Annotated in this window: 45 protein-coding genes and 1 pseudogene; 33 read left to right on the top strand and 13 right to left on the bottom strand. The window is 36.9% G+C overall.

Annotated elements, in window-relative coordinates:
* The 10 genes from E1I69_RS16455 to E1I69_RS16415 form a co-directional block, all read left to right on the top strand.
* Window positions 1–1,846, top strand: a 1,846-nt coding sequence (locus E1I69_RS16455; protein WP_347561833.1) for a sigma-54 interaction domain-containing protein, incomplete at its 5' end; no start/stop codon positions are given.
* A gap of 177 nt (window positions 1,847–2,023) precedes the next feature.
* A complete protein-coding gene (locus tag E1I69_RS16450; RefSeq protein WP_136380654.1) occupies window positions 2,024–3,106 on the top strand; it encodes a tartrate dehydrogenase in 1,083 nt (360 codons plus the stop codon).
* Between the two features lie 16 nt (window positions 3,107–3,122).
* Window positions 3,123–4,550, top strand: coding sequence for an aldehyde dehydrogenase family protein (locus E1I69_RS16445; RefSeq protein ID WP_136380653.1), 1,428 nt, complete (start codon window positions 3,123–3,125; stop codon window positions 4,548–4,550).
* Window positions 4,547–5,317, top strand: coding sequence for an SDR family oxidoreductase (locus tag E1I69_RS16440; protein ID WP_136380652.1), 771 nt, complete (start codon window positions 4,547–4,549; stop codon window positions 5,315–5,317). Before E1I69_RS16445 ends, E1I69_RS16440 begins: the two co-directional genes overlap by 4 nt.
* Before the next feature lie 81 nt (window positions 5,318–5,398).
* Entirely contained in the window at window positions 5,399–5,704 is a 306-nt protein-coding gene (locus E1I69_RS16435; protein WP_136380651.1) for a YhdT family protein, read from the top strand.
* Entirely contained in the window at window positions 5,701–7,167 is a 1,467-nt protein-coding gene (gene panF / locus E1I69_RS16430; RefSeq protein ID WP_136380650.1) for a sodium/pantothenate symporter, read from the top strand. The genes E1I69_RS16435 and panF overlap by 4 nt, the downstream gene beginning before the upstream one ends.
* A 2-nt stretch (window positions 7,168–7,169) precedes the next feature.
* On the top strand, window positions 7,170–7,337 hold the full coding sequence (locus E1I69_RS24575) for a hypothetical protein (RefSeq protein ID WP_161974919.1): 168 nt from the start codon (window positions 7,170–7,172) through the stop codon (window positions 7,335–7,337).
* Window positions 7,338–7,407: 70 nt separating this feature from the next.
* Entirely contained in the window at window positions 7,408–8,844 is a 1,437-nt protein-coding gene (locus E1I69_RS16425) for an amidohydrolase (protein ID WP_136380649.1), read from the top strand.
* Window positions 8,845–8,912: 68 nt separating this feature from the next.
* Window positions 8,913–10,172: an ArgE/DapE family deacylase gene (locus E1I69_RS16420; protein WP_136380648.1), complete on the top strand. Its 1,260-nt coding sequence runs from the start codon at window positions 8,913–8,915 to the stop codon at window positions 10,170–10,172.
* A gap of 434 nt (window positions 10,173–10,606) precedes the next feature.
* On the top strand, window positions 10,607–11,395 hold the full coding sequence (locus E1I69_RS16415) for an enoyl-CoA hydratase (RefSeq protein ID WP_136380647.1): 789 nt from the start codon (window positions 10,607–10,609) through the stop codon (window positions 11,393–11,395).
* Between the two features lie 68 nt (window positions 11,396–11,463).
* Here the strand turns inward: E1I69_RS16415 and E1I69_RS16410 are convergent, their stop codons facing one another.
* Window positions 11,464–11,646 (bottom strand): YhzD family protein, encoded by a 183-nt coding sequence (locus E1I69_RS16410; RefSeq protein ID WP_136380646.1) that lies wholly within the window; start codon window positions 11,644–11,646, stop codon window positions 11,464–11,466.
* A gap of 160 nt (window positions 11,647–11,806) precedes the next feature.
* On the opposite strand from E1I69_RS16410, the gene E1I69_RS16405 reads away from it, so the two are divergent.
* From E1I69_RS16405 to E1I69_RS16360, 10 genes and pseudogenes are all read left to right on the top strand, one after another.
* Complete coding sequence (locus E1I69_RS16405; protein ID WP_136380645.1) at window positions 11,807–12,706, top strand: ABC transporter ATP-binding protein; 900 nt, start codon at window positions 11,807–11,809, stop codon at window positions 12,704–12,706.
* On the top strand, window positions 12,699–13,952 hold the full coding sequence (locus tag E1I69_RS16400) for an ABC transporter permease (RefSeq protein ID WP_136380644.1): 1,254 nt from the start codon (window positions 12,699–12,701) through the stop codon (window positions 13,950–13,952). The genes E1I69_RS16405 and E1I69_RS16400 overlap by 8 nt, the downstream gene beginning before the upstream one ends.
* Window positions 13,953–14,043: 91 nt before the next feature.
* Window positions 14,044–14,202 (top strand): annotated as a pseudogene (locus E1I69_RS16395) (N-acetyl-L,L-diaminopimelate aminotransferase); the annotation flags it as partial.
* Window positions 14,203–14,223: 21 nt separating this feature from the next.
* A complete protein-coding gene (locus E1I69_RS16390; RefSeq protein WP_136380643.1) occupies window positions 14,224–15,840 on the top strand; it encodes a M20/M25/M40 family metallo-hydrolase in 1,617 nt (538 codons plus the stop codon).
* 184 nt (window positions 15,841–16,024) lie between these two features.
* Window positions 16,025–17,254 (top strand): metallophosphoesterase family protein, encoded by a 1,230-nt coding sequence (locus E1I69_RS16385; protein ID WP_136380642.1) that lies wholly within the window; start codon window positions 16,025–16,027, stop codon window positions 17,252–17,254.
* Between the two features lie 4 nt (window positions 17,255–17,258).
* On the top strand, window positions 17,259–20,276 hold the full coding sequence (locus tag E1I69_RS16380) for an ATP-binding protein (RefSeq protein ID WP_136380641.1): 3,018 nt from the start codon (window positions 17,259–17,261) through the stop codon (window positions 20,274–20,276).
* 68 nt (window positions 20,277–20,344) lie between these two features.
* Entirely contained in the window at window positions 20,345–21,289 is a 945-nt protein-coding gene (gene yhaM / locus E1I69_RS16375) for a 3'-5' exoribonuclease YhaM (RefSeq protein WP_136380640.1), read from the top strand.
* Window positions 21,290–21,389: 100 nt separating this feature from the next.
* Window positions 21,390–22,232: a hypothetical protein gene (locus E1I69_RS16370; RefSeq protein WP_136380639.1), complete on the top strand. Its 843-nt coding sequence runs from the start codon at window positions 21,390–21,392 to the stop codon at window positions 22,230–22,232.
* An 85-nt stretch (window positions 22,233–22,317) separates the two neighbouring features.
* Window positions 22,318–22,677, top strand: coding sequence for a YtxH domain-containing protein (locus E1I69_RS16365; RefSeq protein ID WP_136380638.1), 360 nt, complete (start codon window positions 22,318–22,320; stop codon window positions 22,675–22,677).
* A 109-nt stretch (window positions 22,678–22,786) separates the two neighbouring features.
* Window positions 22,787–23,365 carry an HTH-type transcriptional regulator Hpr gene (locus tag E1I69_RS16360; RefSeq protein WP_189655158.1) on the top strand — a complete coding sequence of 193 codons (579 nt, stop codon included), beginning with the start codon at window positions 22,787–22,789 and terminating at the stop codon, window positions 23,363–23,365.
* A 6-nt stretch (window positions 23,366–23,371) separates the two neighbouring features.
* On the opposite strand, the gene E1I69_RS16355 is transcribed toward E1I69_RS16360, so the two are convergent.
* Window positions 23,372–23,713, bottom strand: a complete 342-nt coding sequence (locus E1I69_RS16355; protein WP_136380637.1) for a DUF1878 family protein — start codon at window positions 23,711–23,713, stop codon at window positions 23,372–23,374.
* A gap of 217 nt (window positions 23,714–23,930) precedes the next feature.
* Here E1I69_RS16355 and E1I69_RS16350 point away from each other — a divergent pair, with 217 nt between their 5' ends.
* Together E1I69_RS16350 and E1I69_RS16345 are read left to right on the top strand one after the other, a co-directional pair.
* Window positions 23,931–24,470: a DUF3267 domain-containing protein gene (locus tag E1I69_RS16350; RefSeq protein WP_136380636.1), complete on the top strand. Its 540-nt coding sequence runs from the start codon at window positions 23,931–23,933 to the stop codon at window positions 24,468–24,470.
* A gap of 91 nt (window positions 24,471–24,561) precedes the next feature.
* The gene (locus E1I69_RS16345) at window positions 24,562–24,741 is read left to right on the top strand and encodes a hypothetical protein (protein WP_136380635.1); all 180 of its coding nucleotides are present in this window, start codon (window positions 24,562–24,564) and stop codon (window positions 24,739–24,741) included.
* An 82-nt stretch (window positions 24,742–24,823) separates the two neighbouring features.
* On the opposite strand, the gene E1I69_RS16340 is transcribed toward E1I69_RS16345, so the two are convergent.
* Window positions 24,824–24,907 (bottom strand): YjcZ family sporulation protein, encoded by an 84-nt coding sequence (locus tag E1I69_RS16340; protein ID WP_136380658.1) that lies wholly within the window; start codon window positions 24,905–24,907, stop codon window positions 24,824–24,826.
* Window positions 24,908–25,214: 307 nt separating this feature from the next.
* Between E1I69_RS16340 and E1I69_RS16335 the strand changes: the two genes are divergently transcribed.
* Window positions 25,215–26,090 carry a peptidylprolyl isomerase gene (locus E1I69_RS16335; protein WP_136380634.1) on the top strand — a complete coding sequence of 292 codons (876 nt, stop codon included), beginning with the start codon at window positions 25,215–25,217 and terminating at the stop codon, window positions 26,088–26,090.
* A gap of 125 nt (window positions 26,091–26,215) precedes the next feature.
* On the opposite strand, the gene E1I69_RS16330 is transcribed toward E1I69_RS16335, so the two are convergent.
* From E1I69_RS16330 to E1I69_RS16315, 4 genes are all read right to left on the bottom strand, one after another.
* On the bottom strand, window positions 26,216–26,413 hold the full coding sequence (locus E1I69_RS16330) for a sporulation YhaL family protein (RefSeq protein WP_136380633.1): 198 nt from the start codon (window positions 26,411–26,413) through the stop codon (window positions 26,216–26,218).
* A gap of 271 nt (window positions 26,414–26,684) precedes the next feature.
* Window positions 26,685–27,203 (bottom strand): tryptophan transporter, encoded by a 519-nt coding sequence (locus E1I69_RS16325; protein WP_136380632.1) that lies wholly within the window; start codon window positions 27,201–27,203, stop codon window positions 26,685–26,687.
* Between the two features lie 118 nt (window positions 27,204–27,321).
* On the bottom strand, window positions 27,322–28,404 hold the full coding sequence (gene serC, locus E1I69_RS16320; protein WP_136380631.1) for a 3-phosphoserine/phosphohydroxythreonine transaminase: 1,083 nt from the start codon (window positions 28,402–28,404) through the stop codon (window positions 27,322–27,324).
* Window positions 28,405–28,553: 149 nt separating this feature from the next.
* Entirely contained in the window at window positions 28,554–28,979 is a 426-nt protein-coding gene (locus E1I69_RS16315) for an HIT family protein (RefSeq protein WP_136380630.1), read from the bottom strand.
* A gap of 613 nt (window positions 28,980–29,592) precedes the next feature.
* Between E1I69_RS16315 and E1I69_RS16310 the strand changes: the two genes are divergently transcribed.
* From E1I69_RS16310 to E1I69_RS16300, 3 genes are read left to right on the top strand one after another with little or no spacing between them, the layout of a single operon-like run.
* Window positions 29,593–30,333: an ABC transporter ATP-binding protein gene (locus tag E1I69_RS16310; RefSeq protein ID WP_136380629.1), complete on the top strand. Its 741-nt coding sequence runs from the start codon at window positions 29,593–29,595 to the stop codon at window positions 30,331–30,333.
* Window positions 30,326–31,555, top strand: a complete 1,230-nt coding sequence (locus tag E1I69_RS16305) for an ABC transporter permease (RefSeq protein ID WP_136380628.1) — start codon at window positions 30,326–30,328, stop codon at window positions 31,553–31,555. The genes E1I69_RS16310 and E1I69_RS16305 overlap by 8 nt, the downstream gene beginning before the upstream one ends.
* Window positions 31,556–31,615: 60 nt before the next feature.
* Window positions 31,616–32,335, top strand: a complete 720-nt coding sequence (locus tag E1I69_RS16300; protein WP_278186172.1) for an EcsC family protein — start codon at window positions 31,616–31,618, stop codon at window positions 32,333–32,335.
* 544 nt (window positions 32,336–32,879) lie between these two features.
* Here the strand turns inward: E1I69_RS16300 and E1I69_RS16295 are convergent.
* A complete protein-coding gene (locus E1I69_RS16295; RefSeq protein WP_136380627.1) occupies window positions 32,880–34,079 on the bottom strand; it encodes a M20 family metallopeptidase in 1,200 nt (399 codons plus the stop codon).
* Between the two features lie 97 nt (window positions 34,080–34,176).
* Window positions 34,177–36,321: a GDYXXLXY domain-containing protein gene (locus E1I69_RS16290; protein WP_136380626.1), complete on the bottom strand. Its 2,145-nt coding sequence runs from the start codon at window positions 36,319–36,321 to the stop codon at window positions 34,177–34,179.
* Between the two features lie 179 nt (window positions 36,322–36,500).
* Here E1I69_RS16290 and E1I69_RS16285 point away from each other — a divergent pair, with 179 nt between their 5' ends.
* From E1I69_RS16285 to modA, 4 genes are all read left to right on the top strand, one after another.
* On the top strand, window positions 36,501–37,193 hold the full coding sequence (locus E1I69_RS16285; protein WP_136380625.1) for a TerC family protein: 693 nt from the start codon (window positions 36,501–36,503) through the stop codon (window positions 37,191–37,193).
* A 106-nt stretch (window positions 37,194–37,299) separates the two neighbouring features.
* Window positions 37,300–37,635 (top strand): DUF2680 domain-containing protein, encoded by a 336-nt coding sequence (locus E1I69_RS16280; protein ID WP_136380624.1) that lies wholly within the window; start codon window positions 37,300–37,302, stop codon window positions 37,633–37,635.
* Window positions 37,636–37,817: 182 nt separating this feature from the next.
* A complete protein-coding gene (locus E1I69_RS16275) occupies window positions 37,818–38,975 on the top strand; it encodes an acyl-CoA dehydrogenase family protein (RefSeq protein ID WP_136380623.1) in 1,158 nt (385 codons plus the stop codon).
* A gap of 80 nt (window positions 38,976–39,055) precedes the next feature.
* Window positions 39,056–39,823 (top strand): molybdate ABC transporter substrate-binding protein, encoded by a 768-nt coding sequence (modA, locus tag E1I69_RS16270; protein WP_136380622.1) that lies wholly within the window; start codon window positions 39,056–39,058, stop codon window positions 39,821–39,823.
* 40 nt (window positions 39,824–39,863) lie between these two features.
* Here the strand turns inward: modA and E1I69_RS16265 are convergent, their stop codons facing one another.
* Together E1I69_RS16265 and E1I69_RS16260 are read right to left on the bottom strand one after the other, a co-directional pair.
* On the bottom strand, window positions 39,864–40,109 hold the full coding sequence (locus tag E1I69_RS16265) for a helix-turn-helix domain-containing protein (protein ID WP_242634619.1): 246 nt from the start codon (window positions 40,107–40,109) through the stop codon (window positions 39,864–39,866).
* Window positions 40,110–40,266: 157 nt separating this feature from the next.
* Complete coding sequence (locus E1I69_RS16260) at window positions 40,267–41,082, bottom strand: bifunctional hydroxymethylpyrimidine kinase/phosphomethylpyrimidine kinase (protein ID WP_136380621.1); 816 nt, start codon at window positions 41,080–41,082, stop codon at window positions 40,267–40,269.
* 234 nt (window positions 41,083–41,316) lie between these two features.
* On the opposite strand from E1I69_RS16260, the gene E1I69_RS16255 reads away from it, so the two are divergent.
* The 3 genes from E1I69_RS16255 (at window position 41,317) to E1I69_RS16245 (ending at window position 43,298) form a co-directional block, all read left to right on the top strand.
* Window positions 41,317–42,285, top strand: coding sequence for a rhodanese-related sulfurtransferase (locus E1I69_RS16255; protein ID WP_136380620.1), 969 nt, complete (start codon window positions 41,317–41,319; stop codon window positions 42,283–42,285).
* 109 nt (window positions 42,286–42,394) lie between these two features.
* Window positions 42,395–42,661, top strand: coding sequence for a hypothetical protein (locus E1I69_RS16250; protein ID WP_136380619.1), 267 nt, complete (start codon window positions 42,395–42,397; stop codon window positions 42,659–42,661).
* 16 nt (window positions 42,662–42,677) lie between these two features.
* Window positions 42,678–43,298, top strand: a complete 621-nt coding sequence (locus E1I69_RS16245) for an NUDIX hydrolase (protein ID WP_136380618.1) — start codon at window positions 42,678–42,680, stop codon at window positions 43,296–43,298.
* Between the two features lie 385 nt (window positions 43,299–43,683).
* Here the strand turns inward: E1I69_RS16245 and E1I69_RS16240 are convergent, their stop codons facing one another.
* Both E1I69_RS16240 and E1I69_RS16235 read right to left on the bottom strand, forming a co-directional pair.
* Window positions 43,684–45,765, bottom strand: a complete 2,082-nt coding sequence (locus E1I69_RS16240) for a transglycosylase domain-containing protein (protein WP_136380655.1) — start codon at window positions 45,763–45,765, stop codon at window positions 43,684–43,686.
* 226 nt (window positions 45,766–45,991) lie between these two features.
* Window positions 45,992–47,134, bottom strand: coding sequence for an MFS transporter (locus E1I69_RS16235; protein WP_136380617.1), 1,143 nt, complete (start codon window positions 47,132–47,134; stop codon window positions 45,992–45,994).
* Window positions 47,135–47,254 lie beyond the last annotated feature (120 nt).

Genomic DNA, 47,254 nt, shown 5'->3' with positions numbered 1-47,254 from the left:
AGATGTGTATAAGAGACAGGCATTATACAAATTAAATTCACCTTTAAAAGAGAAAATTTCAAAACTACTTAGAAAGTTAAATATAGAACCATTAAGTCTCGACTCCCAAGAAACCCTTTTAAATCAAAAATTAAGTGAACTCATACTTATTTTGCCCTCAATGTACATAACCGATGTAGACTCATTAAAAATACCTACAGTTCCTATTTCGATAACTTTAAATGATATAGAAGCTACAATCCAAACAAAAAAATTAGATGCTAGGCAAAAAATATTTATAGGAACGGAGGATGAAATAAAATGGCTCCAAATTGAAATTTCTTTAGGAGAAAAGCTGGAGTATCAATTATTAAATATAAATAATCTCCATTCAGAGTTTTTGAACGAAGAAGCGGTATATTTTATCTCTAGTTGGCATCATGATACACCTATACCAAACACAATGAAACAATTTGTAACTTATATTGAACCAACCTTATCATCCTTAACATCGTATGTAAGACAAGCTATTTCACTAATTTATTTGGCAAATGAAATGATGCGGGAAAAATACCAGACACAAGCCATCGTAAATTCTTCTCATGACGGAATTGTTGTTGTCGATCAGGAAGGTCATATTCTATTAACAAATCAAAACGCTAAGAACACTCTTGGTTTACAAGGTAGAGTAATAGGAAACAAAATCTCTGAACTAATTCCTAATTCCGATATGCTTAGAGTTCTGCATACTGGTAAAAAGGAAATTGGGGACTTTGCGAAGATTCATGATAAACAAATTGTGATTAATCGTCTCCCTGTAGTTGTTAATAATAATGTAGTAGGAGCAGTATCGAACTTTAAGGAGATAACTGATATTCAAAAATTAGAAATGAAAATTAGGAAAATACTTCAACCTAGTGGATTAGAAGCAAAATACCGATTAGACGATATTGTTGGAACATCAAGCGGGATTGTTGAAGCAAAAGAAAATGCTAAACTTTTTGCTAGTACTGATTCAACGGTTCTTATTACTGGAGAATCTGGAACAGGTAAAGAACTTTTTGCTCAAGGAATTCATATAGAAAGTAACAGGGCAGTTGGTCCATTTGTAGCAGTAAATTGTGCTGCATTTCCTGATAGTTTATTAGAGTCCGAGTTATTTGGTTATGAAGAAGGTAGCTTTACAGGGGCTAGTAGAGGTGGCAAACAAGGCCTCTTTGAACTTGCACATGGGGGAACCTTGTTTTTGGATGAAATTGGGGAGATACCATTAAGAATTCAGGCATTACTATTACGTGTTTTGCAAGAAAAGTCAATAAGAAGAATTGGTGGAAAACGGACTATTCCTGTAGATGTCCGAATTATTGCAGCAACCAATCGAAACTTAGAGGAGGAAATTGAAAAGAAACAGTTTAGAACTGATTTATTTTATCGGATAAATGTCTTATCGTTGGAACTCCCTCCTCTAAGAGCTAGAATTCAGGACATTCCTCTACTCGTACAGAGTATTATCCAGCAATTTAATGTTGAAGGAAAGAAAGAAATAGAATTAGTTGAAGAAAGTTTACTCAAGCTCTTTCAGAGCTACCATTGGCCAGGGAATATTCGAGAACTTAAAAATATGATTGAAAGAATTATCGTATTATCAAAAGGAAGACATCTCACTATTGATAATGCTTCCTTCTTATCAAAAAAGATACAACATAATAAGCAAAAAGAAATTGTAAATGGGACAAATATTGAGGAAAAAGAAAAAGAATTAATTGTTGAAACTTTAAATAAGTACAATAACAAAACTATTGCTGCAAGACAACTTGGGATTGATAGGTCTACACTCTGGAGAAAGATAAAAAAGTACAATCTGTAATCGTTGCAAATTGAAACAACATGGTTGCAATAAAAAACAAAAAGTCATTCAAAATAGCATCAGAAGTCTGAATATTGCGAAATACACATCTGGCATGAAAATTGCAAGTGTATAAATTGAAGAAGACTATTTTATTGTGGAGAAAAGCCTTATCAAAAAAATAGGAGGTGAAACAAATTGAAACATTATTCAATAGCTGTAATCCCGGGCGATGGCATTGGACCAGAGGTTATGTCTGAGGGATTAAAAGTTCTAAAAGTAATTGAAGAGATTCATGGGGGAGTTCGTTTTAATAAGGACTCATTTGAATGGAATTGTGATTATTACCTAAAGCATGGAAAGATGATGCCCGATAATGCACTTGGAATATTAAAGGATTATGACTCTATCTTGTTAGGTGCAATTGGAGCAGAAAGTGTTCCAGATCACATTTCTGTTTGGGAATTGATCTTACCAATTAGAAGGGCTTTCCAGCAGTATATTAACTTAAGACCTATTAAGCTATTACGTGGGATTGAGGGTCCTTTACGTAATAAAACGAATAATATTGATTTTGTAGTTATTCGAGAAAATACTGAAGGCGAATATACCAACATCGGAGGACGACTCCATCAAAATACACCCTATGAATTAGCAGTTCAAAATAATGTCTTTACTAGGTATGGGATAGAACGAGTTATTAATTACGCATATTCATTGGCTGAAAAGAGAAGAAAGAAAAGGTTAACTGTTGCAACGAAATCCAATGGAATCTATCATACTATGCCATACTGGGATGAAATTGCAAAGGAAGTTGGCCAAAAGTATCCAAAGATAAAAACGGATTACTGCCATATTGATGCACTTTCTGCGTACTTTGTTACGAAGCCAGAGTACTTTGATGTAGTTGTGGGTAGTAATTTGTTTGGGGATATATTAACTGATCTGGGAGCAGCAATCGTAGGTGGTTTAGGAATTGCACCGTCAGGCAATATAAATCCAGAGAAAAATTTCCCTTCTATGTTTGAGCCAATTCATGGGTCGGCACCAGACATTGCTGGAAAAGGGATATCTAACCCAATTGCACTTATATGGAGCATAGGTCTAATGATGGAACATCTGAATTTTAAAAATATTGCAGATCTCATCGTTAAATCAATTGAGGAAGTTTTGGTAGCGAGGACTGTTCTAACTCCCGATTTAGGCGGAAACGCATCTACTGTGGAAGTAGGTGATCAAATTATTGAAGAAATGATAAAGTTGAGCGTTAAATCATTTTAAAAGGAGAGCAGAAAAGATGGTTATAGACAAAATGTATCATTTGTACATCGGTGGGAAGGAAGTTAGTACGAAGGAATATATTCCTGTTTACAACAAATACACGGGGGAAACAATTGCTTCAATCTCAAAAGCTGAAAAACAGTTTGTAAGAGATGCAGTTACAGAGGCAGAAAGGATGTTTCGGGAAGACCAGCTTACACCTTTCCAAAGATACTCCATTTTATTAAAGGCTGCAGAAATTATGGAAAAGCGTAGGGAAACACTAGAATGTTCCTTAGTAGAAGAGGTTGGGAAAACGAGAAAGGATGCTAAAGGTGAATTAGATCGTTCAATTAATACATTGCGTCTATCAGCTGAAGAGGCTAAGAGAATCTCCGGGGAGATGATCCCTTTGCAGGCAACAGAAGGATCAGAAAATAGACTTGGGTTTACAGTTCGAGTACCTAAAGGAGTTATCGGGGCAATTACACCGTTTAACTATCCCCTATTGTTAGGTGTCCATAAAATTGCCCCTGCATTAGCGGCAGGAAATACTCTCGTTGTGAAACCTGCAACAAGTACACCATTAGCAACTTATCAACTTGTTTCAATTTTAGAAGAGGCAGGTCTACCAAAAGGATATGTGAATATTATTACCGGTGCTGGTAGTGAGGTCGGGAATTGGTTACTTGATGATGAACGAATCGCGATGTATACATTTACAGGGTCAGGGGAAGTTGGAAAACATATTAAAGAACGAAGTGGGATGCGTCCAGTCGCGCTAGAATTAGGGAACAATTCCCCGAATATTGTTCATTTTGATGCAGATGTCGATTTAGCAGTGAAAGCTACTGCTACCAGAAGCTTTCACAATGCAGGCCAAGCTTGTATTGCTGTTCAAAGATTATACATCCATTCGGCAATCATAGATGAGTTTACAGAAAAATATATTTCTGCTGTTCAACATTTAAAAGTAGGAAATCCGATGGACCCTGATACAGATGTTGGACCAATGATTAGTGAAAAAGAAGCGAAAAGAGCTGAAGAATGGGCTACAGAAGCAGTTTCTGAAGGAGCGAAAGCGTTACTTCCGATTAGAAGGGAGGGTTCATTCCTATACCCAGTGGTCTTAACACAAACAACCCATGAAATGAAAGTTGTATGTAAAGAAGTATTCGCACCAATAGTTACGATTATTCCATATGAAAATATTGACGATGCTTTCTTACAAGCAAATGAGTCGGACTATGGTCTCCAGGCTGGTATATTTACTAAAAATTTAGAACTCGCAATGAAAGCTGCAAGGACCTTGCAATATGGAGGAGTTATAGTGAATGATGTGTCTACCTATCGAAACGATGTAATGCCGTATGGTGGAATAAAAAATAGTGGATTAGGAAAAGAAGGTCCTCATTATGCAGTGCAAGAAATGACGGAAGAACGAATGGTGGTGCTTAATCTATGACAGATAAATTACTAGAAGGAAAAGTGGTCATTGTAACCGGCGCTGGGTCTGGTATGGGTAAAGAAATTTCAAAACTATTTTCTTCACATGGAGCACAAGTGGTAGTTGCCGATATAAATAAACAGGCCGCTGAACTGACTGCTAGTGAATTAGAGAGTGAGGATTTTCGAGTTATTCAGGTTGATGTTTCAGATAATGATAGTGTTGAAATGATGGTAAAAGAAACATTTCAACACTATAACAAGATAGATGTTTTGATTAATTGTGCTGGAGTACCACAATATTTTACACCAATTGAAGAATTGAGTCTTGAAAAATGGGATCGAATATTCGCTGTTAATACAAAGTCAATTTTTCTTACATCAAAACATGTTGTCCCTATCATGAAGGAGAGAAAAAATGGAGCAATTATTAACATAGCCTCTATTGCCGGAGTGAGGGCTAGGCCAGGCTTAAATGCATATTGTGCTTCAAAAGGTGCTGCAATCATGTTAACGAAAGCGTTAGCATTAGAACTTGCTCCTTTTAAAATTCGAGTAAATGCAATAAATCCGGGTCCTGCAGAAACCCCAATGCTTAGTCAATTTATTTCCGGCGATCGTAACAAAGTTGAAGCAGAAACGAAGAACATCTTTATAGATAGTGTTCCTCTTGGAACTCTTATACAGCCAAGTGATATCGCTCATGCAGCACTCTACCTTTCATCTGATTTTGCTAAAGTGGTCACAGGTGAGATTATGAATGTAGATGGGGGAAGGGGTGTATAAATAAGTAAGATAGGTATCTATTAAAAAAATTTGAAAGCTAAGAGTAAAAAAGCAAGTACTTTAAAAAGGAGGTAATTCTTTATGGCAAAAAAACATAAATTTGACGAAAGCAAAGAAGATCCACGTTTTAAAATCTCAGACCGTGAAGCCAAAATAGGAGTGGGAATTGCACTTGCTAACTTTATTTGGTGGTTTGTATTTGCATACGGGTTAGGATCAAAGGACGTTGAAAACTATAGTTATGTGTTTGGACTGCCTTCTTGGTTCTTCTACAGCTGTGTCTTGGGGTTTGTTGTCTTTACCTTAGTAATTGTCATAGTTGTAAAAAAATTCCTTGTAGAAATACCATTGGAAAGTAATGATGAAGATGGGGGAATTGGCTCATGAATTGGGACGTAATTGTACCGTTACTTATTTTCTTACTCTTAGTAATTGCTGTTGGTTTATACGCTTCAAAGAATACGAATCGATCAATATCCTTCATGCAGGAGTATTTTATTGGTTCACGTGAACTAGGGGGATTTATTCTTGCAATGACAATGGTTTCCAGTTTTGCGAGCGGAAGTAGTTTCTTAGGTGGACCTGGTGTAGCATATTCTGTTGGTTTTGCTTGGGTTCTCCTTTCAATGTCTCAGCTAGTGACTGGTTATTTCACCTTAATGATTCTTGGTAAAAAGTTTGCCATTGTAGCTAGAAAGATCAAAGCCATTACGATAATAGACTTTCTAAAAGAACGATACAAAAGTAAGTTAGTTGTAGTTCTTTCGGCGTTAAGTATTGTCATCTTTTTATTCTCTGCAATGGCTGCTCAGTGGGTAGGTGGAGCACGTCTAGTAGAATCAATTACGGGTATGTCTTATATTACCGCTATTTTCATCTTTGGTGTTACCCTGCTTTTATATGTTTCTGTGGGTGGTTTCAGGGCTGATACAATTACTGATATGATTCAGGGAATCGTTATGTTCGGAGGGACAATCGTAATACTAATTGCAACAATAGTTGCTGGTGGGGGGATTTCCAATATCGTTGCGGATTTAAAAGCTGAAAATCCTAATCTCATTTCTCCGTTTGGAGCGGATGGTTCACTATCACCGGCTTATGTATCATCTTTCTGGGTCTTAGTGGGAGTGGCGGTTGTTGCATTGCCGTATATTGCGGTTAGAGCCATGTCTTATAAGAGTTCAAAAGCAATGCATCGTGCTTTAATCATCGGTACCTTTGTTGTGGGCGTTTTAATGCTTGGAATGCATTTAACGGGTGTTTTTGCACGTGCTGTATTACCAGGAGTAGAGGTTGCAGATTCAGTAATGCCACTTCTTGCAATGGAAGTCTTGCCTAATTGGTTCTCTGGTATTATCTTAGCCGCACCGCTTGCAGCAATAATGTCAACGGTCGACTCACTTTTGTTAATTGTAAGTTCGTCTATCGTTAAAGATATATATGTAAATTATATTAACCCAAATGCACAAGAAAAAACAGTTAAGAGAATGAGTATTTCAGTAACCACAATTGTTGGTTTAATCGTTATTTTGCTTTGTATTAATCCACCAGATCTCTTAATTTGGTTACAGCTATTTGCCATCGGAGGTCTTGAGGCAGCCTTTATTTGGCCAATTATCATGGGGCTTTATTGGAAAAAAGGGAATGCATATGGGGCGTTAGCATCAATTATTATTGGAGTTTCAACATATATTATTTTTTCAAATTACTTCCCTAATCTATTAGGGATGCATAGTGTGGTAATTCCGATTGTTCTCTCTTTTGTTGGTTACGTTGTAGCAAGTTTAATAACTCAAAATATACACATTAATCAACAACGTGAAATAGTTACAAAGTTCTGGAGCGTTTAAGCTTGCGTGTCAAAAGATGTTGGGAGTTGTTTGAGGTTTTAACGAAAACTAATGTAATAGAAAATGTGTTTAATAAAGTTGAAGAAAATTGGGAGAAAGAAGTCGATTTTCTTCAAAAAATCGGTAGATATCAAAGCGTCTTAGGGAATGAGGCACCTGTTCAAAGATAATTGTTCTATTTTAATGGCCCATGAGGGTATCTCTCATGGGTCGCTAGATTCATAAATTAGGGGGATTTAAATGAAAATAGAAGCCGTGCTCTCATCGCTAGATATGTCAATAATGGAATGGATAGATCAAAATAAATCAGTTCTTTTCAATGCTTCTACACAAATATGGAACTTTGCAGAACTTGGATTAAAGGAGTATAAGTCCTCTAAATTATTGGTTGACTTATTGAAAGAGGAGGGCTTTTCGATAGAGATGGGAGTAGGTGGAATGCCAACTGCCTTTGTAGCTACATGGGGAGAAGGGAAACCCGTTATAGGTATCTTGGGTGAATATGACGCCTTACCTGGTTTATCACAAAAGGTATCAGGTATAAAAGATCAGGTAGAAAATGGCGGAAATGGACATGGATGTGGACATAATATTTTTGGAGTAGCAGGAGTAGGTGCAGCCATTGCTGTTAAAAATGCAATGGAAGTAAATAACATTAAGGGAACGATTAAATTTTTTGGTTGTCCTGCAGAAGAGATATTAGTTGGAAAGGTATACATGGTACGTGACGGTGTTTTTGAGGATGTTGATGCTTGTCTAACTTGGCACCCTGGAGCGGTAAATTCTTTATGGGCAAGCAGTTCGTTAGCAGCAAATTCTGTTAAGTTTACTTTTCATGGCAAAGCTTCGCATGCAGCTACGAATCCTGAATCAGGAAGAAGTGCACTAAAAGCTGTCCAATTAATGGATATAGGGGTTCAATTTTTAAGAGAGCATATTATTGATTCGGTAAGGATCCATTCAACAATTACGGTAGGGGGGCAGGAACCAAATGTTATTCCCGATAAAGCCCAAATTTGGTATTATATTCGTGCCCCTATTAGAAAAGAGGTTGATGAAATTTACAACCGTATTGTTAACATTGCAAAGGGCGCTGCTCTTATGACAGAAACAAATTATGAAATAGATTTTTTAACAGCTTGCTATAATATGATCCCCAATAAGGTTATTGGAAATTTATTAATGGAAAACATGAAAAAAGTTGGACCTCCAAAGTTTGACGCAAATGATAGAAAACTAGCGGATGAATTAGTAAGTTCATTTGGGCAAGTTAATAAAGAAACGGTATTAAAAGTATCTGGGGCCCCGCTAGAATTAGTTCAATTTAATTTAAATGAAACTATTGTTGAACCCTATGATGAAGGCAAAGTGTTAGCAGGTTCAACGGATGTTGCAGATGTGTCTTGGAATGTACCGACAGCACAATTTAATACAGCATGTGTGCCAATTGGTACACCTGTTCATTCGTGGCAATTTGTTTCGGCTGTAGGTTCTGGAATAGGACAAAAAGGGATGTTGATGGCATCTAAAATTCTTGGTTTAAGTGCAATGAATTTGTTAACAAATAATAAATTATTATTTGCTGCCAAGGAAGAATTCGAATCGGAAATTAAGAGAAGCGGAAAATATAAATCTCCTCTTCCTGCTAATATCATCCCACCTTTTGATCATTTATAAATTACTATATATCTTTGATTATAGTAACTAGATATAGAAATAACTAATTATACTGAGGAGGTAAAGGGATGAGAGAAATAGTAGCACAAGTGGACCTATTAAAAGAAGAGATAGTTCAGACATTACAAGATATGGTCCGTATACCAACAATCAATCCACCGGGAGAGAAATATGGCGTTTTTAAGGACTATTTTGAAAATCATCTTGATAAACTCGGTTATGAAACAGAAATTCTTGAAGTACCGGAAGAAAAGTTATCAGAGCTTGCTCCATTAGGCTGTGGTTTACCACGATACAACATTGTCGGTCGCCTTTCAGGTACAAGTAAAAATGGAAAATGCATATGTCTTAATGGTCATTATGATGTTGTTCCTGTAGGAAACGGTTGGACAAAAGATCCCTTTGGGGGAGAAGTAATAGACGGTAAGCTTTATGGTAGAGGAGCCTCTGATATGAAGAGTGGGCTCGTAACCCAAATTTTTGCGGTGGAGGCTCTTCGCCGTTCGGGTTTGCAGTGGAATGGAGAAATTATTCAAACTGCAGTTCCTGATGAGGAAACAGTTGGAAATCGGAATGCAGGTACTGGTTATCTAGTTGAGCAAGGCATCATTAGTAAGGATAAGGTTGATACAGTTATTATAACTGAGCCTTTTGAACCTAACGGAATTGGAATTGGACATAAAGGTGCTATCTGGGGGGAAATAACAGTATTAGGTAAACAGGCTCATGGCAGTCAACCCTCAAGGGGAATAAATGCTGTTGAAATGATGGCAGAATTTTTACATTTGGTAAATGTACATCTTCAACCTAAACTACAGCAAAGAACTACAGACCTTAATGTGACTCCTGACGAGTCTATTTACTCTACATTATCTTTTGATACCATAAAAGGTGGAGAAACTACTAATATAGTACCTGATAAATGTAATGTAACCTTCAACCGGAGATTACTCCCTGTTGAAACGATAGAAGGTGCTCGTGCAGAAATACAAGCTATTCTGAATCTAATGAAGGAAAAGGACCAAAGATTTCGATATGAATATAGGGAATTTTATACAACAGAACATGTTCTTGTTCCCGAAAGAATTCCGGTTGCAGAAGTAGCTAAGGAAGTTATTACAGATCTTGGCATGTCCCCAAAGTTTTTAATTACTGCTGGAAGTGATGATCAACGTTTTGTAGTAAATAATGCAGGGATTGAAAACTGTATTATTTATGGTCCAGGAAAAACAAGTGAGGCACACCAGGCAGATGAACATATCGATATTGAAGATCTCATTCTAGGTACTAAAGCTTTAGCATTAATGTTGTATAAAATGTTGGCATAGTTTGTAGAGCATTTAATCAAGACAAATAAATGAACAAGGCCATCCGAAATCAGTTTGGATGGCTTTAATGTGCACCCTGCATGGGAGCTTCTCTATGGTAAAGTCTCTAGGTATGATGGTAATTTACCCAAGTATTAACCCCAATCTTTGACCCAACCTTTTCTGAAAATATCTATATCTATATTTTCCGACTAAACAGGAATACACATGATTCAATAAGTAATGCGCAGGTTTATTAAAAATGGGTTCCGCGGGGGGAATTGCTAAGGACTTAGAGCAATTCTTTGATAAGGCAAATAATGACAAGGCAAATTGGTTCAGTTTTGTGTTAGGTCAGGGGTGAATCACCCCCTCATACTTATTTTTTGAAAACGGTTTCTTTTATATTGATATAATTGTATAATAGGAGAAACACCATCTAAGGGGGCATATTAATGGCAACTGAACAAGTTGAAAAAGTATTTCTACATATGGAAGATCGAGTAGCATACCTTACTCTTAATCGCCCAGATGCACTAAATTCAATGGATTTTGATATGTTAAATGAGATTTTACATAGTTTAAAGGCTGTAGCTGCCAATGATGAAGTGGATATCCTTGTTTTAGCAGGAAGTGGACGCGCATTTTCGGCTGGCGGCGATATAAAAACAATGCTAAGTTCTACAGATGAGCATGCTTTTGAGCATGTGATGGGACTTATTTCTGAAATCATGAAAACACTTTATTTATTACCTAAACTCGTAATAAGTGCAATCCATGGACCAGCAGCGGGACTTGGATTAAGCTTTGCATTAGGTGCTGACTATGTTATAGCTGATCGACTTTCAAGTATAGCCATGAATTTCATCCGGATTGGTCTGATTCCAGATGGAGGTGCACATTTCTTCCTTGAAAAAAGACTTGGTGAAGCAAAAGCTAAACATGTCATTTGGGAAGGAAAACAAATGTCACCTGGAGAGGCTTTGCATATTGGGTTAATTGATGAGGTTGCAGAGGAAGAATTGCAAACTGCTGTAATTCATAAGCTGAAAAAGTGGAAAAAGAGACCAATACTTGCCATGATTCAAACCAAATCTATTTACAATCAAATGCACTTGCCAGAGCTTGAAAGAGTACTAGAATTAGAGAAACAGGGTCAACAAGCAATGAGAAAAACAAAGGATCACAGTGAAGGCATTCAAGCCTTTTTAGAAAAAAGAAAACCAGTGTTTACTGGTGAATAATGAAGAGTCCCGCTGAAAAAACAGCGGGAGTTTCTTCATTAAAAGGGTACCCTGTTTGGAATATCTGATTACCGATGGAACAACACTAACTTTCCAGCGGTGCTTGTGCACCGGTGGGTGGTTTCTAAATAATTTTTTTCTTTAAGGATCTTTTCTCCCGTTTCCTTTGCTTCTTTTTCAGAAGCAGCTTCGAATGTTTCTTCAAGTAATTTTTCTCCTGTTTTATCAAACACAGTTAATACATAATTCATGTTAGATTCCCCTTCCCCAAAGTAAAAAGTCTGTTACTTAAAGTGTAGTAGATTGCAAATTTTCCCGCAACAAAAATCAAGTGAACAACTATGGTATGATAATTTGGTGAAACTTTTTTCCTACATAATCGTAGAAACTACTGGAAAAGGAGGAGTAAAGATGGCATTACAACTAGAACATGTGACGAAACGATTCGGTAGCTTCACTGCCGTTGACGATTTGTCAATTGAAATTCCAGAGAGCGAAATGTTCGGATTCTTAGGTGCGAATGGAGCTGGAAAGACGACAACATTCCGGATGATCTTGGGTTTAATGGATGTTAGTGAAGGACGAATTAGTTGGGATGGGAAGAAAATTAATTATGATACAAGCCATATGATCGGTTACCTGCCAGAAGAGAGAGGTCTGTACCCGAAAATGAAGGTACGTGATCAGCTTGTCTATTTAGCACGACTGCGTGGAATGCAGAAGCAAGATATTTTTAAACAAATAGATTATTGGCTAGAGCGATTTAAGGTTCCTGAGTATGCAACCAAAAAAGTGGAGGAACTTTCAAAAGGAAACCAGCAAAAAATCCAATTTATTGCTTCTGTCATTCATAAGCCAAAGCTTCTAATTCTTGATGAGCCATTTAGTGGACTGGACCCTGTTAATGTTGAGATTTTAAAGGAAGCGGTTGTGGATTTGAAAAATGCTGGAACATCAATTGTGTTTTCCAGTCACCGCATGGAGCACGTTGAGGAATTATGTGAGCATTTATGCATCATGCACCATGGAAAACCAGTAGTCCATGGGTCGTTAAAGGAAATCAAACGTTCCTTTGGAAAGAAAAACGTTATTGTACATGCTGATTTCGATATTAGTCATTTGAAAACATTAGCAGGCGTTACAAAGGCAAAGGAAACAGCGGAGGGTCTTCATTTACAGGTTGAAAGTGAAGAGATTTCACAAAAAATCCTTGATTCAATTGCAGGAAAAGGTTTTATTCGAAAGTTTGTATTAGAAGAGCCTTCCTTAAATGATATTTTTATCGAAAAGGTAGGTGCTTCTTATGAGTAAGTTTTGGATTATCCTTTTTCACACATATGTGAGTAAATTAAAGACGAAATCTTTTATCATTACAACGCTAATAACGGCGCTTATTATTTTTGGTCTTGCAAACATTCAAACCATCATTGAAAATTTTGATAAAGATGAAACAAGTCATGTAGCGGTTTTATCAGAGTCAAACGAACTCTATCAAGCGTATGAACAGACGTTAACACCTATGACAAGTGACGTTATTATAGAAAAAATGGACGGAACTGAGGCGAAAGCAAAAGAGTTGGTAGCTGCTGAAGAAATTTCAGGTTATCTCCTATTGACAGAGACGCCTGATGGACTTCCTCAAGGAATCTATAAAGCCCCATCAATTACTGACTCAGAAATTACGGGACAACTTGAACAAGCTCTTCAGCAATTGAAGGTGACAATCGCAACGACAAAAGCAGGATTATCGCCTGAGCAGATTAATGAGCTATATGCACCTGTTCAATTTGAAAAACAAGCACTTGAAGAAAATGCAAAATCTGAAGAAGAACTTAATCAAGCACGTGGATTAGTGTATGTCCTTTTATTTGTCATCTATTTTGCAGTCATCATGTACGCAAATATGATTGCAATGGAAGTAGCGACTGAAAAATCATCCCGGGTGATGGAAATTCTCATTTCAAGTGTTTCTCCGATTAAGCAAATGTTCGGGAAAATTCTTGGTATTGCCCTGCTAAGCTTAACTCAGTTCGCAGTTATTTTGGCAGTTGGGTACGGATCCCTAAAGCAAAGCATGGGTGGGATGGAAGGCGGACCATTTGAAGTGTTTGGCTTTGGTGACCTGCCGGTTTCAACCTTTGTTTATGCTGGAGTATTCTTTATTTTAGGTTATTTCCTATTTGCAACACTTGCAGCCTTTTTAGGTTCATTGGTAAGTCGTATTGAAGATGTTCAACAAATGATCACTCCAATGACCTTATTGATTGTAGCTGCTTTTATGATTGCGATGTTTGGTCTGACAAAACCGGAATCATCCGTGATTACGATTACCTCATATATTCCGTTTTTTGCACCAATGATCATGTTCCTTCGAGTTGGAATGCTAACACTACCAGCTTGGGAAATTGCATTATCAATCGGAATCCTAGTGCTCACCATTACACTACTAGCCATTTTCGGAGCACGAGTCTATCGTGGAGGAGTCCTCATGTACGGCAAATCATCCTCCTTCAAAGACATTAAAAAAGCTTTACAACTTACAAAGAACGATAAATAAGAACCAGAGGGACGGTTCTTCTGGTCCCAATCCAACTGAACCGAGGGAAGAAGGTTCCTCGGTTCAGAAAATTCCTCAAGGTTTTCAGGATTCACATACCTTTGCTACGAGACTTCTTCATGAAGGAGGAGTTGCAGTTGTGCCAGGAAATGCATTCTCATCATATGGAGAAGGTTACATTCGAATTTCATACGCCTACTCAATGAGCATCCTAGAAGAGGGGCTTAATCGAATTGAAAAATTTCTTTAAACTGCAAAAGAGAGGTCCTTGATGATGAAAACATTGTCTATGCAGACACCAGAGCAAATGTTAAAGATATTAAATGATTTAATATCTTTAGGCAGTATTACACTATCAGGTGCAGAAAAGCAATTCCCATTAAGAGTCATTGAGTATTTGAAAAAGGTTCCATATTTTGTTGAACATCCAGATTATGTCGTTAATCATCCGACGACAGACGGCAGATCGTTTTTAACCGCTCTTTATAAACATGAAAAGGCGGTAAAAACAGTTGTAATGATTAGTCATTTTGATGTGGTGAATATAGAGGATTATGGTGAATTAAAACATCTGGCATTTAATCCTATTGAACTAACGAAGGCGTTGTTTGACCATAAAGATAGCCTTTCTGAAGACGTGAGGGAAGATTTAGAAACAAATGAATGGGTTTTTGGACGGGGAACAATGGACATGAAATGTGGTCTTGTCCAACATATGTCACTCTTGGAAAAGGCCGCATATGAAGAATGGGAGATTAATTTACTACTTCTGACCGTTTGTGATGAAGAGGTTAACTCAGTTGGAATGCGAGAAGCGATTCCAAAGCTATTAGAAATTTCCGAGCAGCATGAATTAAACTATACATTGGTTTTAAACTCTGAGCCTATGTTTTCATTAGAGCCTTTAGATAAAAATTATTACTTTTATACGGGTACAATTGGTAAGATCATGCCCGCAGCTTTATGTTTTGGGAAAGAGAGTCATGTTGGTGAATCACTTTCTGGAATCAATGCGGGGTGGATGACTGCGACTCTATCACAGGAAATTGAATGGAATGAAAATCTTTGTGAAACAGTCAATGGACAAAGCTGTCCACCACCTACATTATTAATGCAAAGAGATTTAAAAAAGGAGTACTCAACACAGATTCCTCATCGCTCCGTCAGCTTATATAATGTCTTTTTAATGAAGAAAAATGCCGCGGATGTGATGGATGCTATGAAGGATATTGCGGAAACTGCTGCACATAAAATGGAACAATTCATGATGGATAAATACCGGCATTTTAATCTTAATCCAAATCAAGTATCAAAAATCCGTGTATTGAGTTACGAACAACTAAAGGATTTTGCGAAGCGAAAAATGGGTTCCAGTTTTGTATCCAATCTAGAAGAAATGATTGCTAAACAAAAAAAAGGAGACATTCGTGAACAATGTATCCAAATTGTAGATGAGATGGCGATGTATTGCCAGGAGCTTGCTCCCATGATTGTCCTATTCTACGCCCCTCCCTATTATCCCGCAATAAATACGGGAAATGATGTAGTCATTAAAGAGCTCTCAGAGGATATTATCGGCTATACAAAAGAGAACTTTGGGTATGAGTTGAAACCAGTAGAATATTTCAACGGTATTTGTGATTTAAGTTATGCGGGGCTACAAGGTTCCTTGTCAGATATGAACAAATATGACGGTAATTTGCCTGGCGGCGAGTTAATTTACTCCATCCCATTTAATGAAATGTCGCAGCTTAAAGCACCCGTTCTAAATGTTGGGCCAATTGGAAGAGATGCACACAAAAAAACGGAAAGGCTTTATCTTCCTTTTGCTTTCAAGCAGCTTCCTAAATTACTTGAACATCTTTTACAAACTCATATGAAGCAATAAAGTCATGAGGGTAGGGTAGAACCTATTGGTTACGAATGAACCTTATATTCATTAATAACAGAAAAAATTTTTAGCGAGGGAATACTCCCCTCGTTTTTTTATGTGAAAAGTCCATAAAATAAGAACGTGCATTCGCATCTAGGTGGTGGTAAAATAAAGTCAATAGAATAAAAGGAGCGTTGAAATGAATACGACTACTTTTTTACATATCGCGGATTTGCATTTGGACAGTCCGTTTTCTGGGTTAGCAAACCTACCAACAGAACTATTTAGACGTGTACAAGAAAGTACTTTTACATCCTTGACGCGATTAATCAACATTGCGATTGAGAAAAAGGTAGATTTCGTCGTGATTGCTGGTGATTTATTTGACGGGGAAGATAGAAGTCTTCGTGCGCAGTCCCGGTTTCGTAAGGAAATGGAACGTCTGCAGGAGCATAATATTGAAGCCTTTATTACCCATGGAAATCACGACCACCTTGGCGGAAACTGGCCGCATTTTGAATGGCCAAGGAATGTCCATGTGTTTCAAAATGAAAATGTCGAAGTGAAGTCTTTTATCAAAAATGGGGAAACACTTGCGAACATCTACGGTTTTAGTTATACAAAGAGAGCTGTGCTTGAAAACAAAACCTCTTCCTATGAAAAAAGAGAAGATGCACCATTTCATATAGGTATCTTACATGGAAGTAGAGAAGGGGAAAGTGCTCATAGCCGCTATGCACCATTCTTACTTTCGGATCTCCAGAAAAAAAGATTTGATTATTGGGCTCTTGGGCATATTCACAATCGGGAAATTCTTTCCGAGGACCCACCAATTATCTATCCTGGCAATATCCAAGGAAGACATAAAAAAGAAACAGGCGAAAAAGGCGGTTATCTAGTAAACCTTTCGAACACTGGAGCGGAGTACCTATTTTTCCCAACCTCAGACATTACCTGGGAGAATACGACCATCGATATTTCAGAGGTTGCTAGTTTTGACCAGCTTGTTGATCAAACATTTGCCCATATAGATACTCTTCGGAAGGAAAATCAAGGTTTATTTTTAACGATTGAGTATACAGGAACAGGGCCACTCCATGATCACCTTCAAGAAAGAGGAATGCAAGAAGATCTAGTATCACTTTTGAACGAGGACATAGCAGGAAAGAACGTTGTTTATGTAGTGGAAATAAAACATCACACACACGTAGAAATTGATCGAGAAAAACTAAGGCAGGACTCTCATTTCATTGGTGATTTGTTAGAAAACATGGAGACCTATCAAGATTTTAATCAAGCACTACTTCCTTTACGGAACCACCAAAGCTTTCGCCGGCATATCGACACTTTTACAAGTGAAGAACTACAGGAAATACTTCAGGATGCCGAAAATTTAATTCTTCGGGAACTGTACCACTCAAGGAGGTGATGATATGAGAATTATTGGCATTCAGATTTATGGATATGGAAAATTGGAGAATGTAGAAATCGGAAATTTATCACCTGCTCTCCAAGTTTTTTATGGGCAAAATGAAGCCGGAAAATCCACACTTATGTCTTTTATTCATAGCATTTTATTTGGATTTCCTACAAAACAACAAAATGATCAACGCTATATCCCGAAAACCGGATCAAAATATGGGGGAAAGCTACTGCTCCAAACCGATCAGTATGGAACGGTTATGATTGAAAGACTCCCAGGTAAAGCGGCAGGGGATGTATCCATCTATTTACCGGATGGAACGGTCAAAGAAGAGGGTTTTATTTCTGAACTCTTCCAGGGAATGGATAAAAACCTCTACCAGAATATATATTCTTTCAATATTCATGGGCTTCAAGGTGTACATAACTTAAAAAGTGAGGATGTAGGTAGATTTCTATTTTCAGCTGGAACAGTAGGAACTGACGCCTTGCTTGAATTACAAAATAAACTAACAAAAGAAATGGATCTTCTATTTAAACCAAAAGGGAAGAATCCTCCACTTAATATGGAATTGAATCGCCTAAAGGAGGACCATGTAAAAGTTTCGAAGTGGCAAGAAAAAAACAATGAATACGAAGGATTGCTAGAAGAACAGCGGCGAATTGAAAATGAATTAAGTATCCTAGAAGTTAAAAAACAATTCCTAAGGGACAACATTCAGGAGTCGGAAAAACTGCAATCGATTCAGCCGATAGTAGATGAATATCAAACAATAGAATATCAATTGACGAGTTTACCTGTATTTGAGCCGTTCCCAGAGGATGGGTTGAAGCGTTTTGAACAACTGCAGGCTTTGATTAAACCATATGAAGCACAACTTAAAACGTTTCAAGCCAAGTCATTTGAATTGGACAAGGAAAAAAGCTCAATTCAAGTGTCCGCACAATATCTTGAGAATGAACAGCAAATCACAGAATTAGTCAAACATAAGAGCCTGTTTTCTGAAAAACAAAACAGATTGCAGCTCGTATCGAAAGAACTTCAACAAAATGAGGAAGAATTGCATCAACTAAAAAGTAGACTTAACCTAGCGATATCAGAAGAAAAAATTCATGAACTCGACCTAAGTATTGCTGCTAAGGATTTGTTTTCAGATATTGTTTCGGAGACAGCGCGCCATAACCAGCAGAAGCATTTCCTAGATGATCATTTTTCTAGAGCAAAAGATGCATTAGAAAATAGCGAACTTAAACTTAAGGAACTTAATCAGCAAATCCTATCAAATGAGGAAAGAGAAGTCCTAGAGAAAAAGAAGAAACAATTTACAGAAATCGAAAGCATTGAAAAAGAAAAAGTCTTAATTGAAGACGAAGTAAACAGAATCAATCAACAAATTCAAAGAATGACAGCTAAAGAAACGGAAAATAAAGCGAAGCTAACCAGAATATTCTATGGAATTGGATTTTTGTTACTTCTCACAGCGGTTTATTTTTATTTCTCACAAGAATGGCTAACAGGTGGAATTTTAACTACTTTAGCTCTGCTCATGTTACCTATCGGAAACACGGTCACCTCGCAGATGTCTTCCTCTATCATTCCTGCACTAAAGGATGATCGAGAAAGTCTATTGAAAAAGCTGAATGCTGTCCAAGAAAAGCTTAAAAACTATAATCTAATTCATAATGAGGATAATACGGCAAGACTTCTACACGATCAGCAAATTAAACAGCAAATTGAAATTGAAAAGGTTACACTACATCAAAATGAACGTGTATATGAAAAGGTACTTACGGAGTTTGAAGAATGGGAGAAAGTAGGCTTTTCCATTGATGAAAAAGCTACAAACATAAAGAAAACATACGGACTTCCGCAACAAATATCAAATGAACGATTAATGGATGCTTTTCAAATTCTTGAGGCAATTCGGGAAAAGGTCTTAAGTAAAGGAAAGCTAATCGAACAAAAACATGAACTGCAAAAAGATATTTCTAGCTTCCATCAAAAAATAAATGAAGTAGCAAACAAGTTAAATATTCTCGACCAGGATTCAATCAAAATCGATCAATTAGCAATCCAATTACAGGAAGAAAAAAGAAAACATGAACAACTTTTACAGATTGAAGCGAAACTAAAGGAAGCAACTGACCAGATTTCTGAGCTGAGTATGGAAATGGAACACCTTCAAAGGGAATGTCGCGTTTTGTGGGATATGGCTGAAGTGTCAAACGAAGAAAAGTTTCGGGCAAAGGGACAAGCAAATGCTCAGGCAAAAGAATTGAAGGGACGAATGAACATTCTTAAATCTCAGCTCGAACGATTTGGAGAATTAGTGAATCATTGTAATGTAGAAACAAATTATAAAAATCAGATAGAAGAACTGTCAGCCGAAATCACTCAACTTCATGCGGTTGAAAAAGAGGCGCAACGACAGCTGTCTGCTATTTACCATCGTGTGCAAGAACTTGAAGAAGGTGGAACTTATGCAGAGTTTCTTCATTCCTATGAGGCAAGTAAATCAATGGTCAAGGAACATGCAAAAAAATGGGCAACACTCGCCATTGCTAAGGATATTTTATCTAAAACAGTTGACCAGTATCGAAAGCTACGGCTTCCGAAGGTGATTGAAAAGGCTGAGCATTATTTTTCAATATTAACAGAGAAAAGATACAAAAAAATCTACCTCGATAATGACATAGATGGTTTTATTGTCGAAGATGAAAATGGACTTCGTTATAAACCAAATGAACTAAGCCAGGCAACATCAGAACAATTATATATGGCTCTTCGATTTTCACTAGCAAGTACGATGCATCCAAATCAATCCTATCCTTTTATCATTGATGATAGTTTTGTTAATTTTGATTCAAACCGACTTTCAAGTGCTGTTCTCTTAATCAAGGAGCTATCAAAGGATAATCAGGTACTTTTATTTACATGCCATCAGCATGTTATGGAAGAATTTACAGGAGTTGAACCTATCAAATTAGGTACTGAAGAACTCAAGGTTAACCACAAAAGTGTGCTATAATTTTGATAGAAACAGAGAAAATTTCATTAGGAATTTTTAGATAAAAACGACAAGCAGGGGGAGAATCTATGGTAAAAGGCATTGTTCATTATGATGTTGGACAGCAGGTTGATGTATTTTTATTTATAAAATCATCAACTAAAGGTATTGCAAGTAACGGAAAACCATTCTTAACGCTAATCTTTCAAGATAAAAGTGGGGAAATTGAGGCAAAGCTTTGGGATGCCACTCCAGAAGATGAGGTTAACTATGCGGCTCAAAAAATGGTAAGACTCGCAGGAGAAATTAATAGTTACAGAGGCCGTAACCAGTTGAAAATCCGAAATATTCGCCCTGTAACAGATTTAGATGGAGTTACGATTTCTGATTTCCTTGAAGTTGCACCAGTACCACAGGATGAAATGGCTTCAAAAATCACACAATATATTTTTGAAATGAAGAATTCAAATATCCAGAGAATGACGAGACATCTATTAAAAAAGCATCAAGCTGCCTTTTATGAATATCCAGCCGCAACTAAGAATCATCATGAATTCGTGTCTGGCTTAGCCTATCATGTTGTTTCAATGCTTGATTTAGCAAAGGCAATTTCCACCCTCTATCCTTCTCTTGATACGGATTTATTATATGCAGGAATAATTTTACATGACTTAGGTAAGGTAACCGAGCTATCGGGTCCTATTTCAACAACATACACAATCGAAGGAAATTTATTAGGACATATATCTATTATGGTTAATGAAGTAGGACAGGCGGCAAAAGAGCTTGGTATCGAAGGAGAAGAAGTGACCGTGCTTCAACATATTATTCTAAGCCATCATGGAAAAGCTGAATGGGGAAGCCCTAAGCCTCCTCTGATTAAAGAAGCAGAAATTCTTCATTATATTGACAATTTGGATGCGAAAATGAACATGTTAGATCGTGCATTAGAACGAGTAAAGCCAGGCGAATTTAGCGAACGGGTCTTTGCATTAGATAATAGAAGCTTTTATAAGCCAACCTTTCAAAAATAAATAATGATACACTCGACTCGACTTTTTTTAAGAGTCGAGTTTTTTTATAAATAGAATCCATTTGTTAATGGAAAGCTATGAAAAAAAAGAGGTTCTGAAAATGATAAAGGTGATACTTCTACTTTTTCTACTAACTTTTTCATCCCAGTATTTTGCAGTCGGGGCAACAACAAAATTTGATGAAAAAGACAGCCCACTAAGTTATAAAGTTGAATTGCTTCCTTGGGATATGGTGAATGAAATACTTCCCAAAAAATCCTTCTTTACAATTATTGATGTAGAGACCGGCCTCCAATTTCGAGTGCAAAGAAGGGCAGGAAGCAGGCATGCTGATGTTCAACCACTTACATTTGAGGACACAAAGATCATGAAAAGAATCTATAGTGGGAAATGGAGCTGGAAGCGAAGAGCGATTATTGTAAAATATGGTGATCAAATGATTGCTGCTTCTATGCACGGAATGCCACATGGGGCAGGTGCATTAAAGAACGGTTTTCCTGGTCATTTTTGTGTGCATTTTTTAGGAAGCACTACCCATGGTTCAAAAGAGCCAGATTTAGCTCATAAGCTTATGTTATTAAAGGCGGGTGGGAAGCTTGATGAATACATAAGCAATTCAGACCCCTACCATCTAATTGAAATATTTGCTACAGGAATTAATCAAACAGACCGAAAAATTATAAAGCAAACACTACTCCCTCATTCAAATAATAAGAAGGTAATTAAGAAATTGGATCAAATTACGATCTTTTCAATAACAAATATGTCCTATCTGCCATTAAGTGATATACAAGGACTGCTAAGCATTGAAATTCCTGTGGAGGTTGAAATCTATCGCGATAATCAAGGTAAAGAGCGAAAACAGATTGTTTTTGTCTTAGTCCGTAAAAATATTGTTGATCGTTGGTATATTCAACAAAATAAATTACAAAAAGAGATCTGATTTGGTAAAAGTAAGAAAACGAAAAAGGATTTTTGCATTTTTTGTGGAATTCTGTAAATGATGGGTTTGTTAAGGAGTGATTAAGATGACGTCAACAAAATCTCTTTTTTATGGACTGTTAATAGGAAGTGTAATCGGCAGTGTTTCTGTCCTTTTAAGTACGCCATCTTCGGGAAAGGACTTTAGGAGGACTTTAAAGAATAATCAAAGACAACTTACTGAATCACTATCTCAGGTAGTTTCGGATGGGAAATCTCTTACTGAACAGGTTTCAAAGTCAACTAAACAGGCTGTAAGTGTCATAACGGAAATTTCTACTGATGTTAAACATTCATTTGATCATTGGAAAAAGGAAATTGATGGGAATCAAAAAAATATTAAAAAAGAGCTTTTAGAAATAGAGAGCGCTTTAGAGAAACTCGAAAAGGCGGTTACAACCAAGTAAACTCCAAATTTTTTCGCTTAATTTAAAAATTTTGTAAATTTACATCTTTATTAATTTTTATTTTATTGGCATAATAGTAATAAGAGAAAATAGAAAAGTGGGTGGATCTATGAAACATGAAGAAAAAATGGCCTCCATCAAAGAAGCTCTCCTTTTTAGTCAGAGAATCGCACAACTAAGTAAGGCACTATGGAAGTCTATTGAAAAGGATTGGCAACAATGGATTAAGCCTTATGACCTGAATATTAATGAACATCATATTATTTGGATAGCGTATCATTTACGTGGTGCTTCTATTTCAGAGATTGCTAAATTTGGAGTTATGCATGTTTCGACTGCATTTAACTTTTCTAAAAAGTTAGAGGAACGCGGACTGTTACAATTTTCCAAAAAGGAAAATGATAAGCGTAATACGTATATCGAGTTAACTCCAAAAGGAGAAGAAATCTTTTTGAAAATTGTGGAAGCCTATAATCCTAGTAAAAATGGGGTATTAGAAGGTGCGATTCCACTTAAGAAACTTTACGGAAAGTTTCCTGAAATCGTTGAAGTAATGAGCATTGTTCGCAATATTTACGGAGATGATTATATGGAAATCTTTGAAAAATCTTTTAAAAATTTCGAAGATGACTTTATCGAAGTAGATGGCAAGCTTTATAAACGAGTTGAAGAGAAATTAGAAATGTAATAAAGGCTATTCGATTGCATCCATTATCCCTTTAAACTCATCCATTAAAGGGGCATATTTGCTTTCTTGTGCAAGGACGTGGATTGTTACTTTTGGATCTAAACGCGGATGAAGCATCCCTACAAATTGAGTTAAAAGCGGTGTGAAACCTATAAATCCCTCCGCTTTTTGTTTTTTGTATTCTTTGCTCATTGCTTCACAATTTTGTAATAGAAATTCAACGTCTGTTTTCGTTAATCCAGCCTCCATAATCATTTTGTAAAAAGTGGGTAATTTATCACCTAAAAGGGATAGGATTAAAGACTGATAATACTCAAGACGTGCAAGGCGTTCTTCAATTGTCTCCATATTCCACACTCCAGTTGAATCAATTACGTAGCTATCATATTTAATGTGCCCAAAAAACGCGAAAAAAGTCGAAAAAACGTGTATTTTATCGTTCTTTTGGATACCTATTGCATTTTTGTGAGAAACAAAGTAAAGTAATTTAGTAAGTTTAGAGTATCTAATTTTGATAATGATTTTTATTTATTTTACTTCTTATGATTGCGGACGGTGATTTAGTATGACTTGTTGGAAAACCATCAATCTTTCAAGGGATTATGGATTCCATCGAATTATCTTGATATCCTTGATATCAATGTTTATAGCATTTATTCTTTTTTATTTGCCATTGAATCTCATGTATTCTTCTGTTGAACTTAGAGAAGATGGAGCAATTTATCTATTATTAGCTTTATTATTCATTTATCCAATACATGCGACTTTGCATGTTTTACCATTCTGGATATTTGGTAAGAAGCTTAAAGTAACGTTTAAATGGATGTACGGAATTATTCCAGTCATTTCAACACGTTCAAAACACTCACTTTCTAAACCGTTTATTATTTGTGTAATGGGTACACCATTTTTACTCATCACAGTCCTTATGCTTGGGGCATGTGTTTTATTTCCAGGCTATATTCATTATTTTTCCATTATCGCAGCGATCAATTTTGGTTTATGTATTCCTGACTTTATTTATTTAGGTCAGTTTATAAAGGCGCCAAGGTCTTGTACGGTTGAAGAAATAGAGGACGGCTATGATATCTTAATTCACAAATAATTCTATTCACATGGGTTCGAAATAGAGTAAACTTCAGTGGTGACTAAGATTTGATAGGCCAAGGTGCATTTAAAGATGGGGGGATTTAGGAGTGATCATATTTTATATTCCATTTGCTGCTTTTATTTTATTTTACATTAATCAAATGACTTTCCGGCTTTGTGAGCAAAAAGAAATTCCTGATGACCGCCAGCCAAAAGTTTATCGAACAATCAATATTTTAATTACAATTTTGCTGATCTCATCTTATGTAGAGGTTTTGTTTACGTGAAAAATGGAAAAAGGATGACCGGAATATGGTCATCCTTTTTTTGGTATACATTACCTTACAGCTATTCTAAAAAGAGTACTTTTTAGAACCAAGCAGCACCAACGATGATTAATAGGATGAATAACACTACGATTAGTGCAAATCCACCTGCGTATCCTCCGCCCATGATAACACCTCCATTTTTCTTTATACGGTATTTTATGCGAAATTATTTGTGAACGAATAGGCGGTTGTCTCGCCTTTTAGTAATTCTTTTTCACAATTATCTTTAGTTTTGAACCTTTGAAGGCTTGCGCCTTTACTCAGTTCACTACATCCTATTCCCATAAACCTGACTTGACTGTGCGAATGTCCCATATTTTTGAATATCTTTTTAGAAAATGTTTTCTTTCTTTTTTAAAAGTATGTTATAGTAATTTTTGTACCCTTGGACAAATCATATATAAAAATTGTACATAGTAGGAGTGTGTGTAATGAAGAAATCAATAATTGCTCTAACGGCGGCAGTAGGTATTTTGGGATTAAGCGCATGTAATAATGCCGACGATTCAGCAGTGCTTGTCGAAACTAAGGCAGGAAACGTAACAAAAGAAGAACTATATAATGCAATGAAGGACCAAGCAGGTGCTGTTATCCTTAAAGATTTAGTTTATACAAAAGTGTTATCTGAGAAATATGAAGTTACCGATAAAGAATTAGACGCAAAATATAAGGAAATGCAAGCTGCATTAGGTGCTCAATTTGATGCAATCGTTGAGCAAAACGGTGAAGATTTTGTGCGCGAGCTTTTAAAATCGGACATGCTTAAAGAAAAAGCAGCATTGGACCAAGTTGAAGTAAAAGAAGGCGAAGTAGTTAAGGCTAGCCACATTTTAGCAAAGTTCTCGGATAATCCATCTGCAGAAGTAACTGACGAACAAAAGGCTGCAGCTAAAAAGAAAATCGATGAAGTTAAGGCCAAGCTTGATAGCGGCGAAAAATTCGAGGATGTAGCAAAGGAATACTCTGATGATAGTACAGCTCAAAATGGTGGAGACCTAGGCTGGTTCGGAAAAGGCCGAATGGTTCCTGAATTTGAAGAAGCTGCATTTACTCTTAAAGAAGGCGAAACAAGCGACATTATTGAATCACAGTATGGTTACCATATTATTAAAGTAACAGGAACTACTGAAGGGTTCGATAAGATGGATAAAGAAAAGCAAGATGAAATCCGCAAAGCTTTACTTCAAGCAGATCAATCTGGTGCGACTCTTCAAACGGCTTTAGACAAAGCAGTTAAGGATGCAGATGTAAAAGTAAAGGATAAAGAATTTAAAGATTTATTTAATACTGAGGCAGCTGCAGAATAAGTATAGTGTGTAAACATAGGAAAGGGACCGTTTTATGACAAAACGGTCCTTTTTTTAGTTGACTCTCATCAGGTGGCGTCGGACGAGGTCACCTGATGAGAGGGGTATGATCATGTTTTTCTATTTTACATTGCTTCTGGTTTATTCATTCGTTTTGTACGTCGTTCCTTTTCATCGTTCATTCGTTCAATGTAAACATTACCTTCCTGCTCAATGTAGGAGTCTTCAATCTGTTTTTCCTCCCTAGTTGTTCGAATCACCATATATGCACTGAAAAGTACTCCAAATAATGCTACATATACAAACCATGGTACTGATAACATCGCTTCCCACTCCTTGTCCCACTTTTTACTTCTACTATATGATGATAATTCACTAGATATCACTAAATTTCATAGATTTTTGATGGAATAGGAATGCCAATCGGCGCTTATTTGAATTCTATCGACGATTATTCGATTCTATCGGTTTTAATTCGGTTCTATCGATTTTATTTGTGTTCTATCTTTTTTCATTCATCTATCGATTTTAGCAAAATTCACAGACAGAAAAAAGGTGCCCAACAACCTAGTCGGACACCCCGTGAAAATCTGATTATGCACTTACTGTAAAGTTTGTACGTTTCATAATTTGTTGTGCAATCGGATGAATAATCGCCATTGCAATTATACCCATTACAGTTGTTGGAAGGACTACACTTAGGAACAGTCCGATGAATGTTCCAGGGAGACCAGCAACGATAAGTGCAACACTTAAGAAAACAATTCCTGAAACTAGAATTCCTACAGCAGTAACCGCACATATCATTATTATTGACTTGGTGTACTTTCTTGCAGCAATGAAGATGCTATAGAATACGAATGCTGAAACTACCTTATCGAATGGACTAGCAATTTGACCACCTGGGAAACCAGTTGTCAATGCTGAAATTACACCTGCGACAATCGCAACAAGCAGTACGTATTTCTTTTCAGGAAATAGGATAATTCCTAAAAACATCATGACCAACAATAAGTCAGGCTTCATTCCAAGGTAAATCGGTGGCATTACCGCATGCAGAACAGCACCCATTCCAATTAATAATGATAATAGTACTAAAACCTTTGTATTCATTTCTCATCTCTCCTCAGCTTTACTAAGCTATATTTTTGGATTCTCCAATAGTGCACTCATTGCCTATTGCAAAAATCTTACCTTTAATTATATCAGACTATCATCCTACTTGAAAGTTCTAATTTTCTGATTTAAAGGCTTTCATAAAGGAAGCAAGTGCTTCAACAGATTCATATGGAACCGCGTTGTAGATGGATGCACGGCAGCCACCGATGGAACGATGACCATTTAGACCAACAAAACCTTTTTCTTTCGCTTGTGCTAAGAACTTTTTCGTAAGCTCGTCACTAGGAAGTGTGTAGGACACGTTCATAATAGAACGGCTTCCGTCCTTGGCGTGAGCTTTATAGAAACCTTCTGATTCATCAATTGTATGATATAAAAGTGCTGCTTTTTCCTTGTTTCTTGCTTCGATCGCTGACACTCCACCTTGTTCCTTCACCCAATCAAGAACAAGTGACAGCATATAAATTGAAAAAGTTGGTGGTGTATTATAAAGAGAATTTGACTTCACGTGTGTATGGTAATCCAGCATTGTTGGCAGATTGCTGTTACTTTGTTTTAAAAGAGAATCCTTAATGATTGCAACCGTTACCCCAGAAGGTCCAAGGTTCTTTTGCGCGCCTGCATAAATCATCCCGAACTGCTCCACATTCGTTTCTCTGCATAAAATGTCACTTGACATATCTGCAATTAATGGGACATCCGTGTAGGTTGGGTATTTCTCCCATTGTGTTCCATAGATTGTGTTGTTTGAGGTAATGTGCACATATGCAGAGTTAGTCGAATGATTGTCCCCATTTACTTCAGGGATATAGCTGAATTTTTCGTCTTTGCTTGATGCGATGACATTGGTTTCCCCAAACTTATTTGCTTCTTCAAGTGCCTTTTGAGACCAAGAACCAGTTAAAATGTAGTCTGCTGTTTTACCTGGTGTTAAGAAATTCATTGGGATCATTGAGAATTGTAGACTAGCGCCTCCTTGTAAAAACAACACCTGATAGTCATCTGGAATCCGCAAAAGGGTACGTAAATCAGAAATAGCTTGTTGGTGAACTTGATCATATTCCTTACTACGATGGCTTAGTTCCATCACAGACATACCAGTTCCTTTGTAATTAACTAACTCTGCTTGTGCACGATTTAACACTTCAAGTGGCAGAGCAGAAGGGCCGGCATTAAAATTGTAAGCTCGTTGCATAGTTGATTCCTCCTATTTTATTGCTTTAGTTGAATAAAGTTATCTTATCACGTTTTTATGAAAAAAAAAGTGAAATTTTTTGAAAAAAGTGAAGAAAACGCTAACATAGCAATAAAAAAACAAGACTTAAAAAGTCCTGTCTGTAACAATTAATTTTGGATGGCTTTAGATATAGTGGAAGCGATGTTTTGTAAATCCTCACCTGTATATTGATTTTCATGTGACTTCCATACGATGCCAAATCCATCGCCTTTTCCATAACGTGGAATGAGGTGAAGGTGGAAGTGGAAAACAGATTGTCCAGCTTGTTCACCATTATTTTGTAAAAGATTCATTCCAATCGGATTGAATTCTTTTTTGATTGCATTTGCAATGGATGGTACGGCTTCAAAAATGTGCTGCGCGATTTCAGGTGTTAATTCAAATACATTTTCTTTATGTACTTTTGGAATAACAAGCGTATGTCCTTTTGAAACTTGGCTGATGTCTAAGAAAGCAAATACGTGTTCATTTTCAAATACTTTCGCAGTTGGAATATCCCCATTGATAATCTTACAAAAAATACAATCACTCATTAATGTCCATTCCTTTCAAAATTCAAATATTACCTCATATTTTATCATAGGTTCTTGAGATGTAAAAATTTTCATGATTCATTTCAAAAAAGAAACAGGATGCAATCGCAAAGGATGCACCCTGTTCTGAAGAAGGCTTACGTTAAAAGGTTAACGGTATCTTTGATAAACACCTCATTTTTTTTAGTAATGAAAGTCTTTATCTAATGGAGTGAGTCAATTTCGTGGTTCAAGCGGACCATCCCCTTGTCTTTTGGATATAAGCTTTTTTACGACTTATATTTCGACTAGGTAGCCTTTAACAAACACCTCATTTACAAAATAATGTTATTTTGTGGTTAGTGGTAATTTGTTATGAACTCACTTTCTCTCACATTTCCCAAAGTAACCATCCCCTTATAACAGGTTTAAAAAGCTGTCGTCTAAAACAAGGATATTGTCTTTAACAAACACCTCATTCCAGGTAGATGATTAACATCAAGGCTTTTTTCTTGCCCTCTTCAGGAATTAGTATGGCTTTTACGAGTCAAGATATACAAACTTTTTAACTATGTAAAAAAACCATTTTTTGATATGATTAAAAGAAATATAAATGCTAAGAAGGGAGCTTTCCATGGCACTATTAGAGATAAAAAATCTAACAGGTGGATATACACAAAATCCAGTTTTAAAAGATGTTTCCTTCCAGGTCAAACAAAATGAGATTGTAGGATTAATCGGATTAAACGGTGCAGGGAAAAGTACGACCATCAAACATATCATTGGTCTGATGGAACCGAAAAAAGGATCCATCCAAATCAACGGAAACACGATTCAAGAGGATATGGAAGCCTATCGATCCATGTTTAGTTTTATTCCTGAAACACCGATTCTTTATGATGAATTGACACTATATGAACATTTAGAACTAACGGCTATGGCCTATGGGTTAGACAAGAAAGTTTTTGTAGAAAGGGTACAACCTTTATTAAAAGAATTTCGAATGGATAAAAAGGTAAAGTTCTTCCCGTCTCATTTTTCAAAGGGAATGAAGCAAAAGGTAATGATTATGTGTGCCTTTCTGGTTGAACCTGATCTTTATATTATTGATGAGCCATTTGTGGGACTCGATCCGCTAGGTATCCAATCCTTATTAGAATTAATGAACAAAATGAAAAATCAAGGTGCAGGTATTTTGATGTCGACCCATATTCTTGCCACGGCTGAAAGGTACTGTGATTCGTTTATTATTTTACATAACGGGAAGGTAAAGGCCTCTGGCACTTTAGAGGATCTTAGGCAGCAATTTAAAATGGAGAACGCCACACTTGATGACATTTATATCAGCTTAACAAAGGAAGAAGAACATGATTGATATCAATGAATTATGGAGTAAGCGTCAAACCCAACATTTTAAGGAAATAAGCCGTTACTTACGCTATATGTTAAATGACCATTTATTGATTGCCCTCCTATTTTTAGGTGGAGGAGGAGCGTATTATTATAATTATTGGCTGCAGGATGTTCCAAAGGATTTTCCATATGCCATCATTATTGCGTTCATTTTAGGGTTTATTTTAACAAATAGTCGTATCCAAACCCTGGTAAAAGAGCCCGACCTCGTTTTTTTATTGCCCATTGAAAAGAAGCTAACGCCTTATTTTCAAAAGGCATTTTGGTATAGTTTATTCTCCCAAATCTATTTATTGTTAATTGTATTTGCGGTAGCAGCACCCTTGTATCTAGCTGTTACAGATAAAACCTTTTCGTCTTTAGCGGGGATTTTCGTGATTGTGTTATTGTGTAAAGCTTGGAACCTTTTAATGACCTGGTTTACACAATATTACACAGAAAGCTCAACCTATTATACTGATATCGTGATTCGCGTTATTTTAAATATCGTTCTCATGTATTTATTATTTTCAGGTGCATCGATTCTTGTGATTGGCAGTGTGGTTGTCATCATGGTAGGGTTGCTCCTATATTTTCATAAGTCAGTTGAAAATAAAGGGCTGAAATGGAATACATTAATCGAATTAGAATCGAAGCGAATGCTATCCTTTTACCGCATTGCAAATTTATTCACGGATGTTCCAAAGTTGAAGGAACGGGTGAAAAAAAGACCATGGCTCAATTGGGTGACAGCGTCAATTTCGTATTCAAAGAAAAATACGTTTCGTTACCTTTACACACGCACTTTTTTGCGAACAAGTGACTATTTAGGAATGTATGTGAGGCTCACGATTATTGGTGGATTGATCATTTATTTCGTTCCATTTCAATACGGAAAAGCCTTTGTTATGATTTTGTTTCTTTATTTAACGGGTTATCAGCTTATCACTTTATGGAGACATCATAGCTTAAAAATTTGGGTTCGCTTATACCCTGTAAGTGAAGCCGCGAAGATGACCTCTTATTTACAACTATTATTCCAGCTACTTGTTGTTCAGTCTATTATATTTACCATACTCTTGTTTCTAACTGCTGAAATCACAACATCACTCACTTTCTTAGTAATAGGTATTGTGTTTGTTTATCTATTTGTGTTTGTTTATACGAAAGGGAAAGTACATAAGCTGGATCGCATGTATGGTTAAATGAAACCTTTTCCTTTGGATTCACGTAGAAATACTAAACGAAAAGAAGGGTAGAGGTGCATGAACGATTCGTATATGGTAACGGTAGAAGAGGAATTATTTCAATGGCGCAAAAAGCTGGTTAAAAAGTCAAATATGCTCCAACGTGTATCGAAAAAAGCACAAACAAAAGTGAATGAACTGATACCTGAAAAAGCTCATACGGTCATTACCGAAAGTATTAAAAAAATGGTTCAGGCAACGTTGGTTGGTTCGGAATATACAACGAAGGGACAGTATCCTCAAGGGATGACGTTACAGGTTAAAGAAAAACTGATTGAAGATAAGTTAACCGTTTATCGACGAACTGCTGCAGCTGAAGGGGCTGGAACTGGAGCAGGAGGATTTCTATTATCGTTGGCCGATTTCCCATTACTTCTGTCGATCAAAATGAAATTCTTGTTTGAAGTGGCTGCGATTCATGGATTTGATACGAAAAACTATGAGGAACGCCTTTTCCTGTTGCAGGTGTTTCAACTTGCTTTTTCAAGTGATGATCATAAAAAGAGAACCTTACAAGTGATTGAGAATTGGGAGGAAGAAAAAAATCGTCTTGCGGAAATGGATTGGCGAGTTTTCCAACAAGAGTATCGCGATTATATTGATTTCGTGAAAATGCTTCAACTACTACCGGGTATCGGTGCAGTTGTCGGAGCTTATGCCAATTACAACCTTCTGGATCACTTAGGTGAAACCGCGAAAAATTGTTATCGATTACGCATATTAAAAGAAAGCAACTAGCTAAAACGCAAGAATGCTGTAAACAACAACATTCTTGCGTTTGTTTTGTTATTTTGACAATGTTGGTATCCGTGGAACATGCTAAAGCCGAAAAGTAGTAAGTATGTCCCGTAAGAAGTGTTTAGCGGTGCATGCTAGAGCCAAAAGACAGCAAGCATGTCCCGCAAGAAGTGTTCAGCGGTACATGCTAGAGCCGAAAGACAGCAAGCATGTCCCGCAAGAAGTGTTCAGCGGTACATGCTAGAGCCGAAAGACAGCAAGCATGTCCCCAAGAAGTGTTCAGAGGTACATGCTAGAGCCGAAAAACAATAAGCATGTCCCGCAAGAAGTGTTCAGAGGTACATGCGAGAGCCGAAAGACAGCAAGCATGTCCCCAAGAAGTGTTCAGCGGTACATGCTAGAGCCGAAAAACAATAAGCATGCTCCGCAAGAAATGATTAGCGGTGCATGCTTTAGTAAAAAAAGCTCCTAGCGTGTCACTAAAGATGTGTTTAGAAATACATAATTCGGGCAAAAATCGCCAGCATTGTCCGGGAAGTCCTTTTTATACTGTAGCTTCCTCAGACTTTTCTATTGATAAGTAGTTCAAGGTTGCAGCTCCCAATGTTTTTGCAGCAATGAGCATGGCTTTTTCATCAATATCAAATTTAGGATGATGATGTGGATAGGCATTTGCTTCATCAACTGGCATTGCTCCTGTAAAGAAAAAGCTTCCTGGAACATGCTGTAAATAATAGGCGAAATCCTCACCACCCATTTGAGGTGCCGTTTCATTTACGTGCACAACACCTGGAACATTCTCCGCAACTTCCACAAGGAAATCAGTTTGTTCCTTATGATTGACGACAGCGGGGTAGCCTCGGTGATAGGCATATGTGTAAGAGGAATCAGATGCAATGCAAGTTCCTTTTACAATTCGCTCAATTTCGACTTCAATTTGACTTCGTACATCCTCACTAAATGTTCGGACAGTTCCCTCAAGTTTCGCAGAGTCTGCAATTACGTTAAATGGATTTTCTGCAACGAATGAGCCAAGGGTTACGACTGCAGATTCAATTGGATCCACTCGTCTGCTCACAATTTGCTGTAAATTCATCACAAGTTGGGATCCAATCACAATTGCATCCTTTGTCGTATGTGGATGTGCACCGTGTCCACCTGACCCTTGAACCTTAATTTCAAATCGGTCGGCTGCAGCCATAATTGGACCAACACGGTATTCAATTGCTCCTGTAGGGGTAGTTGCCCATAAATGGGTTCCAAAAATAACGTCAACCCCTTCGAGACAGCCATCCTCAATCATCGCGATTGCGCCCCCTGGAGCGAATTCTTCCGCATGTTGGTGGATAAGAACAACATTTCCTGCGAGTTGATCCTTCATTTCATGGAGTGTTTTTGCCAGAACCAGCAATGTAGCGGTATGTCCATCATGGCCACATGCGTGCATCACACCAGGAACAGTCGATTTATAAGGTACATCCTTTTCATCTTGAATCGGTAGTGCATCAAAATCGGCTCTTAGTGCAACCGTAGGACCTGATTTGTCACCATGAATTTTTGCCACAACGCCGTTTCCTCCAACATTGGTGCGTACCTCGACCCCGATGTTTTTATAGAAATTGGCAATGTATTCAGCTGTTTTATATTCTTTAAAAGAAACTTCTGGGTGTTGATGCAAATAACGGCGGATATTAACCATTTCAGTATATTTATTATCTAAAGTATCATATAGGTTATGTAACATTTTCCGATTCTCCCCTCTTAGTAGTACGAATAAATTATATCATGATTATTTAGATTTTTAGTATTTTTCACGAAAAAAAGGAGGCAAGTATACCTCCTTAATAAATGGTTTCTACGATTGCATTTCCATTTTTCGCAACTTTTACTTTTGCATGTTTGGCATCACGTTGAAGGTCTAACCCAGTTCCTTCTTTTACAAAATAGCTTTCAATCCCAAGGATGACACCGTCATAACCATTGTATTTACCCGCAATCAGAACTTCATCTTCAGCAAGTTGATATTCTTTAGGGTCAATGGAGGTAAGTACTTTCTCACGTTGATACACACCATTTTTATCTTTTTTAGCAAGGATATAAACCCGATTTCCGGAATGAACATTTGTTAGTTCAGGAACTTCAGCAATTTCATAACGTAAGGTAACATAGTCCCCCTGAAGCATGGAACGGGGGTCAACTGGCGCTAATTCAAGAGTTATCTCTTTTCCATTTTTCAATAGTGATTCATTGCTTCCAATTTGATACCCGACAAATCCAATTTGGAGAAGGAGTATGAGCCCAATCAAAACCCACTGCTTCTTTGTAAATACGATTTCATTTGCAATCACCTTTACACCTGACCTTCTGTCAAACAATTGGGTGATGACAAAGAAGGTAAGCCCGATAATTAGAAGTGAAAGTGATTTGTGTACAAGTGACCAAACTAAGTCATAATAGGTAGAAATAAATAACGCAATCCAAAAGACAAGTGTCATTCGAAACATAAATACATCATCATTTCGTGAGTAGAAAAGGACTAATGTTGTTGTAATGATAAAGAACACTAGACTATATAAAATCTCTTGCCATATCAAATTATCCAGAAAGGTTAATGAATAAAAGAAGAGCAAAGTATAGAATGAACTAATTCTTTTTAAGTTAGAATCTGAACGAACGACATAAACGACATAATAGATGATTGCGTTTAACAGGGCAAACCCTAACAACACAAACTCTAAGTGTACCCATTGGCCCCATGTATCTAGGAAAAGATTCAAGGAACAACCAATGATTGTTGTATAGCTTAAGAATCGAATGATTCCATCCTTCATGACAATTGTGACCACGACAGATACGATTAAAAAGAAAATCGTAATGGGAGTCGATAGGAAAAATGCCTCAAGTAAACCAGAGAAGAAACCGATAAACAGCAATGTGTTTTGGGCATAGGGTCCTAGCTTTTTCACAAATAAGCCTACACTAATAAACAATAAACTCAAAATGACAGTTGGATAATAACTAGAAAATATAAGGAAAAGTACTCCACCGAAACTAATCGAAAACATAAAGGAACCTATAAGTGTGACAATCACGATTAAGATACCTTTAACAGCCTGACTAACTGGCGTCTCTGTGTGTTTAGTTGATAAGTGTCTAGCGAGAAGAACGCCACCAATGATCAGGGCAATAGATGCGATAGATCCGATTATTTGTAATCCAAGATAGCCAATTGCATCTCCGAATAAAAACGGGATTTCAATGATTTTTGTACACACGTAGATACTAACCATTGTAAATAAGATGATTGAAATATACTTATCAATTCTCTTTGTAACCAGATAGAAATAAGAAATGAAAGCAAATACTAGATACAATACATTCGTCCAACCACTATATGGTTCATACAATTCAAAAATACTCATACCAATTAACATGGCATGTGTCATTGTATAGGACAAATAACGAATTGAATGATTCGTTAAAAATCGCGTAAAGGTTAGCAAAAATAAGATTAAATTAATGACAGCAATGATGAGATATATGAGCCACTCTTGAAAATCTGTGCGGGCGATGAAGTATGATGAGGGATTCATATAGAACCAATAGGCAAGGTGAAAAAGCACAAAGCTTAATATAGATAAAGGGGCATAACGTGTGCAAATCGCAAGCAAAAACACAGGTATCAGCCAAATAAGGAAAAGTACATAACTATCTGCATGAGAGTTGTAAATTTGACCAATTAATGCAACACATAAGCCAAAGGAAATTGCACCTGCAACCAATAGCCATTTCCCTAAAAATACTTGATGTGAAAGGAGTTTTGAGGATAGGGCTGATAATAAATAAAATAAAGCAATCGCAGCAACTGCAAGTGCCACTTTTTCAAAACGTGTAAATTCTGGCCAATTTGCAGCAAAAAAATAAAGTACACCAGATAAAATCAAAACAATCGAAGCAAAGTAACCGAATGGAATTAACTTCTTCATTTATACTCCCCGTTTCTCCTAGGAAAAATAAAACTTTTCTACTAGTACTATATGTTGTAATAATGAATCGTTGTAACGATTATAATATATTTTTCCAATTATGATACCAATTTTTAATGAACAATTTCTTAAAAGATAAATGAGAATTTGGGGGAACCTAAATTTGAGGTGAATTACTTATGGAATTGTTTTCAGGAGAGTTTTTTTCAGCTCTACTTGCAATTGTAGTAATTGATCTCGTCTTAGCAGGCGACAATGCGATTGTAATCGGTTTAGCCGCAAGAAATTTACCGAAGAACCAGCAAAAACGAGCCATCATATGGGGAACTGTAGGAGCCATTATCATACGTGCAGCTGCTACCTTAGTTGTCGTATGGCTTCTCGAGATACCTGGATTACATCTCGTTGGAGGAATTTTCCTCATTTGGATAGCCTATAAGCTCCTCGTTGATGATCAAGAGGAGCATGAAATTGAGGCCAAAGGTTCTTTTGGATCCGCGGTTCGAACAATAATTGTTGCAGATGCTTTAATGGGACTTGATAATGTACTTGGAGTTGCCGGTGCTGCCCATGGTAGTTTTGTTTTGGTCATTACAGGGCTTATCATTTCAGTCCCAATCATGGTTTGGGGAAGTACGTTGTTTATTAAATTAATTGATCGTTTTCCAATCATTGTTACAATCGGTGCAGCCATACTTGCATGGACAGCTTCGAAAATGATTGTAGGAGAACCATTCCTCCAGGATTTTTTTGATAATCCATGGTTCAAATATGGATTTGAAGCACTCGTGATTATTGCTGTTGTGTTTATTGGAACAAAGATGAAGAAAACAAAAGCACAATCTATACAAGAAAAGCAAAAAGCATCTTAAACAAAGGTGGCCATCAAGGTCACCTTTTTTAGACGAGATGTATAAAACTTGGATAATAATGGATACTAACAATGAATTTGTACATAACAGGAAAGGAAGTATTTAGATGAAAAGAATGACTGGTTTTGTATTACTTTTAAGTTTCTTTCTTCTAGGAGGATTCCAAGCAGATGCTGAAGTGGAGAAGAGTGAAGAGAGACCTAAGGTAGAGCTTACTGATCAGCAAAAGAAAGAACTTGATCAGCTTTATCTTGAACTCCTTGAAACAAAGAAATCGATAATTAACAAATATGTTGAATATGGCGTTCTTCCAAAAGAGAAAGCCGATAAAAAGCTTAAATGGTTGGACGAGCATTACCAAAAAATAAAAGAACATGGATATATCCCAATGTATCATCATAAAAAGCATCATGATGATGAAGATAATAACGATAATGATTAATCGAGGAGCTAGATAAAACAGAACCTGTTTTGTCTAGCTTTTTTCTTTTCACATTAAGTAATCACGAACTCATGAAGTGTCACAACCACAGGTTTGCGCATTTATTTTTAATTATTCAAATAGGAATAGTATAATATACATATTGAATTAGTAAGCATGATTTGAAAAAAGGAGAGGTGAAAATGCCCATTTCATTTATAAAAACAGAGAAACAAAAGCATTTATATAAAATGGCTAGCGAATTAGCGGAGAGATTTCATGAGAGAGCTCAGGAGTATGATGAGACAGGAGAATTTCCTATATTAAATATTGAGGAATTAAAAAGAACAGGCTATACAAGTCTTTCTGTACCAAAGGAATATGGCGGGAAAGATAGCCTTTCCTTGTATGACTTTGTATTGTTGCAAGAAACGCTTGCTGTTGGGGATGGCTCAACCGCTTTGTCAATTGGATGGCATCTTGGGGCAACCATGGATTTATTTGAGAAGAAGCGCTGGAACGAAGAGAAACTTTCAGCTTATGCAAACCAGGTTTTACAAGGAGCCTTATACAATCGTGCTGCAACAGAACCCCAAACGGGCAGCCCTACTCGAGGTGGAAAACCCCAAACAACTGCTAAAAAAGAAGGGGATAAATGGATTCTTTCAGGAAGAAAATCATTTACAACCATGGTCCCTGTCCTTGATTATATCGGCGTCATTGCCTCGGTAGAAGGCACAGATCAAGTGGGTGAGTTTTTGGTCGAACGCTCTAAAGATGGAGTTACAATAGAAGAAACGTGGAATACCATTTCGATGAGGGGGACAGGAAGCCATGATTTAGTTCTTACAAATGTAGAACTAGAAGAAAATGATTTGGTAGAAATTTTAACCCCAGAATTAAAAGCAATACCAAGTGGCTGGATGCTACATATTCCAGCATGTTATCTAGGAATTGCAATTGCTGCAAGGAATTATGCAGTAAAATTCGCAAATGAATACTCTCCGAATAGTATAAAGGGACCGATAAGAACGATACCTAATGTAGCAAGAGTCGTTGGGGAAATGGAAGCTGAGCTGCTTCAGGCGCGTCATGTATTGTACTCAATTGCTGACAAATGGGATCGAACCGTTGACCGGAGCCAGCTCGGTCCAGAATTAGGTCTTGCCAAACACATTGCAACAAATAGTGCACTTTCTGTAGTTGATAAAGCAATGCGAATTGTGGGTGCAAAAAGTCTACATAAATCCAATCCACTACAACGGTACTATCGCGATGTGAGAGCAGGTCTTCATAATCCACCAATGGACGATATGACAATTGCTAAGCTTGCGGATTTAGCTTTTAAGGAAATGGAATAATACGTGAAAAGTAGTCATAAAAAAATCGATGTGTGACTACTTTTTTTCTTTTAGTTATACTAACTAGGGGAAGGTGTTTTATGTATAGATTCATTTTTTTACTCATACTTGTCTTATTTTTAAATGCATGTGGGTCTCCTGAGGAAACTGAAAATGTTAAAAATGCGGAGATAACTGTTTCTGCTGCAGCAAGCATGCAAAATGTGCTCCAGGAATTAAAGAAAAACTTTGAAGAAAAACATCCAACAATCGATATTTCCTTTAATTTTGGAGCATCAGGTGCACTTTCCCAACAAATATCACAAGGTGCACCAGTAGATTTATTTTTATCCGCGTCACTGGAGAAATTCAATGAATTAAGGGATAACGGGCTAATTCATGAAAAATTTCAACAAAACTTAATCGGTAATGAAATTGTCTTAATTACTCCACAAAATAATAAACATATTAAATCGGTGGAAGATTTGAAAAAAGCAAAGCGAATTTCAATCGGTATCCCAGAAAGTGTTCCAGCAGGAGCATATGCAAAAGAAGCAATAGATAATATGGGGCTGTGGAATACGATTGAAAATCAACTTGTTCTTTCTAAGGATGTTCGTCAAGTACTTACATATGTGGAAACAGGAAATGTCGATGCAGGATTTGTTTATAAAACAGATACGCAAATGTCTAATCAAATTCAAGTCATCACGAGTGTGGACTCTAAATACCATTCACCTATTATCTATCCAATTGGAGTTATCAAATCTTCGAAACATGTCAAAGAGGCAACACTATTTTATGAATATTTATTAAGTGAGGAGGCTATAACGCTATTTGAGGAATATGGTTTTACACGTATCCAATAAAAAAGCAATTGGCGCATATGTCCAATTGCTTTTTTCCTACTTACATATAAGGATGTACGCCCTTTGCTACTTCTTGAACGATGGATGCAAGGGATGATATTTGTTGATCATCTAAATTAAAAGACTCTTTGATTTTCGTTTCAAGGTTGCTTGTAATTCTGCGTTTGCCAACTTCGACAAGAGCAATTAGCGCAAAGCTGCAATTGACAGCCTTAGCAAAATCACGTTGAGTCATGTTGTTTCTTTTGCGTAAAAATTTAACGATATCTTTGTTAATCCTAGGCATATTTCCACACTCCTTACCTATGGCTTTTTACAAGTGAATACATGGACTGAACAATCTATTATTCTATGATATTCACAATATTACCATCATCTTTAAAATTCGTCTAGGCAGGTTTTTCATTACCTAAGATTTGAAAGCTGTAGAGTTTTACTACAGCTTAGTTATCACCGTACAGTCGACGTGCGGCATGATTTGTAGGACCAACATACTCATTGAGCTGGAAGGAATGACGAATAGCAGCTGTGATGAATTTCTTCGCTTCATATATGGCTTCCTTTACATCTAATCCTTTTGCAAGTCCAGCCGCAATCGCAGCAGAAGAAGTGCAGCCTGCACCGTGGGTAAATGATGTCTCGAAACGATCGTCTTCAAGGACCTCTATTTCATTTCCATCATATAAAACATCTACTGCTTTATCATGTTTTAACTTTCCGCCACCTTTTACAAGTACATATTTTGCACCAAGGTCATGTATCTTAACAGCAGCATCTTTCATCTGATCGATAGTTGTAATTGAACCAATTCCACTTAGTTGGCCAGCTTCAAATAAATTTGGCGTAATGACGGTTGCAAGTGGAGTAAGTATTTCTCTAAGAGCAACAGCATGGTCTGGAAATAGGACTTCGTCTTCGCCCTTACAAACCATTACAGGGTCAACCACAAATTTTTGAAGATTATGCTTTTTTACCGCATCAGCAGCAATTTCAATAATATCAACAGTAGGAAGCATTCCTGTCTTTGCCGCATCAACACCAATGCCATCAAGAATAGTTGCTAACTGTGCCTTGATGATATCATGGTCAACGGGAAACACTTGGTGATTCCAATGATTATTTGGGTCCATCGCAACAATTACAGTTAAGGCAGACATGCCATAAACCCCATTTTCTTGGAAAGTCTTTAAGTCGGCTTGAAGTCCAGCTCCACCACTGCTATCAGAACCTGCAATTGTTAACGCTTTTGGTAAACTCATATTTGAAACCCCCATCCGAAATGTTTGACATGATTATTATATATCAATTGTTAAAAATAGATATATTTTTGAAGAAAAAAACCGAAATAACAACTTTACAATATAAGGAAGGTATAAAACGTTGATTTAGTATTAAAGAATTTGATACAATACTCTGATGTAAGAGAAAAAGTGTAATTCGATCCTAGACACATTCATATCTTGCAAATATTAATGATAGGCGGTCGAAAAATAATGACAAAAACAAAACCTTATCGAGTATTACTTTATTACCAGTATGTGACAATTGAAAATCCAGCCGAATTTGCTAAAGAGCATCTTGCCTTCTGTAAGGAAATTGGTTTAAAAGGTCGTATTTTAGTCGCGACTGAGGGGATTAACGGAACAGTTTCCGGTACAATTGAACAAACTGACAAGTATATGGAAGAAATGAGAAAAGATCCACGCTTCGCAAGCATTGTATTTAAAATTGATGAAGCAGATGGACATGCATTTAAGAAAATGCACGTTAGACCACGTCCCGAACTTGTGAACTTAAGCCTTGAGGATGATATTAATCCACGTGAATTAACTGGTAAATACTTAAGTCCAAAAGAATTTTATGAAAAAATGCAAGATCAGAATACGATTATTCTTGATGCACGAAACACCTATGAATTTGATTTAGGACATTTCAGAGGTGCAATCAGACCTGACGTTGAAACATTCCGCGATTTACCACAGTGGGTACGTGAAAATAAAGACATGCTTGAAGGTAAAAAGATTTTAACATACTGTACAGGCGGTATTCGTTGTGAAAAATTCTCTGGCTGGTTAGTGAGAGAAGGCTTTGAGGAAGTTGGCCAACTTCATGGTGGTATTGCGACATACGGAAAAGATCCTGAGGTACAAGGTGACCTTTGGGATGGTCAACTCTATGTTTTTGATGAAAGAATTGCGGTTCCAGTAAATCAAAAAGAACATGTTATTGTTGGTAAAGACCATTTCACTGGTGAACCATGTGAACGATATGTTAACTGTGCAAATCCAGAATGTAATAAACAAATTCTATGTTCTGAAGAAAATGAGCATAAATATTTAAGAGGCTGTACTCATGAATGTCGTGTTCATCCGCGTAACCGTTATGTAGAAGAGAACGGTTTAACTGAGGAAGAAGTAGTTGAACGTTTGCAAGCTCTTGAAAAAGAATTAGTTCAACAATAAGAATGATGACCCACAGTGATGATAGTTCACTGTGGTTTTTTCTATAATGCTTTTGGGAGTCCTGGTTCGTCATTTTCTGGTACAATATAGGAAAGAAAGGAGAGAATCTGTGAAATTTATTGCGTCTCATTCGTATATTGTTATACAAAGAAAAATTGAGTGGAATGAACAAAAATTTATTGAAACACATCATCAACTACGATTATTCGAAGACAGAATCCTTTCTTCTACAAATGAATTTCAACTAGAACATGTGTATGATGTATCCTTCCGAACAAGCTTTTTATACCTCCATACCAATCAAGGAGTTTTCTCCTATCATACAAAAGAAGATCCAATTGAATTTATTCAAGCTTTTAAAGGCTTAAAACAATAAATATTCGAGGTGAACTATGGAAATCGATAAAATTGTCAATGTCGTCAAAAATCGAACTCCATCCATATTAGGTCTTGGTGATTTCAAACGCTTTTCCATTCTTCTTCCTTTGCTTAAAAAAGATAATGAAGTCCATATCCTGTTTGAGGTTCGATCAAGCCAACTAAGAAGGCAGCCAGGTGAGATTTGCTTTCCAGGCGGGAAAATGGATTCATCTGATAAGGATGAAAAACATACAGCGATAAGGGAAACAATGGAGGAACTAGGAATAAAAGAGAGTGCGATTACAGATGTAAGTCCATTAGATTTTTTTGTATCACCGTTTGGTACGATTATTTATCCATTTGTTGGTTTGATAAACAATCCTGATGAGATTCACCCGAATCCGGGAGAAGTTGGCGAGGTGTTTACGGTCCCATTGTCATTTTTTCAGGCAAATCCACCACAAATTTTCAAAGTGAATTTTCATGTTGAACCTGAAGAAAACTTCCCCTTCAACGATATCATTGGTGGCGAGAATTATAAGTGGCAGGTAAGAGGAATGGATGAATGCTTTTATTATTATGAAGATCGTGTTATATGGGGCTTAACAGCCGGAATCTTAAAACATTTTTTAGAAGTCATTGAAAAACCCTAAATAAGGGCTTTTTGTTTATTATTGAGTGGCATTGGTAATAGATTAACGGCTTTATGCTTCATCCAGTTCCACTTCATACCAGATATTAGGAGGATGGTGTCCCTCGAATGGCCGTGGAGTTCCACGAGGTACCAGATATTAGGAGGATGGTGTCCCTCGAATGGCCGTGGAGTTCCACGAAGTACCAGATATTAGGAGGGCGGTGTCCCTCGAATGGCCGTAGAGTTCCACGAAGTACCAGATATTAGGAGGGCGGTGTCCCTCGAGTGGCCGTGGAGTTCCACGAAACACCAAATACTAGGAGGGTGGCCTCACTCCAAATCGAGACTATCGGATAGTCAAATAAAAAGAGTATTGCTCAAATGAACAATACTCTTAGATAACTCTAGTTTCCAAGTAATCCTTGTACCTTTTCTTTCAGTTTTTGACTAACATCCTTCATGTCCTTTTTCGCTTCTTCCAGAACTAGCTTCCATTTTGCACTTTCTTCTTTTAAGGCTTCTTCCACTTTTTCAGCCTTCTCTTTGATTTCTTCTTTTGAAATTGTTTTTCGATCTTCTTGTCCGGATAGTTTCGCATTAACCGAAACAACATCAAATGGATCCACTTCCATCGATGGAAGCATCTCCTCCATCATTGCCCTAAATAAAGGAACGATATAATCTGAGCTGCTTCCTTGAATATAATGAGTTTTATCTGTTTTGTCATAGCCTAACCAAACAGCTCCAACGAAATTAGGCGTATATCCGACAAACCATTGATCTTTTGTCCCATTTATATCTTTATATGGAAGTTGGGTTGAACCCGTTTTACCAGCTAACTCAACTCCTTTGATTTTTGTTCCCTTACCTGAACCTGTTTCAACTACGTTTAGAAGCATGGACGTTATATCATCAGCTACTTTTTTGGAAGTGACTCGAGTGGTCTTATGCTTATGTTCAGCGATCACATTCCCGGTTGGTCCTACTATTTTAGAAATAAGATGTCCATCTGGTCGTTTTCCATCATTGGCAAAAACGGAATAGGCCTCTGCAAGTTGTAATGGTGAAGTTCCTTTATGCATACCCCCAAGTCCAATTCCGAGGTATTTATCTTCATCTGTATAAGGAATGCCAAATCGTCGAAGAGCATCAAGTCCTTTATCTATTCCAATTTGATCTAACAGCCACACGGTAGGTGCATTCAGGGAATCCTCTAATGCTTCATACATCTTTACCTCACCTTGGTAAGTTCTTGAGAAATTCTCTGGTGTGTAATCGCCATATGTTTTCAACTCATCCTTGAGCACGGAAGTAACCTCATATCCTTCTTCAAGTGCAGGAGTATAGACTGCTAGTGGTTTAATCGTTGACCCTGGTTGTGCCTGCAAATGGGTGGCACGATTAAAACCACGGAATACATAATCACCACGGCCTCCGACTAATCCAAGTACTCCACCTGTTTCAGGATGTAACATAACGGCTCCACTTTGGACGAGCACATCTTTCCCTTTTGGGAAGAGGTAGTCTTTTTTATAGACAGCTTCAAGAGATGTTTGAATCTGTTGATCCATTTCCGTATAGATTCGGTATCCACGAGTAAGGATTTCCTCTTGAGTTAGTCCATATGTTTTTATAGCTTCATCTAGAACAGCATCTACATAATAGGGATAGTTTCGTTGAATATAACTACCGCCACCATCCTCAAGCTTGATTTCTTCCTTTTTTGCTTGTGCATATTCATCGTCAGAAATCATCTTTAATTCATGCATTTTCAAAAGAACAGTATTTCTTCTCTTGATTGCTCCATCGTAATTTCTGTAAGGATCTAATGCAGAAGGAGCTTGGAGAAGTCCGGCCAACATTGCCGCCTCACTAATCGATACATGTTCAATATCTGTATTAAAATACTTTTTAGAAGCTTGGCTGATTCCCCATGAGCCATTTCCAAAGAAAACCTGATTTAAGTACATTTGCAAAATTTCATCTTTGGAATAATGCTTTTCAATTTCTAATGCTAAAAAGAGTTCCTCTATTTTCCGTTTATAGGTCTGTTCAGGAGAGAGAAGTGCATTTTTTGTCAACTGCTGAGTGATGGTACTTCCTCCACCGGTGATTCTTCCCGCAAATATGTTATTAAAAAAGGCACGCATGATTCCTTTAATATCAAAGCCATTATGGCTATAAAAGCGTTCATCTTCAATGGCAATGACTGCATTTTTTACATGGGCGGGCAGTTCTTCAACCTGAACACCTTCCGTTCGATTTGTCACAATATTGGTGGCAACCTCACCATCTTTATCATAAATAACAGTTGCTTGGCGCAATCCGTCCTTCAATGACTGGACGTTTGCTTGGCTTGCCATGAAAGCAAAGAAAAGCATGGACACTAAAACAAAAACTAATATGATCAGTAATAAAATTTTTGTCAGATGCTTTTCACGCCAAAATCGTTTAATAGATTCCCAGGCACGTTTTAGATACGGCATTATTTTTTCAAATATACCTTTCATATTTGTTTCTCCAATCGTTAGGATGCTTGAACTTATATTTTATAACAGTTATTCGAATAAGAGAAATATAATATGACGTTGTATAGTTTAAAGGAACTTTATAAGGTTTGTTATACGGGAGAGTAAATTGATGGGAATTGGGGGTTTCATGTTGTCATAAATAAAGCCTACAGCGATCCTTCATACTGTAGGCCTTCGTCATCTATGAAGCTAGTTTGCTTTTCTTTTCTGGCTTAATAGCAAATAAACCGCCAAGCAAAAACGTTCCACTAATAAAAAACACGGAAAAAATTCCAGCCCATGAACCCACCAACCCAAAGAAAACAGGGGCAATTAACTGAGACAGCCGATTAGAGGCAAGTCGTAATCCCAGTACTTCACCAGTCCTTGTTTTTGGTGAAGCATTATAGGTGGTTGTCATCGAAAGTGGTTGGCCACATCCCAAACCAAGTCCCATTAGGGCACTTAAAGCACCTAATAAAATCACATTACCTGTAAACGGAACTAATAAGAACGATATTCCAGCCATAAAAACAGAAGCAATTAATACAATGTCCCTTCCAAGCTTTTCTGTTAGTGCAGGTAACAAAAATCTCACAAAAATTATTGCAAATCCTTGAATTGCGATAATCCAACCAATCCTTGAAGTTGTAATACCATACTGCTTTGCAAAAAGCGGAAAATAGGCGATGAAAATATCCTTTGAATAAAGAACAAGTGCACTGGCAATTAATGCTTTACGTAAAATTGGAATTTTTAATAAGCTAACAGATGAATTTAGGCTAACTTTTTTCACTTCTTTATTTCTCTTAATAACAGGAATAAATACTGCCATTACGATTGGAACAATAATGATAAATATGGAGGCAATGAAAACGGATGAATACGAAATATGTTCTCCCATGTAACCTGCTATCACCGGCCCAATCATTGAACCAAAAGCAACAGCCATTCCAAAATAACTATAATAACGATCACGGTTGTTTTCCTTAGAGATGTTTCCTAATAGATTTTGAAGAGACACAGTTATAAAAATAGTTGAAACGCCTACAATTAACTGGGAAATATATAATGAAATGAGGGAAGGGAAGTAGTACGGAATCGCCATACCGGTTGCAACGCCTATTAGTCCTGCTATAACGGGTAACCGATCTCCAATCTTATCGGCAATCCTCCCAGCATGAATCGCAAATATTAATGGGAAAAATGCATAAACAGCAGTCAAAATACCGATGTCAAATGTTGAAGCTCCCAAATCTGTAGCATACAAAGAGATAATCGCTCTAGTCATATTCATTACGGTTTGAAAAAATAAAACGATTAATAAAATAACATTTACAACCATCAAAATTACCCTCTCACTGTATAAATTTATGATCATATTAAATCAAGGAGATTTTAGGTCAAAATGTTAAAGCCCTATATCAAAAATATAGTATACTACTACTGTCTCTTATACACATCT

Origin of the sequence: Bacillus timonensis (assembly GCF_004799755.1) — a bacterium.
Classification (GTDB): domain Bacteria; phylum Bacillota; class Bacilli; order Bacillales; family Bacillaceae_L; genus Ferdinandcohnia; species Ferdinandcohnia timonensis_A.
The sequence above is the reverse complement of the archived record's forward strand: the minus strand, read 5'-3'. Positions and strand labels throughout refer to the sequence as shown.

What these genes read in the sequence shown, in the direction of transcription:
- E1I69_RS16445 (WP_136380653.1), top strand. Translation starts at nt 3,123, where the DNA reads ATGGTTATAGACAAAATGTATCATTTGTACATCGGTGGGAAGGAAGTT.
- E1I69_RS16440 (WP_136380652.1), top strand. Translation starts at nt 4,547, where the DNA reads ATGACAGATAAATTACTAGAAGGAAAAGTGGTCATTGTAACCGGCGCT.
- E1I69_RS16435 (WP_136380651.1), top strand. Translation starts at nt 5,399, where the DNA reads ATGGCAAAAAAACATAAATTTGACGAAAGCAAAGAAGATCCACGTTTT.
- panF (WP_136380650.1), top strand. Translation starts at nt 5,701, where the DNA reads ATGAATTGGGACGTAATTGTACCGTTACTTATTTTCTTACTCTTAGTA.
- E1I69_RS16425 (WP_136380649.1), top strand. Translation starts at nt 7,408, where the DNA reads ATGAAAATAGAAGCCGTGCTCTCATCGCTAGATATGTCAATAATGGAA.
- E1I69_RS16420 (WP_136380648.1), top strand. Translation starts at nt 8,913, where the DNA reads ATGAGAGAAATAGTAGCACAAGTGGACCTATTAAAAGAAGAGATAGTT.
- E1I69_RS16415 (WP_136380647.1), top strand. Translation starts at nt 10,607, where the DNA reads ATGGCAACTGAACAAGTTGAAAAAGTATTTCTACATATGGAAGATCGA.
- E1I69_RS16410 (WP_136380646.1), bottom strand. Translation starts at nt 11,646, where the DNA reads ATGAATTATGTATTAACTGTGTTTGATAAAACAGGAGAAAAATTACTT.
- E1I69_RS16405 (WP_136380645.1), top strand. Translation starts at nt 11,807, where the DNA reads ATGGCATTACAACTAGAACATGTGACGAAACGATTCGGTAGCTTCACT.
- E1I69_RS16400 (WP_136380644.1), top strand. Translation starts at nt 12,699, where the DNA reads ATGAGTAAGTTTTGGATTATCCTTTTTCACACATATGTGAGTAAATTA.
- E1I69_RS16390 (WP_136380643.1), top strand. Translation starts at nt 14,224, where the DNA reads ATGATGAAAACATTGTCTATGCAGACACCAGAGCAAATGTTAAAGATA.
- E1I69_RS16385 (WP_136380642.1), top strand. Translation starts at nt 16,025, where the DNA reads ATGAATACGACTACTTTTTTACATATCGCGGATTTGCATTTGGACAGT.
- E1I69_RS16380 (WP_136380641.1), top strand. Translation starts at nt 17,259, where the DNA reads ATGAGAATTATTGGCATTCAGATTTATGGATATGGAAAATTGGAGAAT.
- yhaM (WP_136380640.1), top strand. Translation starts at nt 20,345, where the DNA reads ATGGTAAAAGGCATTGTTCATTATGATGTTGGACAGCAGGTTGATGTA.
- E1I69_RS16370 (WP_136380639.1), top strand. Translation starts at nt 21,390, where the DNA reads ATGATAAAGGTGATACTTCTACTTTTTCTACTAACTTTTTCATCCCAG.
- E1I69_RS16365 (WP_136380638.1), top strand. Translation starts at nt 22,318, where the DNA reads ATGACGTCAACAAAATCTCTTTTTTATGGACTGTTAATAGGAAGTGTA.
- E1I69_RS16360 (WP_189655158.1), top strand. Translation starts at nt 22,787, where the DNA reads ATGAAACATGAAGAAAAAATGGCCTCCATCAAAGAAGCTCTCCTTTTT.
- E1I69_RS16355 (WP_136380637.1), bottom strand. Translation starts at nt 23,713, where the DNA reads ATGGAGACAATTGAAGAACGCCTTGCACGTCTTGAGTATTATCAGTCT.
- E1I69_RS16350 (WP_136380636.1), top strand. Translation starts at nt 23,931, where the DNA reads ATGACTTGTTGGAAAACCATCAATCTTTCAAGGGATTATGGATTCCAT.
- E1I69_RS16340 (WP_136380658.1), bottom strand. Translation starts at nt 24,907, where the DNA reads ATGGGCGGAGGATACGCAGGTGGATTTGCACTAATCGTAGTGTTATTC.
- E1I69_RS16335 (WP_136380634.1), top strand. Translation starts at nt 25,215, where the DNA reads ATGAAGAAATCAATAATTGCTCTAACGGCGGCAGTAGGTATTTTGGGA.
- E1I69_RS16330 (WP_136380633.1), bottom strand. Translation starts at nt 26,413, where the DNA reads ATGTTATCAGTACCATGGTTTGTATATGTAGCATTATTTGGAGTACTT.
- E1I69_RS16325 (WP_136380632.1), bottom strand. Translation starts at nt 27,203, where the DNA reads ATGAATACAAAGGTTTTAGTACTATTATCATTATTAATTGGAATGGGT.
- serC (WP_136380631.1), bottom strand. Translation starts at nt 28,404, where the DNA reads ATGCAACGAGCTTACAATTTTAATGCCGGCCCTTCTGCTCTGCCACTT.
- E1I69_RS16315 (WP_136380630.1), bottom strand. Translation starts at nt 28,979, where the DNA reads ATGAGTGATTGTATTTTTTGTAAGATTATCAATGGGGATATTCCAACT.
- E1I69_RS16310 (WP_136380629.1), top strand. Translation starts at nt 29,593, where the DNA reads ATGGCACTATTAGAGATAAAAAATCTAACAGGTGGATATACACAAAAT.
- E1I69_RS16305 (WP_136380628.1), top strand. Translation starts at nt 30,326, where the DNA reads ATGATTGATATCAATGAATTATGGAGTAAGCGTCAAACCCAACATTTT.
- E1I69_RS16300 (WP_278186172.1), top strand. Translation starts at nt 31,616, where the DNA reads ATGAACGATTCGTATATGGTAACGGTAGAAGAGGAATTATTTCAATGG.
- E1I69_RS16295 (WP_136380627.1), bottom strand. Translation starts at nt 34,079, where the DNA reads ATGTTACATAACCTATATGATACTTTAGATAATAAATATACTGAAATG.
- E1I69_RS16290 (WP_136380626.1), bottom strand. Translation starts at nt 36,321, where the DNA reads ATGAAGAAGTTAATTCCATTCGGTTACTTTGCTTCGATTGTTTTGATT.
- E1I69_RS16285 (WP_136380625.1), top strand. Translation starts at nt 36,501, where the DNA reads ATGGAATTGTTTTCAGGAGAGTTTTTTTCAGCTCTACTTGCAATTGTA.
- E1I69_RS16280 (WP_136380624.1), top strand. Translation starts at nt 37,300, where the DNA reads ATGAAAAGAATGACTGGTTTTGTATTACTTTTAAGTTTCTTTCTTCTA.
- E1I69_RS16275 (WP_136380623.1), top strand. Translation starts at nt 37,818, where the DNA reads ATGCCCATTTCATTTATAAAAACAGAGAAACAAAAGCATTTATATAAA.
- modA (WP_136380622.1), top strand. Translation starts at nt 39,056, where the DNA reads ATGTATAGATTCATTTTTTTACTCATACTTGTCTTATTTTTAAATGCA.
- E1I69_RS16265 (WP_242634619.1), bottom strand. Translation starts at nt 40,109, where the DNA reads ATGCCTAGGATTAACAAAGATATCGTTAAATTTTTACGCAAAAGAAAC.
- E1I69_RS16260 (WP_136380621.1), bottom strand. Translation starts at nt 41,082, where the DNA reads ATGAGTTTACCAAAAGCGTTAACAATTGCAGGTTCTGATAGCAGTGGT.
- E1I69_RS16255 (WP_136380620.1), top strand. Translation starts at nt 41,317, where the DNA reads ATGACAAAAACAAAACCTTATCGAGTATTACTTTATTACCAGTATGTG.
- E1I69_RS16245 (WP_136380618.1), top strand. Translation starts at nt 42,678, where the DNA reads ATGGAAATCGATAAAATTGTCAATGTCGTCAAAAATCGAACTCCATCC.
- E1I69_RS16240 (WP_136380655.1), bottom strand. Translation starts at nt 45,765, where the DNA reads ATGCCGTATCTAAAACGTGCCTGGGAATCTATTAAACGATTTTGGCGT.
- E1I69_RS16235 (WP_136380617.1), bottom strand. Translation starts at nt 47,134, where the DNA reads ATGGTTGTAAATGTTATTTTATTAATCGTTTTATTTTTTCAAACCGTA.